The organism is Mesorhizobium liriopis (genome assembly GCF_024053505.1).
Lineage (GTDB): Bacteria > Pseudomonadota > Alphaproteobacteria > Rhizobiales > Rhizobiaceae > Mesorhizobium_B > Mesorhizobium_B liriopis.
On record NZ_JAMXQS010000008.1, the window covers coordinates 280371 to 334331 of the forward strand.

60 protein-coding genes, 1 tRNA gene and 1 riboswitch (2 of these 62 running past the window's edge) are annotated in these 53961 nt (G+C 64.6%); of the genes, 33 read left to right on the plus strand and 28 right to left on the minus strand.

Features of this window, described 5'->3' with window-relative positions:
- Both NGM99_RS17730 and NGM99_RS17735 read left to right on the plus strand, forming a co-directional pair.
- A protein-coding gene (locus NGM99_RS17730) for a glycosyltransferase family 29 protein (protein ID WP_252821363.1) crosses the window boundary here: on the plus strand, positions 1–321 show its 3' portion. The gene continues 303 nt to the left of window position 1, outside the view; only the last 321 of its 624 coding nucleotides appear in the window; the start codon falls outside the window, past its left edge; it ends in the stop codon at positions 319–321.
- A gap of 34 nt (positions 322–355) precedes the next feature.
- Positions 356–1057 (plus strand): glycosyltransferase, encoded by a 702-nt coding sequence (locus NGM99_RS17735; protein ID WP_252821365.1) that lies wholly within the window; start codon positions 356–358, stop codon positions 1055–1057.
- On the opposite strand, the gene NGM99_RS17740 is transcribed toward NGM99_RS17735, so the two are convergent.
- The 3 genes from NGM99_RS17740 to acuI all read right to left on the minus strand — a co-directional run bounded on the left by NGM99_RS17740 (position 1058) and on the right by acuI (position 4231).
- Entirely contained in the window at positions 1058–2056 is a 999-nt protein-coding gene (locus NGM99_RS17740) for a pseudouridine-5'-phosphate glycosidase (RefSeq protein WP_289852537.1), read from the minus strand.
- 10 nt (positions 2057–2066) lie between these two features.
- On the minus strand, positions 2067–3173 hold the full coding sequence (locus NGM99_RS17745) for a carbohydrate kinase (RefSeq protein ID WP_252821367.1): 1107 nt from the start codon (positions 3171–3173) through the stop codon (positions 2067–2069).
- 62 nt (positions 3174–3235) lie between these two features.
- On the minus strand, positions 3236–4231 hold the full coding sequence (gene acuI, locus NGM99_RS17750; protein ID WP_252821369.1) for an acrylyl-CoA reductase (NADPH): 996 nt from the start codon (positions 4229–4231) through the stop codon (positions 3236–3238).
- A gap of 212 nt (positions 4232–4443) precedes the next feature.
- Here acuI and NGM99_RS17755 point away from each other — a divergent pair, with 212 nt between their 5' ends.
- The 3 genes from NGM99_RS17755 to araD are packed head-to-tail and all read left to right on the plus strand — an operon-like array spanning position 4444 to position 8335.
- Entirely contained in the window at positions 4444–6108 is a 1665-nt protein-coding gene (locus NGM99_RS17755; RefSeq protein WP_252821371.1) for a ribulokinase, read from the plus strand.
- An 18-nt stretch (positions 6109–6126) separates the two neighbouring features.
- Positions 6127–7635, plus strand: coding sequence for an L-arabinose isomerase (araA, locus tag NGM99_RS17760; protein WP_252821373.1), 1509 nt, complete (start codon positions 6127–6129; stop codon positions 7633–7635).
- A gap of 4 nt (positions 7636–7639) precedes the next feature.
- Positions 7640–8335 (plus strand): L-ribulose-5-phosphate 4-epimerase AraD, encoded by a 696-nt coding sequence (araD, locus tag NGM99_RS17765; RefSeq protein WP_252821375.1) that lies wholly within the window; start codon positions 7640–7642, stop codon positions 8333–8335.
- A 428-nt stretch (positions 8336–8763) separates the two neighbouring features.
- Here araD and aroB read toward each other — a convergent pair whose 3' ends face one another.
- Positions 8764–9876: a 3-dehydroquinate synthase gene (aroB, locus tag NGM99_RS17770; RefSeq protein WP_252821377.1), complete on the minus strand. Its 1113-nt coding sequence runs from the start codon at positions 9874–9876 to the stop codon at positions 8764–8766.
- Entirely contained in the window at positions 9873–10460 is a 588-nt protein-coding gene (locus NGM99_RS17775; protein WP_252821379.1) for a shikimate kinase, read from the minus strand. The genes aroB and NGM99_RS17775 overlap by 4 nt, the downstream gene beginning before the upstream one ends.
- A gap of 146 nt (positions 10461–10606) precedes the next feature.
- On the opposite strand from NGM99_RS17775, the gene NGM99_RS17780 reads away from it, so the two are divergent.
- Positions 10607–10822, plus strand: a complete 216-nt coding sequence (locus NGM99_RS17780) for a hypothetical protein (protein WP_252821382.1) — start codon at positions 10607–10609, stop codon at positions 10820–10822.
- A gap of 4 nt (positions 10823–10826) precedes the next feature.
- Positions 10827–11747 carry a site-specific tyrosine recombinase XerD gene (locus tag NGM99_RS17785; RefSeq protein WP_252821383.1) on the plus strand — a complete coding sequence of 307 codons (921 nt, stop codon included), beginning with the start codon at positions 10827–10829 and terminating at the stop codon, positions 11745–11747.
- A gap of 129 nt (positions 11748–11876) precedes the next feature.
- On the opposite strand, the gene NGM99_RS17790 is transcribed toward NGM99_RS17785, so the two are convergent.
- A complete protein-coding gene (locus NGM99_RS17790; protein ID WP_252821385.1) occupies positions 11877–12275 on the minus strand; it encodes a winged helix-turn-helix transcriptional regulator in 399 nt (132 codons plus the stop codon).
- 111 nt (positions 12276–12386) lie between these two features.
- On the opposite strand from NGM99_RS17790, the gene NGM99_RS17795 reads away from it, so the two are divergent.
- The 4 genes from NGM99_RS17795 (at position 12387) to NGM99_RS17810 (ending at position 16301) form a co-directional block, all read left to right on the plus strand.
- The gene (locus tag NGM99_RS17795; protein WP_252821387.1) at positions 12387–13262 is read left to right on the plus strand and encodes an SDR family oxidoreductase; all 876 of its coding nucleotides are present in this window, start codon (positions 12387–12389) and stop codon (positions 13260–13262) included.
- Positions 13263–13702: 440 nt separating this feature from the next.
- Positions 13703–14653, plus strand: a complete 951-nt coding sequence (locus NGM99_RS17800; RefSeq protein ID WP_252821389.1) for an acetyl-CoA carboxylase carboxyltransferase subunit alpha — start codon at positions 13703–13705, stop codon at positions 14651–14653.
- A 137-nt stretch (positions 14654–14790) separates the two neighbouring features.
- Positions 14791–16059 carry a L,D-transpeptidase family protein gene (locus NGM99_RS17805; RefSeq protein WP_252821390.1) on the plus strand — a complete coding sequence of 423 codons (1269 nt, stop codon included), beginning with the start codon at positions 14791–14793 and terminating at the stop codon, positions 16057–16059.
- Positions 16056–16301 (plus strand): sulfurtransferase TusA family protein, encoded by a 246-nt coding sequence (locus tag NGM99_RS17810; protein WP_289852538.1) that lies wholly within the window; start codon positions 16056–16058, stop codon positions 16299–16301. The genes NGM99_RS17805 and NGM99_RS17810 overlap by 4 nt, the downstream gene beginning before the upstream one ends.
- Here NGM99_RS17810 and NGM99_RS17815 read toward each other — a convergent pair.
- The 3 genes from NGM99_RS17815 to NGM99_RS17825 are packed head-to-tail and all read right to left on the minus strand — an operon-like array spanning position 16289 to position 18961.
- Positions 16289–16675 (minus strand): ester cyclase, encoded by a 387-nt coding sequence (locus tag NGM99_RS17815; RefSeq protein ID WP_252821394.1) that lies wholly within the window; start codon positions 16673–16675, stop codon positions 16289–16291. The genes NGM99_RS17810 and NGM99_RS17815 overlap by 13 nt on opposite strands.
- 1 nt (position 16676) lies before the next feature.
- Positions 16677–17750 (minus strand): CobW family GTP-binding protein, encoded by a 1074-nt coding sequence (locus NGM99_RS17820; RefSeq protein ID WP_252821396.1) that lies wholly within the window; start codon positions 17748–17750, stop codon positions 16677–16679.
- On the minus strand, positions 17747–18961 hold the full coding sequence (locus tag NGM99_RS17825) for a D-alanyl-D-alanine carboxypeptidase family protein (RefSeq protein ID WP_252821398.1): 1215 nt from the start codon (positions 18959–18961) through the stop codon (positions 17747–17749). Before NGM99_RS17825 ends, NGM99_RS17820 begins: the two co-directional genes overlap by 4 nt.
- A gap of 162 nt (positions 18962–19123) precedes the next feature.
- Between NGM99_RS17825 and NGM99_RS17830 the strand changes: the two genes are divergently transcribed.
- Positions 19124–20287, plus strand: a complete 1164-nt coding sequence (locus NGM99_RS17830; RefSeq protein ID WP_252821400.1) for a M20 aminoacylase family protein — start codon at positions 19124–19126, stop codon at positions 20285–20287.
- Positions 20288–20317: 30 nt separating this feature from the next.
- On the opposite strand, the gene NGM99_RS17835 is transcribed toward NGM99_RS17830, so the two are convergent.
- Both NGM99_RS17835 and NGM99_RS17840 read right to left on the minus strand, forming a co-directional pair.
- The gene (locus NGM99_RS17835; RefSeq protein WP_252821402.1) at positions 20318–20917 is read right to left on the minus strand and encodes a cytochrome b; all 600 of its coding nucleotides are present in this window, start codon (positions 20915–20917) and stop codon (positions 20318–20320) included.
- Positions 20917–21222, minus strand: coding sequence for a BolA family protein (locus tag NGM99_RS17840; protein ID WP_252821404.1), 306 nt, complete (start codon positions 21220–21222; stop codon positions 20917–20919). The genes NGM99_RS17835 and NGM99_RS17840 overlap by 1 nt, the downstream gene beginning before the upstream one ends.
- A gap of 130 nt (positions 21223–21352) precedes the next feature.
- On the opposite strand from NGM99_RS17840, the gene NGM99_RS17845 reads away from it, so the two are divergent.
- The 5 genes from NGM99_RS17845 to NGM99_RS17865 all read left to right on the plus strand — a co-directional run bounded on the left by NGM99_RS17845 (position 21353) and on the right by NGM99_RS17865 (position 26662).
- Entirely contained in the window at positions 21353–21991 is a 639-nt protein-coding gene (locus tag NGM99_RS17845) for a J domain-containing protein (protein ID WP_252821406.1), read from the plus strand.
- An 85-nt stretch (positions 21992–22076) separates the two neighbouring features.
- Complete coding sequence (gene cobS / locus NGM99_RS17850; RefSeq protein WP_252821408.1) at positions 22077–23063, plus strand: cobaltochelatase subunit CobS; 987 nt, start codon at positions 22077–22079, stop codon at positions 23061–23063.
- 13 nt (positions 23064–23076) lie between these two features.
- Positions 23077–23790 carry a hypothetical protein gene (locus NGM99_RS17855; protein WP_252821410.1) on the plus strand — a complete coding sequence of 238 codons (714 nt, stop codon included), beginning with the start codon at positions 23077–23079 and terminating at the stop codon, positions 23788–23790.
- A gap of 2 nt (positions 23791–23792) precedes the next feature.
- Positions 23793–25688: a cobaltochelatase subunit CobT gene (cobT, locus tag NGM99_RS17860; protein ID WP_252821411.1), complete on the plus strand. Its 1896-nt coding sequence runs from the start codon at positions 23793–23795 to the stop codon at positions 25686–25688.
- A complete protein-coding gene (locus NGM99_RS17865; protein WP_252821413.1) occupies positions 25685–26662 on the plus strand; it encodes an esterase-like activity of phytase family protein in 978 nt (325 codons plus the stop codon). Before cobT ends, NGM99_RS17865 begins: the two co-directional genes overlap by 4 nt.
- Positions 26663–26664: 2 nt before the next feature.
- Here the strand turns inward: NGM99_RS17865 and NGM99_RS17870 are convergent, their stop codons facing one another.
- Together NGM99_RS17870 and rpmB are read right to left on the minus strand one after the other, a co-directional pair.
- Positions 26665–27366, minus strand: a complete 702-nt coding sequence (locus tag NGM99_RS17870; RefSeq protein ID WP_252821415.1) for a queuosine precursor transporter — start codon at positions 27364–27366, stop codon at positions 26665–26667.
- A gap of 106 nt (positions 27367–27472) precedes the next feature.
- Positions 27473–27781, minus strand: coding sequence for a 50S ribosomal protein L28 (gene rpmB, locus NGM99_RS17875; RefSeq protein ID WP_252821417.1), 309 nt, complete (start codon positions 27779–27781; stop codon positions 27473–27475).
- Positions 27782–27986: 205 nt separating this feature from the next.
- Between rpmB and NGM99_RS17880 the strand changes: the two genes are divergently transcribed.
- Together NGM99_RS17880 and yddG are read left to right on the plus strand one after the other, a co-directional pair.
- Positions 27987–28781 (plus strand): DUF3108 domain-containing protein, encoded by a 795-nt coding sequence (locus NGM99_RS17880; protein ID WP_252821419.1) that lies wholly within the window; start codon positions 27987–27989, stop codon positions 28779–28781.
- Positions 28782–28860: 79 nt separating this feature from the next.
- Positions 28861–29739, plus strand: a complete 879-nt coding sequence (gene yddG / locus NGM99_RS17885) for an aromatic amino acid exporter YddG (protein ID WP_252821421.1) — start codon at positions 28861–28863, stop codon at positions 29737–29739.
- A gap of 29 nt (positions 29740–29768) precedes the next feature.
- Here the strand turns inward: yddG and gloB are convergent, their stop codons facing one another.
- Positions 29769–30536 (minus strand): hydroxyacylglutathione hydrolase, encoded by a 768-nt coding sequence (gene gloB, locus NGM99_RS17890; protein WP_252821423.1) that lies wholly within the window; start codon positions 30534–30536, stop codon positions 29769–29771.
- Between the two features lie 117 nt (positions 30537–30653).
- On the opposite strand from gloB, the gene NGM99_RS17895 reads away from it, so the two are divergent.
- A complete protein-coding gene (locus NGM99_RS17895) occupies positions 30654–31415 on the plus strand; it encodes a class I SAM-dependent methyltransferase (RefSeq protein ID WP_252821425.1) in 762 nt (253 codons plus the stop codon).
- The gene (locus tag NGM99_RS17900) at positions 31412–31990 is read left to right on the plus strand and encodes a nucleoside 2-deoxyribosyltransferase (RefSeq protein WP_252821426.1); all 579 of its coding nucleotides are present in this window, start codon (positions 31412–31414) and stop codon (positions 31988–31990) included. Before NGM99_RS17895 ends, NGM99_RS17900 begins: the two co-directional genes overlap by 4 nt.
- Here the strand turns inward: NGM99_RS17900 and metW are convergent.
- Together metW and metX are read right to left on the minus strand one after the other, a co-directional pair.
- A complete protein-coding gene (gene metW / locus NGM99_RS17905) occupies positions 31980–32594 on the minus strand; it encodes a methionine biosynthesis protein MetW (protein ID WP_252821428.1) in 615 nt (204 codons plus the stop codon). The genes NGM99_RS17900 and metW overlap by 11 nt on opposite strands.
- Positions 32591–33760 carry a homoserine O-acetyltransferase MetX gene (metX, locus tag NGM99_RS17910; protein ID WP_252821430.1) on the minus strand — a complete coding sequence of 390 codons (1170 nt, stop codon included), beginning with the start codon at positions 33758–33760 and terminating at the stop codon, positions 32591–32593. Before metX ends, metW begins: the two co-directional genes overlap by 4 nt.
- Positions 33761–33809: 49 nt before the next feature.
- A riboswitch (SAM riboswitch) is annotated at positions 33810–33887 on the minus strand.
- Positions 33888–33996: 109 nt separating this feature from the next.
- On the opposite strand from metX, the gene NGM99_RS17915 reads away from it, so the two are divergent.
- Positions 33997–35115 (plus strand): pyridoxal phosphate-dependent aminotransferase, encoded by a 1119-nt coding sequence (locus NGM99_RS17915; RefSeq protein WP_252821432.1) that lies wholly within the window; start codon positions 33997–33999, stop codon positions 35113–35115.
- Positions 35108–36055 carry a prephenate/arogenate dehydrogenase family protein gene (locus tag NGM99_RS17920; RefSeq protein WP_252821434.1) on the plus strand — a complete coding sequence of 316 codons (948 nt, stop codon included), beginning with the start codon at positions 35108–35110 and terminating at the stop codon, positions 36053–36055. The genes NGM99_RS17915 and NGM99_RS17920 overlap by 8 nt, the downstream gene beginning before the upstream one ends.
- Positions 36056–36073: 18 nt before the next feature.
- On the opposite strand, the gene NGM99_RS17925 is transcribed toward NGM99_RS17920, so the two are convergent.
- The gene (locus tag NGM99_RS17925; protein ID WP_252821436.1) at positions 36074–37036 is read right to left on the minus strand and encodes a DUF2125 domain-containing protein; all 963 of its coding nucleotides are present in this window, start codon (positions 37034–37036) and stop codon (positions 36074–36076) included.
- 59 nt (positions 37037–37095) lie between these two features.
- On the opposite strand from NGM99_RS17925, the gene NGM99_RS17930 reads away from it, so the two are divergent.
- Positions 37096–37644, plus strand: coding sequence for a gamma-glutamylcyclotransferase (locus tag NGM99_RS17930; protein WP_252821438.1), 549 nt, complete (start codon positions 37096–37098; stop codon positions 37642–37644).
- Here NGM99_RS17930 and NGM99_RS17935 read toward each other — a convergent pair.
- Genes NGM99_RS17935 through ftsE form a run of 4 tightly spaced genes read right to left on the minus strand, consistent with a single transcriptional unit; the run spans position 37604 to position 40812 of the window.
- Entirely contained in the window at positions 37604–38395 is a 792-nt protein-coding gene (locus tag NGM99_RS17935; protein ID WP_252821440.1) for a lysophospholipid acyltransferase family protein, read from the minus strand. The genes NGM99_RS17930 and NGM99_RS17935 overlap by 41 nt on opposite strands.
- 42 nt (positions 38396–38437) lie before the next feature.
- Positions 38438–39145 (minus strand): YdcF family protein, encoded by a 708-nt coding sequence (locus NGM99_RS17940; RefSeq protein ID WP_435371452.1) that lies wholly within the window; start codon positions 39143–39145, stop codon positions 38438–38440.
- A 43-nt stretch (positions 39146–39188) separates the two neighbouring features.
- Entirely contained in the window at positions 39189–40160 is a 972-nt protein-coding gene (locus NGM99_RS17945; protein ID WP_252821442.1) for a cell division protein FtsX, read from the minus strand.
- The gene (gene ftsE / locus NGM99_RS17950) at positions 40153–40812 is read right to left on the minus strand and encodes a cell division ATP-binding protein FtsE (RefSeq protein ID WP_252821444.1); all 660 of its coding nucleotides are present in this window, start codon (positions 40810–40812) and stop codon (positions 40153–40155) included. The genes NGM99_RS17945 and ftsE overlap by 8 nt, the downstream gene beginning before the upstream one ends.
- Before the next feature lie 179 nt (positions 40813–40991).
- On the opposite strand from ftsE, the gene NGM99_RS17955 reads away from it, so the two are divergent.
- The 4 genes from NGM99_RS17955 to NGM99_RS17970 all read left to right on the plus strand — a co-directional run bounded on the left by NGM99_RS17955 (position 40992) and on the right by NGM99_RS17970 (position 44861).
- A complete protein-coding gene (locus NGM99_RS17955; RefSeq protein ID WP_252821446.1) occupies positions 40992–41516 on the plus strand; it encodes a hypothetical protein in 525 nt (174 codons plus the stop codon).
- Positions 41517–41527: 11 nt separating this feature from the next.
- A complete protein-coding gene (gene hpt, locus NGM99_RS17960) occupies positions 41528–42079 on the plus strand; it encodes a hypoxanthine phosphoribosyltransferase (protein ID WP_252821448.1) in 552 nt (183 codons plus the stop codon).
- 99 nt (positions 42080–42178) lie between these two features.
- Positions 42179–43585 (plus strand): lipopolysaccharide biosynthesis protein, encoded by a 1407-nt coding sequence (locus NGM99_RS17965; protein WP_252821450.1) that lies wholly within the window; start codon positions 42179–42181, stop codon positions 43583–43585.
- Position 43586: 1 nt separating this feature from the next.
- The gene (locus tag NGM99_RS17970; RefSeq protein ID WP_252821452.1) at positions 43587–44861 is read left to right on the plus strand and encodes a GNAT family N-acetyltransferase; all 1275 of its coding nucleotides are present in this window, start codon (positions 43587–43589) and stop codon (positions 44859–44861) included.
- A gap of 48 nt (positions 44862–44909) precedes the next feature.
- On the opposite strand, the gene NGM99_RS17975 is transcribed toward NGM99_RS17970, so the two are convergent.
- Together NGM99_RS17975 and NGM99_RS17980 are read right to left on the minus strand one after the other, a co-directional pair.
- Entirely contained in the window at positions 44910–46547 is a 1638-nt protein-coding gene (locus tag NGM99_RS17975; RefSeq protein WP_252821454.1) for an AMP-binding protein, read from the minus strand.
- A 140-nt stretch (positions 46548–46687) separates the two neighbouring features.
- Positions 46688–47008, minus strand: coding sequence for a hypothetical protein (locus NGM99_RS17980; RefSeq protein WP_252821456.1), 321 nt, complete (start codon positions 47006–47008; stop codon positions 46688–46690).
- Between the two features lie 194 nt (positions 47009–47202).
- On the opposite strand from NGM99_RS17980, the gene NGM99_RS17985 reads away from it, so the two are divergent.
- Positions 47203–48201 carry an FUSC family protein gene (locus NGM99_RS17985; protein ID WP_252821458.1) on the plus strand — a complete coding sequence of 333 codons (999 nt, stop codon included), beginning with the start codon at positions 47203–47205 and terminating at the stop codon, positions 48199–48201.
- Positions 48202–48252: 51 nt separating this feature from the next.
- Here NGM99_RS17985 and NGM99_RS17990 read toward each other — a convergent pair.
- Positions 48253–48337: transfer RNA gene (locus NGM99_RS17990), tRNA-Leu, on the minus strand.
- A 155-nt stretch (positions 48338–48492) separates the two neighbouring features.
- On the opposite strand from NGM99_RS17990, the gene NGM99_RS17995 reads away from it, so the two are divergent.
- Both NGM99_RS17995 and NGM99_RS18000 read left to right on the plus strand, forming a co-directional pair.
- Positions 48493–49083: a YqaA family protein gene (locus NGM99_RS17995; RefSeq protein WP_252821460.1), complete on the plus strand. Its 591-nt coding sequence runs from the start codon at positions 48493–48495 to the stop codon at positions 49081–49083.
- 14 nt (positions 49084–49097) lie between these two features.
- Positions 49098–49601, plus strand: coding sequence for a disulfide bond formation protein B (locus tag NGM99_RS18000; protein WP_252821462.1), 504 nt, complete (start codon positions 49098–49100; stop codon positions 49599–49601).
- Positions 49602–49621: 20 nt separating this feature from the next.
- On the opposite strand, the gene NGM99_RS18005 is transcribed toward NGM99_RS18000, so the two are convergent.
- A complete protein-coding gene (locus tag NGM99_RS18005; RefSeq protein ID WP_252821464.1) occupies positions 49622–50179 on the minus strand; it encodes an HNH endonuclease in 558 nt (185 codons plus the stop codon).
- A gap of 130 nt (positions 50180–50309) precedes the next feature.
- Positions 50310–50960 carry a DNA-3-methyladenine glycosylase family protein gene (locus NGM99_RS18010; RefSeq protein ID WP_252821466.1) on the minus strand — a complete coding sequence of 217 codons (651 nt, stop codon included), beginning with the start codon at positions 50958–50960 and terminating at the stop codon, positions 50310–50312.
- A gap of 41 nt (positions 50961–51001) precedes the next feature.
- Here NGM99_RS18010 and gluQRS point away from each other — a divergent pair, with 41 nt between their 5' ends.
- The gene (gluQRS, locus tag NGM99_RS18015; RefSeq protein ID WP_252821468.1) at positions 51002–51865 is read left to right on the plus strand and encodes a tRNA glutamyl-Q(34) synthetase GluQRS; all 864 of its coding nucleotides are present in this window, start codon (positions 51002–51004) and stop codon (positions 51863–51865) included.
- Here gluQRS and NGM99_RS18020 read toward each other — a convergent pair.
- Both NGM99_RS18020 and NGM99_RS18025 read right to left on the minus strand, forming a co-directional pair.
- Positions 51862–52149, minus strand: coding sequence for a hypothetical protein (locus tag NGM99_RS18020; RefSeq protein ID WP_252821469.1), 288 nt, complete (start codon positions 52147–52149; stop codon positions 51862–51864). The genes gluQRS and NGM99_RS18020 overlap by 4 nt on opposite strands.
- A gap of 101 nt (positions 52150–52250) precedes the next feature.
- Entirely contained in the window at positions 52251–53105 is an 855-nt protein-coding gene (locus tag NGM99_RS18025) for a YihY/virulence factor BrkB family protein (protein ID WP_252821569.1), read from the minus strand.
- 291 nt (positions 53106–53396) lie between these two features.
- On the opposite strand from NGM99_RS18025, the gene NGM99_RS18030 reads away from it, so the two are divergent.
- Positions 53397–53961, plus strand: partial view of an SDR family oxidoreductase gene (locus NGM99_RS18030; protein ID WP_252821571.1) — the 5' portion only. It continues 248 nt past the right edge of the window; only the first 565 of its 813 coding nucleotides appear in the window; it begins with the start codon at positions 53397–53399; its stop codon lies beyond the right edge, outside the window.

Consider the following 53961-nt stretch of genomic DNA (forward strand, 5'->3'; position numbering starts at 1 on the left):
CGCACCGACTGGACGTTGCCGACAATCGAGAAGTTCGGCGCGGCGGGCAAGGAAATCCGCATCATGCCGGTGCAGTTCTATCTCGACGGTTGCCGCGAACTCGGCGTGCCGGAGGAGAAGATGCACGAGATCTTCCCGTCCACCGGTTTTTTCGGCATCCGGCACGCGCTCAACACATTCCCAATGGATCGGTGGCGCCTCGAACTCTGCGGCTTCTCATGGTCGGGCTGGCGCCGCCATGCCTGGGGCGACGAGCGGCGATGGGTTGAAAGCCGCGTGGAAAAAGAGTTGATCCACATCATCGACGCGGCGGAAAAATAGAGCTAAGCCCCGCCCGCCTAATTGGAGCCAAATCATGAGCGAAGCATTCAGGATTTTCATCGGCTGGGACTCGCGCGAGCCGATCGCCTACGAAGTGGCGAAGAAGACCGCGCTGGAGAATTCCTCGATCCCGCTCGACATCCAGCCGATCAAGCTCGACGAACTGGTCGAGCGCGGCGCCTATACGCGCGACATCGATCCGCTGGCTTCGACCGAATTCACCTATTCGCGCTTTTTCACGCCCTATCTCGCCGGCTATGAAGGCTGGGCGCTGTTCTGCGACTGCGATTTCATGTTCTTCGGCGATCTTGCCGACCTGCGCAAATATGAAGACCCGTCCAAGGCCGTTCTCTGCGCGCAGCACGACTACCAGCCCAAGGACGGCGTGAAGATGGACGGCAAGGTCCAGACCGCCTATCCGCGCAAGAACTGGTCGTCCTTCATGCTCTTCAACTGCGCGCACCCCTCCACCCGGCAGCTGACGCCCGAGCGCATCAACAGCGAGACCGGCGCATACCTCCACCGCATGCAGTGGGCGCAGGACGACGAGATCGGTTCGCTGCCGATCGAGTGGAACTGGCTGGAAGGCTGGAACCAGAAACCGGCATCGGGCACGCCGAAGGCCGTGCACTACACGCGTGGCGGCCCCTGGTTCAAGGATTGGCAGGACGTGGATTACGGCGACCAGTGGCGCGCCGAAGCCGAAAAGATCGAGCCGGGCTTCAAGCCGATCTGATCAGGCCGATCTGATCGGAATTTCTTCTCGATTCAGAATAAAACGGGCGCTTCCCTCGAAGCGCCCGTTTCCGTTTGAGCCCTTCTTGAGCGCCGAATAGGCAACCGCGATCTGGGCTGCCAGCGCCGCATTGTTCTTGATCAGGGCGATGTTGGCGCGCAGGCTCTCGCCCTTCGACAGTTCGTTGATGCGCGCGAGCAGGAAGGGCGTCACCTCCTTGCGCGCGATGCCCTTGGCGTCGGCTTCCGCCACCGCATCATTGATCGTGCCGGTGATGAACGCGTCCGTCAGCGCATCGGCTTCCGGCACGGGATTGGCGACGAGGATACCGGTCTGCGAGCCCATCGCCTCGTGCAGCGCCATGGCTTTGGCGATGTCTTCCGCGCTGTCGAGCCGGTGGTCGGCCTTGAGCCCGCTCTTGCGGGTGAAGAAGGCGGGGAAGTCCTCGGTGCGGTAGGCGATCACCGGCACGCGCTGGGTTTCCAGATATTCCAGCGTCTTCGAGATATCGAGGATCGACTTCACGCCCGCGCAGATCACCGTCGTGCCGGTTTGGCCGAGTTCGGTGAGGTCGGCGGAAATGTCGAAGGTCTGCTCCGCCCCGCGATGCACACCGCCGACGCCGCCCGTGGCGAAGATCGGAATGCCGGCAAGCGCCGCGATGCGCATGGTGGCCGACACGGTGGTGCCCGCCGTGCCCTTGCGCACCATGACAGCCGCCAGATCACGGCCCGAAGCCTTCACAGCATCTTTCGATTGCGCGAGCGCTTCGAGCTCGGCCGCGTCGAGGCCGGCGCGCAACTCGCCGTCGATCAGCGCGATCGTCGCGGGCACCGCGCCGTTCTCGCGCACCACGCTTTCTACCGCCTGCGCCGTTTCGAGATTGGCGGGGAAAGGCATGCCGTGGGTGATGATGGTGGATTCCAGCGCGACCACCGGGCCGCCGGCTTTCAGCGCGTCCTCGACCTCGCGGTTGAGGCGGATTTGGATGGGAGCCATGGGCTTCTCCTTATTGTTCGAGCCGGCGTGCCTGGGTGGCGAGAAAAGTGGGGGACAGGTCGGGATGGACGCTCGACCGGCTTTCGGTAGTCAAGGTAGCCAAAAGCGCGCCGGTGCGGGCGGCTTGGGTCAAAGGCGTGCCATCGAGCAGGCGGGACAGGGTGCCGGCAATCATCGCATCGCCCGCGCCGGTGATATCGACCGGACGGGCGGGCACCGGCTCGTGGAAGGCGACGCCGTCTTCGGTCGCGAGCACATAGCCTTCCGCGCCAGTCGTCACCAGCACCTGGGCCACGCCGCGTGCGCGCAGGGCGGCGGCGAATTCGTCGGCTTGGCCGCGCGTGACGCCCAGAATGGCGCGGGCTTCGTCGCGGTTGGTGAAGAGCAGGTCGATGGCGCTGAGGTCATCGGGCAATCGCGCGGCCTTGGGCATCGAAACCGTGTCGATGGCGAGCCGGAAGCGGGCGGACAGTTTCTTGGCGAACAGCGTTCCGATCGTCTCGGCCGGCAGGTTGCAGTCCATGAACACCCATGACGAGGCCGCGAGGTGAGGCCAGATGCGCTCGATGTGAGCGGGCTGGAAGAGGTCGAACACCTCCATGTTGGCGATGCCGAGCGCCAAGTCGTTGTCGGGGCCGAGGATCGCTGCATATTCGGCCGTTGGGCGCTCGGATGTCGAGAGAACCTGGCTCACATCCGCGCCCAAGGCACCGAGATGGGCGAGGAGCGCCCGGCCGCCCTCATCGTCGCCGACGATCGAAATGAACGATACATTGGCTTCCAGCCGCGCGAGATTTTCGGCGACATTGCGGGCCACGCCGCCAAAGGAACGTGAGCCCTGCATCGGGTTCGAGGTGCCGAAAATCAGTTCGCGCCTCGCATGGTATTTGCGGTCGAGCACTGCACCGCCGATCACTGTGATGCGCTGCGGCTCGGGCAGAACATAGCCGCGCCCGAGAATGTAGCCTTTCTGGGTCAGGCTCACGACATGGGCTGCAACCGTCGAACGGGCGAGGCCGAGGGCGGAAGCGATCTCCTGCTGCCCGGCGAACGGGTTGCGCGCGACGAGATCGAGAACCGCCTGTTCCTGCGCGCCGAGTTCGTCCTTGGAAGCCATCCGCATCCCACCGTGATGGCAGGTGCTATCGCGCTAAACAGTTGTTTATGTCAACAACTGGATTATTGGCTGACGTCGATCACGACCCGGCCACGGATCTTGCCGGCCACGATGTCCTGCGCCAACTGGGGCAGGGCGGAGAGCGGTTCCATGCGTGCGATGGCAGCGAGATGCTTGCGGTCGAGATGCGCGGCCAACAGCGCCCAGGCACGCTCGCGCTTCGCCTGCGGTGCCATCACCGAATCCACGCCGAGCAGCGCCACGCTCCGCAGGATATGGGGGAGAACGGTGCCGGGCAGATCCGCGCCACCTGCCAGACCGCAGGCCGCCACCGCGCCGCCATAGACTGTTTGCGCCAGGAGATTGGCGAGCGTGGTTGAGCCCACCGAATCGACCGCACCCGACCAGCGTTCCTTCTGCAGCGGCCCGCTCTTTTCGGAGAGGCTCGCCCGGTCGACCAAAGCCGAAGCGCCGAGGCTCGACAGGTAGTCGCGCGTCTCGGCCCTGCCGGTGGAGGCGGTGACCCTGTAGCCTTTCGCGGCAAGCAGGCTGACCGCCGTGGAGCCCACGCCGCCAGCCGCGCCGGTCACCAGCACTTCGCCGCTGCCCGGCTCGATCGTGCCCCAATCCTCCAGTGCGTTTACGCAAAGCGCCGCCGTATATCCGGCCGTACCGATGGCCATCGCCTGTTCGGCCGTGAAGGCATCGGGCAGGCGTACCAGCCATTCGGGCTTCACGCGGGCGAAGCGCGCATAGCCGCCCCACTCGGTTTCCGACAGACCCCAGCCATTGACGATGACCTTGTCGCCGGGCTTCCACGCGTCGGAACGCGATTCCCTCACCGTTCCAGCGAGGTCGATGCCCGCCACCATCGGCAGGCGGCGTGCGATGCGGCCCTTGCCGGTGATCGCCAGGCCATCTTTATAGTTGAGCGTGGAAAACGCGACCTCGACCAGCACATCATGGTCGGGCAGGTCTGACAGGCTGAGCGTCTGGAACCCGGCCTTCGGCTTGCCCTCTTCATCCACGATGGTCAGGGCCCGAAAGGTCTCGCTCATGCGCCACGCTCCATTGTCTTGTGCCGGGATGATGTGCGCTCGGGAGTTGCCAAGGCAACCCCTCGGTCAAGTGGAGCGAGAGTTCTGAGCGCCTTGCCAATAGTCATACTATATGACACTAGCTTGGGTATGAGGGTGCCTGCCATGGCACCTGTCCGGAACAGCATAACAGGGCGGAAAGCCCGACGCCAAAGCGCTTCGAGGGAGGCATCGTGTTCACGATCGGCATCGACTACGGCACCAATTCCGTGCGCGCGCTCGTGGTGCGCTCAAGCGACGGCGCGGAGTTCGGCTCGGCCGTGGTGAACTATCCAAGCGGCACGCAGGGCGTGCTGCTAGACCCTGCCAACCACCATCTCGCGCGCCAGCATCCGGGCGATTACCTGTTCGGGCTTGAGGAAAGCGTTCGCGGCGCACTGGCTGAAGCCGAAGGCAAAGACGGATTTTCCGCGGATCAGGTCGTCGGTCTGGGTGTCGACACCACGGGCTCCAGCCCGCTTCCGGTCGATGCGCAGAATCAGGCTCTGGGCCTCTTGCCCGAATGGAAGAGCAAGCTTGCGGCCCAGTGCTGGCTCTGGAAGGACCATACGAGCTGGCGCGAGGCGCAGAGCATCACCCAGCGCGCCGCCGAGCTTCGCCCGCAATATATCGCCAAATGCGGCGGCACCTATTCGTCGGAATGGTTCTGGGCAAAGATCTGGCGCTGCCTCAACAGCGCCCCTGACGTGTTCGAGGCCGCCCATTCCTGGGTCGAGCTGGCCGATTGGGTGCCCTCCGTGCTCGCCGGCGTGACTGACCCACGCCTGATCAAGCGCGGTGTATGCGCCGCCGGCCACAAGGCGATGTATGCCGAGGATTGGGGCGGCCTGCCGGACAAGGAATTCCTGTCGGCACTCGACCCCAAGCTCGCGGACTTGCGCGATCGTCTTTACGACACGGCTTACGATGCGTCGGAAGCTGCCGGCAATCTTTGCGCCGATTGGGCCGAAAAGCTCGGCCTGAAACCCGGCATCCCGATCGCCATCGGTGAGTTCGACGTGCATTACGGTGCTATCGGCTGCGGCGTTACCGAAGGCACCTTGGTCAAGGTCATCGGCACCTCCACCTGCGATTGCGGCGTGGTCTCGGCCGACAAGACGGTGGCGGACATTCCCGGCATTTGCGGCATCGTCAAGGGTGCCATCCTGCCCGGCTATTACGGCATCGAGGCCGGCCAGTCGGCGGTCGGCGACATCTTCAAATGGTGGGTCGAGGGCGTCTGCAAGGGCGACGCAGCCCTTCATGGTGAACTGACCAGGGAAGCGGAAGCCTTGCGTCCCGGCCAATCCGGTCTTCTCGCGCTCGACTGGAACAACGGCAACCGTACGATCCTCGTCGACCAACTCCTGACCGGCCTGCTTGTCGGCCAGACGCTCTACACGACCCGGGCCGAAATCTACCGCGCGCTGATCGAGGCCACCGCCTTCGGCGCGCGGGCCATCATCGAGCGCATCCGCGAATATGGCGTGCGCATCGACCGCGTGGTCTGCACCGGCGGCATCGCCGAGAAGAACGCGCTGCTGATGCAGATCTATGCCGACGTGACGGGCTGCACCATGCAGGTCGCGGCATCGAGCCAGACCTGCGCGCTAGGCTCGGCGATTTCCGCTGCCGTTCTGGCCGGCGCGCATCCGAGCTTCGAGGCGGCGCAAGCCGCGATGACCTCGCTTCTTCCCGTCGAATACACCCCGCGCGCGGCGGAGCAGGCGACATATGAAGAGCTCTATCGCCTCTACCGCGATCTCCACGACAGCTTCGGCGGGCTTTCGCGCTCGGCCGATCTGTCGGGCGTCATGAAATCGCTTCTCGAAATCAAATCCGCCGCTTCGGGCGAATAAAGTACAGGAACATCCACGATGATCGAACTCGCCTCGCCGAAGATCTGGTTCGTTTGCGGCTCACAGCACCTCTACGGGCCGGGCCCGCTCGCGCAGGTCAGCGAGCACGCCAATGAGATCGCGCGCAATCTGGCCGCCTCCGGCAATCTCTCGCTCGAACTCGTCGCCAAGCCGATCGTGACGACACCCGAAGAGATCGCCAAGCTCTGCATCGCGGCCAATGCGGACGAGAGCTGCGCCGGCCTGATCTTCTGGATGCACACTTTCTCGCCGTCCAAGATGTGGGTCCGCGGCCTCGGCATCCTCAACAAGCCGTTCCTGCACCTCCACACGCAGTTCAACCGCGAACTGCCGTGGGACACGATCGACATGGACTTCATGAACCTGAACCAGTCGGCGCATGGCGACCGCGAGGCGGGCTTCATCCACACGCGCATGCGGCTGGCGCGCAAGGTCGTGGTCGGCCACTGGTCGGACCCGGAAGTGCAGAAGCGCATCGACGCCTGGATGCGTGCGACCCGCGCCTGGGCCGACTGGCAGGGCGCGCGCTTCGTCCGCTTTGGCGACAATATGCGCTTCGTGGCCGTGACGGATGGCGACAAGGTCTCGGCCGAGATGAAGTTCGGCTTCGCCACCAACACCCATGGCATCGGCGATCTGGTCGCCAAGGTCGATGGCGCAATCGATGCGGAAGTGTCCAGGCTCATCGAGGAATACGAGGCGACCTATTCGCTGGCCGAAGACCTGCGCAAGGGCGGCGCGCGGCATGAGAGCGTCCGCTACGGCGCGCGCCTCGAACTGGGCCTGCGCGCCTTCCTGTCCGAAGGCGGCTACAAGGGCTTCACCACCACCTTCGAGGACCTGCATGGGCTTCGCCAGTTGCCGGGCATGGCGCCGCAGCGCCTGATGGCGGACGGCTACGGCTTCGCGGGCGAGGGCGACTGGAAGACGGCGGCCCTCGTGCGCGCCATGAAGGTGATGGCGCACGGCCTCGAAGGCGGCACCTCCTTCATGGAGGATTACACCTATGACCTGACGCCGGGCGGCGAAAAGGTGCTCGGCTCGCACATGCTCGAGATCTGCCCCTCCATCGCCAGGGACAAGCCCAGCCTCGAAGTGCATCCACTCGGCATCGGCGGCAAGGAAGACCCGGTGCGCCTCGTCTTCAACGCGCCCACCGGCCACGCTCTCAACGCCTCGCTGGTCGATCTCGGCAACCGCTTCCGCCTGATCGTCAACGAGGTGGACGCCGTCGAGCATCCCGATCTGCCGAAATTGCCGGTCGCCCGCGCGGTATGGGAATGCCGCCCGGACTTCAAGACCGCCTGCGCCGCCTGGATCTATGCGGGCGGGGCGCACCACACCGGCTATTCCTACGCAGTCACGACCGAGATGCTGGAAGACTTCGCCAATATCGCCGGCATCGAGACGGTGGTGATCGACGCCGACACCAGGCTCTCCTCGTTCAAGCAAGAACTGCGCAACAACGAAGTCTACTATCACCTGGCACAAGGCATCAGGGCTTAAATGGATGCTCACCGAACTCAAGCGCGAGGCCTATGAGGCCAACATCGCCCTGCCCAAGCAGGGGCTCATCAACCTCACCTTCGGCAATGCGAGCGCCATCGACCGCGCCCAGGGCATCTTCGCCATCAAGCCGAGCGGCGTGGATTATGCGGTGCTCAAGCCCGAGGACATGGTTCTGGTCGATCTCGACGGCAAGCGCGTCGAAGGCGACCTCAATCCATCCTCGGACACGCCCACCCATCGCCGGCTGTTCCTCGCCTTCGAGAGCATCGGGGGCGTCGTGCATACGCATTCATCCTGCGCCACGGCTTTCGCGCAAGCGGGCCGCGCAATCCCGATCTTCGGCACGACCCATGCCGACTATTTCGCGGGCGATGTGCCGGTCACGCGCAAGATGACGGCAGACGAGATCGCGTCCGCCTACGAATGGGAAACCGGCAACGTCATCGTCGAGCGCTTCCGTGATCTCGACCCGGCCGACTATCCGGCCGTTCTCGTCAACCGCCATGCGCCCTTCACCTGGGGTCCGACAGTGGCGAAGGCCGTGGAAGCCGCCGTTGCCACCGAATGCATCGCGCATATGGCGCTGATGTCGCTCCAGCTCGCGCCACAGCTGGAAGTGATCGAAACCGAACTGCTCAACAAGCATTTCAAGCGCAAGCACGGGCCAGACGCCTATTACGGACAGAAGAAGGCTTAAGCTCAGGGGGAGCCGAAAACAGGTCGGGCCAAGCGCCCGACTAAATCACGAAGAATGATTTATTGGTGTCCACGGCAGGATTCGAACCTGCGACCCCAGGATTCATACCACTTCGGCTTCCGCCGCCGCCTCTGAACTGCGAGGCGTTCGTGGTCTGGACTGTCCCTTCGCCATGAGCCCGAAAGCCGTTAGGCGCTGCCCGTCCAGTCTCTACACCTTCCCGTCCTTTCGGACCGGCTTGGCTCGGGATCGGCTGGCCGCGACCGGCTGAAGCGTTCCCCGACTTTGAGCAGATTCACCAGGGCCGTTTCCGCGCCCGGTGCCCAATTCAATAGGAATCCTGTGCTCTATCCTGCTGAGCTACGTGGACATCGGGCGCTTCTGTAGCAAGGCGCAGCGGGGTCGTCACCTCCCCGATAGGAAAATTCCTACCGCGCTTCGAGCATATCCCGCAGGAAGCCTTGCGCTTCCGAGGCCGGCACGTCGCGGGCGATGAAGCTCTGGCCGATCCCATGGGTCAGGATAAAGGTCAGCTTGCCGCCTTCGACCTTCTTGTCCTGCAACATGAAATTCATCAGCGTCTCGGCGTCGGGCAGGGGGCCGGGAATGTCCTGGATGCGGGTCGGCAGGCCGGCGGCCTTCAGATGCGCTTCGACACGGACGGCGTCGTCCGGGCTTGCCTGGTTGAGGCGGGCGGAGAAACGGTGGGCCAGCGCCATGCCGATGGCCACACCCTCGCCGTGGACGAGGCGGGTACTGTCATAGGCCGTGGCGCCTTCGAGCGCATGGCCGAACGTATGGCCGAGGTTGAGAAGCGCGCGGTCGCCGCGCTCGAACTCGTCGCGCAACACGACCTCGGCCTTGGCGCGGCAGGACTGGGCGATGGCTTCCGCGCGCGCCGAGCCGCCTGCGAAGATGTCTTCGCGATTTTCTTCGAGCCAACGAAAAAAGTCGGGGCGGTCGATCAGGCCGTATTTGACGACCTCGGCATAGCCGGCACGGAACTCGCGCGGGGACAGCGTGTCGAGCACGCCGGTATCCGCCAGCACGAGGCGGGGCTGGTGGAACACGCCGACGAGGTTCTTGCCGAAGGCTGAGTTGATGCCGGTCTTGCCGCCGACGGAAGAATCGACCTGCGCGAGAAGTGAAGTCGGGACCTGGATGAAGGGCATGCCGCGGCGGGCGATGCCGGCCGCAAAGCCGACGAGATCGCCGATCACCCCGCCGCCGAGCGCGATCAGCGCGTCACGGCGCTCGAGGCGCTGGGCGAGGGCGAAATCGACGACCTCCTGGAGATAAGTGAAGCTCTTGGTCTTCTCGCCGGCGGGCAGGGTGAGGGAGGCCGCCTCGATGCCGGCCGCACGCAGGCCGTCGAGCAGCGCGGGCAGATGATGTGTTGCGACGTTTTCGTCCGTCACCACCGCTGCGCGCACCTGGCCCAAGCGCGAAGCGATCTCTTCGCCAGCGCGCGCCAAAAGACCGTTGTCGATCAGGATGTCGTATTCGCGCCCTTCGAGAGGCACATGGACGCGTTCGGTCATGCTTTGGCTGGACTTTCGAGGTGGGTCTTGAGGGCCGAGACCACTTCCGAAGCGATCACGTCCTTTTTCTCGTCGCGGGTGTGCACGGTAAGGTCGGCCAGCGCGTAGGTCGGATAGCGCTGGTCCATGAGGCGCAAAAGGATGTCGCGCGGATTGCCGGTCTTGAGGAGCGGGCGGTTGTTCTTGCGGCCGACGCGGTCGAGCAGAACGTCGATCTCGGCTTTGAGCCAGACCGAGACGCCATGCGCGGCAATGGCTTGGCGCGTCTGCTCGTTCATGAAGGCCCCGCCGCCGGTGGAAAGCACCTGCGGGCCGTTTTCGAGGAGGCGGCCGATCACGCGGGTTTCGAGCGCCCGGAATTCGGGCTCGCCGTAGAGCTCGAAGAGTTCGGGCACCGTCAGCCGCGCGGCACTTTCGATCTCATGATCGCTGTCGAGAAAAGGCAGATCGAGCAAATGCGCGACGCGCCGGCCGATCGCCGTCTTGCCTGCGCCCATCAACCCCACGAACACGACAGTCCGCCGCCCGAGAGCGGAAACGAGGTCTGTCGCGGCGCGAGGCAAATCCACCGTCTCTTCCGACATGAATTCCTGCCCACCCGAAGGGGGGTTCCAACCCAAAAGCGGGCTTGCGTCAAGCTGGAGCTGTGCCTCTCATGCACTTGCCCCGCCTATGCGCTGGCTCGTAAAACGGCCCCAAGGGACCCCATTCTCCACGCCCCGGGGAGACGATGCCGACTCTTTTCAGATTTATCGTGACTTTGGCCGTTCTGGCCGCGCTCGGCTATGGCGCGATGATCGCGCTGGTGACTTTCGTCGAGCCCAGGCAGCGCCCCATGTCGGATCGCATTGCGCCCGAAAGGCTGAACCCGCAGAACCAGCCGGCGCAGCCCGCACCCAGCCAGGCGCAGCCCGCCCAGCCGCAGGCGCCGGCGCCGGCGCAGTAAACCCATGGGGGCGAGCGGGCGGATCGAGGCATTTCTGGAAATGATGGCGGTGGAGCGCGGCGCGAGCGCGCATACGCTCGACGCCTATCGCCGCGATCTCGACGATGCGGCCGCTGCCATCGACGGCGATCTCGACCAGGCGGATGCGGAAACGGTGCGCGATTATCTCGACAGCGTGGCCGGCCGGGGCCTGGCGGCGACCACGCAGGCGCGCAAGCTTTCAGCACTTCGGCAGTTCTTCCGCTTTCTCTATACAGAGAACATCCGCACGGATGATCCGACGGGGACGCTTGCGAGCCCGCGCAAGGATCGGCCGCTGCCAAAGACCATGACCGAGAACGAGACCGGGCGCCTGATCGAGCGGGCGGCTACCGAAGCGCGTGATCCCGAGCAGGCGCCGAATGGCGAGGCGCAGGCGCTACGGCTTCATGCGCTGGTCGAGCTTCTTTATGCGACGGGCTTGCGCGTCACCGAACTGGTCGGGCTTCCAGCCTCTGTTGCCCGGCGCGACGAGCGCTTCTTCGTGGTGCGCGGCAAGGGCAACAAGGAACGCATGGTGCCGCTCGGCTCGGGCGCCAAGCGGGCCGTGGCTGCGTGGCTCAGCTATCGCGACAAGAACCCGGCGCTGGCCAAGAGCCGGTTTCTGTTTCCGGCCGATTCGGACACCGGATTCCTGCCGCGCCAGGTTTTCGCGCGTGAGCTGAAAGGGCTCGCGGCACGCGCAGGGATCGCTTCGGAGAAGATATCGCCCCACGTCCTGCGCCATGCCTTTGCGAGCCATCTCTTGGCGAACGGGGCGGACCTGCGGGCCGTGCAGCAATTGCTGGGGCATGCGGATATCTCGACCACGCAGATCTACACGCATGTGCTGGAAGAAAGGCTGGTGCGGTTGGTGAACGAGCATCATCCGCTGGCGGTGGGTTGATTGGGGAGGGACGCGGAGGCGCTGAGTTTGGTGGGAACGTCACCCCCACCCCTTACCCCTTGTGGGGAGGGGTAAGGGGTGGGGGTGACGCCTCCGCCTCGCAAACGCTGAACCAGTTTCAGCCGGCACTCACCTCACCCCATCGAACTCCCGCCGCGCGGCCTTGATCGCAGCGTGGTGACTGTCCGCCCACGCCACCAGCGCGCCCAGCGGCACCAGAACCGAACGGCCCAGCGGCGACAGTGCGTATTCCACGCTCGGCGGCTTGGTCGGGAACACCGTCCGCTCCACCATGCCGTCGCGTTCGAGGTTGCGGAGCGTCTGTGTCAGCATGCGCTTCGAGATGTCGGGTACGGCGCGCATCAGCTGGCTGAACCGCTGCGGCTGGGCGGCGAGGGTCAGGAGAATAAGCGTCGTCCACTTGTCGCCGATCTGGTCGAGGATTTCCCGGACGGGGCAGTTCTCGGTGTAAACGGGCCTGGCCTGCGATGGGCGTTCGGCTGAAACTGTGTCGAGAGCGGGTTCCATGAGGGTTCTCCCGAAGTAACCTTGTGCGGAAATCCTGCCTCCTTTCGGAGGTGCAAGGAAGTCTCTAAGTGAGACCTGCTCTCGATTTCAAACCAAAAAGGTCTTTTCACGATGTCGGATCAGGTTTCACGCATTCTCGTCACCGGTGCGAGCGGACAGCTCGGCAAGCTCGTCATCGATGCGCTGCTCGCCAAGGCACCAGCCAGCCGCATCTCGGCGCTGGTTCGGCGCAAGGATGCGGGCGACGCGCTTGCCGCGCGCGGCGTCGATGTGCGGCTTGGCGATTACACGGATGTGGCAGCGCTCGAAAAGGCCTTCGCGGGCGTCGATCGGCTCCTGCTGATCTCATCGAGCGAAGTCGGGCAGCGCGCACCGCAGCATCGCAATGCGATCGATGCGGCGAAGAGGGCCGGCATCGAGCTCGTGGTTTATACGAGCATCCTGTATGCGGACAGTTCCGTGATCGGTCTGGCGGACGAGCATCGAGACACCGAAGCCTATCTGCGCGCTTCGGGCGTGCCTTTCGTGATCCTGCGCAATGGGTGGTACACGGAAAACTACGCGACTGCCGTGCAGAACGCGCTGGCGCATGGCGTTCACCTGACGGCTGCGGGCGAGGGCCGGGTGAACTCGGCGGCGCGCAAGGACTATGCCGAGGCGGCTGCGGCCGTGCTGTTGCAGGACAGTGTGCAAAGCGGCCGGATCTATGAACTGGCTGGCGACGACAGCTTCTCGCAGGACGAACTCGCGGCGGAAGTGGCGCAGATTTCGGGCAAGCCGGTCGAGACCAAGCACCTGTCGCTGGACGAGTATGAGGGGGCGTTGGGCCAAGCCGGTCTGCCGCCGCAATTCGCGGCGATGTATGCGAATTTCGACAAGGGCACGGCCGCAGGCGCGCTGGCGGATGAGGGACGCGCGCTGAGCACCCTGATCGGGCGGCCGACGACGTCCTGGAAGGAGACGGTGGCCGAGTTGGCGAAGGGGTAAGCGAGCACCGCGTTCCTTTGGGCGTCGAGCTCGGCGTCAACGTCAGCCCCACGCCTTACCCCTCCCCACAGGTGGGAGGGGAGGCGTCATCGGTGTGACAGACTTGGGAGCTTGTCGCCTCGCTTGAAGGAATGAGCGCAACTCTCCGCGCTTTCCCTTCCCCCTATTGGGGTGAGAGGCGACGGTTGAAGGCCGGCAGAAAGCCATGGAGACGGCTTTTCGAGCCTTGAACGCACCGAGCCATGCGAAGGGCAGGTAAGGAGTGGAGGTAACCGCTCCGCCTCACTGGTCTTTTCGCAACCACCCCACCCGAGCAATCACTCATCACCCCCGGCGCTTGCCCATGAGCCGGCATGTCGCTATGTCGGGGGCGCCCGTGGCCTTGCGTTCCGTCCGAATGCGAGGGCGGGCGTCGTTTCATATGTGCAGCCGGCGGGCCGATGTATAATTATCTCGACTTTGAAAAGCCGGTCGCTGACCTCGAAGCCAAGATCCTCGAACTCAAGAAGCTCGGCGAGCAGGGCGAGGCCGTGGATGTGCACGAGGAAATCTCGCGGCTCGAAAAGCGCTCCGTCGATGCGCTGCGCGATGTCTACAAGGCTCTGACGCCCTGGCAGAAGGTACAAGTGGCGCGCCATCCCGACCGGCCGCACTGCATCGATTACCTGTCCGCGCTCTTCACCGACTTCACGCCGCTCGCCGGCGACCGCGCCTATGGCGAGGACCATGCGATGGTCGGCGGGCTCGCGCGGTTTCGCGGCGAGCCGGTGGCGATCCTCGGTCAGGAAAAGGGCTCGGATACCGCTTCGCGCCTCAAGCACAATTTCGGCTCGGTGCGGCCGGAAGGCTACCGCAAGGCCGTGCGCATCATGGAACTGGCGGACCGCTACCAGCTGCCGGTGATCTCGCTAGTCGATACGGCCGGCGCTTATCCCGGCATCGGCGCCGAGGAGCGCGGGCAGGCAGAAGCCATCGCGCGCTCGACCTCGGCCTGTCTGGGGCTCAGGGTTCCGATGATCTCGGTGATCATCGGTGAGGGCGGTTCGGGCGGGGCCATCGCGATCGCGGCGGCCAATCGCGTCTTGATCCTCGAACACGCCATCTATTCGGTGATCTCGCCGGAGGGTGCCGCCTCGATCCTGTGGAAGGACACGACGCGCTCGCGCGATGCGGCGACCTCGATGAAGATCACGGCACAGGACCTGCTCGAGCTCGGCATCGTGGACGCCATCATCCCCGAGCCGCTCGGCGGCGCGCATCGCGGGGCCGAGGCCGTGATCGAAGCGACGGGTGATGCGATCGCGCGCTCGCTGGAAGAGCTGCAGACATCCGGCAAGGACCTGCGCGAGGAGCGCCGTGACAAGTTCCTGCGTATCGGACGCAGCGTTTGACATGAGAGTGTTGCGCTCGCGTGCTTGACGCGAGCCGCGATCGCCTGAAACTCTTGCGGTAACTTCGCTGCAAGGTTAACGGCAGTAAAGACTGAGCGCGGCCTCGAACCGGAGGCCGTTTTCCTGAGCGTGGACCGATGAAGAGATCCGTTGCCCGTGCCGTGCTTCTGGCTGCCGCGCTTGCGCTGGCGGGCTGCACCGAGCAGGCGCTCGAAGATTTCTCGACCACCGGTGGCAAGGAACTCAACAGCAAGATTCTTGCCCGCATGAAGACCAAGGACATGGATCGCACGTCGCCGATCATGGTCCGCATCTTCAAGGAAGAGGGCAAGATGGAGATCTGGAAGGCCAAGACCAATGGCCGCTACGATCTCATCTCGATGTACGACATCTGCAAATATTCGGGGAAGCTCGGGCCGAAGTTCATCGAGGGCGACCGGCAGGCGCCGGAGGGCTTCTACACGGTGCGTCCGGGGCAGATGAACCCGAACTCGCAATATCACCTGTCCTTCAATATCGGCTTCCCCAACGCCTATGACCGCGTGCATGGCCGCTCGGGCCAGAACCTGATGGTGCATGGGGGCTGCTCGTCGCAGGGCTGCTATTCGATGACGGACGTGCAGGTGGAGGAGATCTTCGCGCTGGGTCGCGAAGCCTTCAAAGGCGGGCAGACTGAGTTCCAGATCCAGGCCTATCCCTTCCGCATGACGCCCGCCAACATGGCGCGCTACAAGGACGATCCGAACTACGCGTTCTGGAAGAACCTCAAGGAAGGCTACGACCAGTTCGAGGTCACCAAGGTGCCGCCGAAGGTCGATGTCTGCGAGAAGCGTTATGTCTTCAACGCGACGCCCGAGCCCGGCAAGACGATCTCGCCCGCCGGCGCGTGTCCGGCAAGCGCGCAGCCCGAGGCGTTGCAGACGGCGTTCAAATCCTACCAGACCGGCTACGACGCGGCATTCAATGCAGCGCTGAACAAAGGCGGCACAGAGCCGGCGAGGGCTTCGATCGCCGGCATTCAGGAGGCCAATCTCGTGGCGGACTGGACCAAGCGCCGCGCGCGGGGCGAACGCATCACGCTCGATCCGCCTTCCATGCAGAAGGACGGCACTGTGCTCGTGACCGAGCGCATGGGCCGCATCGATTCAGCCGCCGGCCGCAAGATGGCGGCAGCGGAAGCCGCGGAGGCCGCGAAAAAGAAGGCCGCGGAAGAAAAAGCCATCGCGCTGGCTGCCGCCAAGGCCGAAAAAGAAGCGGCGAAGATCGCGGCAGCGCAGGCTGCGGCGCAGCCGCCGGTGGTTCAGGCTTCGCTTCAGCCCGAACCCGCACCGCTGGCAGTCGCGCCGGAAGAAGGCGGCACGGTGGCCAAGCTCAAGAAGCGGTTCAGCTCCATTCTCGGCAATTGAGCGAAGCGCGGACACTCGACCTGCGGGGACTTCGCTGCCCCCTGCCGGTCTTGCGCGCGCGGAAAATGCTGAAGGGGATGGAATCGGGCGAAGCGCTCGTCGTTCTCACAACCGATCCGCTGGCGGGACTCGATATTCCCGCGTTTCTCGCCGAGGACGGGCACAAGCTCGTCTCGGTCGAGCGCACGGCGTGGGGCCACCGCTTCCATGTCGAGCGGGGCGAGGGCGGTCAGCGGAGCTGAGCGGCGATTGCGCTCTTGTCGATCACGGACCAGACTTCCCTGATCAGGCCGTTCTCGAAGCGGTAGAAGACGTTTTCCGCGAATTGCACGCGGCGGCCATTGATGGGCAGATCGAAGAACTGGCCGCGCGGGGAACAGTCGAAGAGCAGGCGGCTCGCGACATGGGTGCTGTCGGCGACGAGCAGATCGATGGTGAAGCGCAGATCGGGGATTTCGCGGTGGTCGCGTTCCAGCATGGCCCGATAGCCGGATAGGCCGAGCTCGTTGCCGTTGTGGCGCGCGTCCGGTGCCACGAAATCGCCGAGCACGGCCCAGTCCTGACGGTTCAGGCAGTCGATATAGCCGCGATAGCGAGTTTCGAGGTCCCCGGCCATTCTAGCGGGATGCCATGCCTGGAATCGCCAGCGGGTTGTCGAAAACGGCTGTGCGGTCGGGGCGGTCGAGTTCGATGCGGCCGGTGATGGCACTCCAGAGCCCGCGGATCGAGGCCTCGTCGAGATGACGGCCGATCAGCACGAGGCGCGCGCCGCGATTGTCGTCGGGCCATGCCTTCAGCGATGCGGGCGGGTGCAGCATGTCGCGCACGCCATGCACCACGAGCGGATGCGCGGGCGCCTCGCTCAGTTCCACGATGCCCTTGAGGCGCAGAAGGTGCGGGCCGTGCTGTGAACGCACGAGGTCGAGAAAGGCATCGACCGAGGCGTAAGGCAGCGGGCCATCGTGGGAAAGCACGATGCTGCCGATGTCGTGGTGATGACGTTCATGGCCGTGATGGTCATGATGATGATGATGGTGGTGATGCGCGCCGAGCCAGCGCTCGATGTCGGGCTTGCGCGTGGCGGGGTCGATCAGGCCGGCGGACAGGATCGCGGCATCGGCCTGCGAGGCGTCGGACAGCTCGGCGCGCGGGTTGAGGTCACGGAGGGCAGCGGTGAGCGCTGCAATCTGGTCCGGCGTGGCGAGGTCCTGCTTCGAAACGCACAGGCGGTCGGCGACGCCGACTTGCGCGCGTGCTTCGGCATGGGCGTCGAGCGTTTCAGGGCCGTGCAGGGCATCGACCAGCGCGATCACGCCGTCGAGCCGGAAAGCGTCCGACAGGAACGGGTGAGCGATCAGGAGCTGAAGGACAGGCACCGGATCGGCCAAGCCGGTGGTTTCGATCACCACGCGCGAAAGCGGGCCGATTTCGCCATTGGCCGCGCGCGAGGCGAGGTCGGCGAGCGTGTCCGCGAGATCGCCGCGCACGGTGCAGCAGAGGCAGCCGCCCGACAGTTGCACGATGCCCTCGGTGGACTGCTCGACCAGGAGATGGTCGATGGAGACCTCGCCCCATTCGTTGATGATGACCGCAGCCCCGCTCATCGCCGGGTCGCGCAGCAGGCGGTTGAGGAGCGTGGTCTTGCCGCTGCCTAAGAAACCAGTGAGGATCGAGACCGGAACGGCGCTCATGAAGGCTGCTTGACGAGCCGGTCGCCACGGCCGGTCGGCGAAGGCGCGGCGGGTTTCTCGTCGACTTCGTTGTCGCCCTGCGCGAGCGGTTCCTTCAGGCCGGGTGCGGGAATGTCGGGGCGCCAGGAAGGTATCGGCACATCGGCCACCGCATCGCCATTGGCGTTCTGCATGGCTTTCGGCACGGGGCCGAGCGCGCCGCCGAGACCCACGGTTTCGAGATGCTGCGCGGGGGCGAGCGCGGTCAGCACGGAAGGCGAGGGCGCCTGCGTGACGGCGACGTCCGGCTGGTCGGTTTCCTGCGGGCCGTCGGATGCCTTGTGCGCGGTCTTCGGCGAGCACACCACGTCGCGCATGTCGGTGGTTTCGGCCTGCTTGTCGCCATAGGGCGCGAGGCTTGCGAGCTGCGGCAGGTTGGCAGGGCGGTTGTCGAAACCCTTGATCAGCATGCGGGCGGCTTCCTCGGCGCGCTCGTCGGGCGATGGCGCGCCGAGAACGATGGCGCCCAGCGTGTGGCCGTCGCGGGTGGCCGAGCCGATCAGGTTGAAGCCCGAGGCGCAGACGAAGCCGGTCTTCATGCCGTCCGCACCGGGAAAACGGCCCATCAGCGTGTTGAAGGTTTTCAGCACCTTCTTGCCGACCACGATGCCGTCGATGTTGAAATAAGTCGCGTATTGCGGGTACTCGGTGCGGATGGCGCGCACCAGAATCGCGAGATCGCGCGCGGTGGTGTACTGGTTCGGGTCATGGAGCCCGTTGGGGTTCACCCAGTGCGAGCCGGTCATGCCGAGCCGTGCCGCTTCCGCGTTCATGCGCGCGGCAAACGCGCTTTCCGAGCCGCCGACATTCTCGCCGATGGCCATGGCGATGTCGTTGGCCGACTTCACCATGATCATCTTCAGCGCGTTGTCGAGCGTCATCACCGAGCCCGGCTTGTAGCCCATCTTGGCGGGCGGCATGGAAGCGGCATGGCGCGACACGCGGATCGGCGATTGCAGCGTGAGCTCGCCTGCATCCACCGCGCGGAAGGCGGTATAGGCCGTCATCAGCTTGGTCAGCGAGGCCGGATGCCAGCGGCGGAAGGCTTCCTTGTGCTCGAGCACTTCACCGGTCTTGATGTCGAAGAGAAGAGCGGGGTTCGCTTGCGCCGCGCCGCTGCCCGCGAAAACGGAAAATGCCAGAAGAAGTGGCGTAAGGTGCCTGAGCCGCATCGAGACGTCCGATCTGCCTATTCCGGAAATGGTATCGCGGGGACGTGGCCGGGAAAACCCATCTGGCACATCAAATCCCCAACGCGAGGCGTCGCGCGCGTGCTAGAGTTCGAGTTTGACGTGAACATGGCAGCGTCTGATTAACAGAGTGATGGAGTTCCCATGCCGATCCTGAACCGTGCCGCCGAATTGCAGGACGAAGTGAGCGCATGGCGCCGGCATCTGCACCAGAACCCCGAACTGAATTTCGACCTGCCCGAGACCTCGGCCTTCGTCGCGGCAAAGCTCAAAGAGTTCGGCTGCGACGAGGTCGCGACGGGCATCGCGCGCACGGGCGTCGTAGGAATCATCAAGGGCAGTCGCGGCGAGGGCCCGACCGTGGGCCTGCGCGCCGACATGGACGCGCTGCCGGGCACGGAAACGAGCAGCGTTGCCCATGCCTCGCGAAAGCCGGGCCGGATGCATGCCTGCGGCCATGACGGGCACACCGCGATGCTTCTTGGTGCCGCCAAATATCTGGCCGAAACACGCAACTTCAAGGGATCGGTCGCCGTCATCTTCCAGCCGGCCGAGGAAGGCGGCGGGGGCGGCAATGTGATGGTCAAGGAAGGCATGATGGAGCGGTTCGGCATCAAGACCGTCTACGGCATGCATAACCTGCCGGGCCTGCCCGTGGGCCGCTTCGCGATCCGGCCCGGCCCGATCATGGCGGCGACCGCCGAGTTCACGATCACGGTGAAGGGCAAAGGTGGGCACGCCGCGATGCCGCACGGCACGGTGGACCCGATCGTGGCGGCAGCCGCCATCGTGACCGCGTTCCAGACCATAACCTCGCGCAGCGCGGACCCGGTGGAGGCGCTGGTGGTGTCGGTCACCAAGCTGCAGGCGGGACATGCCTACAACATCATCCCGGAAACCGCGCTGATCGCGGGCACGATCCGCACGCTGAAAAAGGAAATGGCCGGCATGGCGCGCGACCGGCTGTTCGCCATCGCGGAAAGCGTCGCGAAGGCTTATGGAGCGAGCGTCTCGATCGCCTTCGACGCGAACTATCCGGTGACGGTGAACCACGAGGCCGAGGCCGTGGTCGCGGGCGATGCCGCGGCAGCCGTTGTGGGCGAGGCGCAGGTGACGCGGAACGTTCAGCCGATGATGGGCGGGGAGGATTTCTCCTACATGCTCGAAGCGCGGCCCGGCGCATTCATCTTCATCGGGAACGGGGCCACGGCCGGGCTGCATCATCCGGGCTATGATTTCAACGACGAGGCGATCCCGCATGGGATCAGCTATTGGGCACGGCTGGCGGAGAATGTGCTGGGAGCCTGAGGGGCGGAAGGCGGAAACTCTCAACCTGCGTCAAGCCGGCTTGAGCGTCCCCGCCATACGCCGCAGCACCCCATCCCGGCGCACGATCCGGTGCCAGAATGCCATGCCGACATGGCCGGCGATCAGCGCGCCGAAGGTCCAGGCCAGCAGGCCATGAAGCGCGTCGGCGGGGGCCATCATCCAGGCGATCTCGGTGTCGGTCTTCGGCACGAGCTGGAGGCCCCACTGCTCGTAGCCTCGGCCTTTGCCATAGGCACGCAGAAGGGCGATGGCGGGAATGGCAATCATCAAGGCGTAGAACAGCTCGTGCGCGAGGCGGGCGATGAGGCCTGACACCGTGCGGTCGTAGGGAGGGCGGCGGTGACGGTTGGCGATGGCCCAGACGAGGCGGGCGACGCCAAGAGAAAGAACCAGCACGCCCACCGTGCCGTGATAGGGACCAAGCTCGCTGACCGAGCGCATGAACGGGCCATCGCCGATCAGTCGCCAGCCGAGAAGCGTCACCATCTGCCAGATCAGGAGATAGGCGATGCTCCAATGTAAGAAGCGGCTGACGAGGCCGTAGCGCGCGGAACTGTCGAGCCAGAGGCTCGGGTGCTTCTCGTCGGCCGCGCCTGAAGCCGTCTCCATCACCACCGCGTCGGCTCGCCCGGCGCGGCGGCGTCGATCGCGAGCGCGTGGACGCGGCCCGGCGCGAGCTCGCCTTCGAGCACGGCGTTCACCGCGCGGTGGCGTTCGAGACGGGACTTGTCCGCGAATGCCTCCGATACGATGCGCACGCGGAAGTGGGTTTCGCCCGTGCCGTCGAAGTTCGCATGCTCGCCGCCATCGGCATGATGATGGCCGGCATGGAGGTGGCTTTCATTGATCACTTCGAGCCGTTCGGGCGCGAATGCCTCGCGCAATTTGGCTTCGATGCCGCTCTGGATGGTCATGCACACGCTTCCTTGATCGGCGCGTCATGCGAAAAGATGACGCGATGGGCTTTTCGGGCGGCTAACGGTGATCCGCTCACAAAAGTCAATTCTTGTTTCGCTTCGTGCGATCCCCATAATCGTGCCTACCATGACTGCCTACTCCAAATATTTCGAGAAAATCCGGGTGAGACCGGAAGGGGCTGCCGGACCGCGGCCCGAAGGACCCGTCTGCCAGTGGGACGGCTGCACCGCGCCGGGCAATCATCGTGCGCCGGTCGGCCGCCAGCGCGAGGGCGAGTATTTCCGCTTCTGCTTCGATCATGTGCGGGAGTACAACAAGGGCTACAACTACTTCTCGGGGCTGAAGGACACCGACATCCTGCGCTTTCAGAAAGACGCGTTGACGGGCCATCGGCCAACCTGGAAGATGGGGTCCGGCGGCACCGGCGGTGGCGAATTCGAGGCGCGCGTGGCGCCCGATTTCGCCAAGCAGCGCTCGGGGCGCGCGGGCTACTACAAGCGCATCCGCGACCCTTATAACCTGTTCGGCGATGCGGCGGCCAAGGCGCGCGCCGCGCAGCCGCGCAAGGTTCGCACGCTGGAAGCCAAGGCGCTGGAAACGTTGGGCCTCGAACACAACGCCACTGGCGAGGCCATCAAGGCGCGCTATAAGGAACTGGTCAAGCGCCATCACCCGGACGCCAATGGCGGCGACCGTGGCTCGGAAGAGCGCTTGGGCGAGGTGCTGCAAGCCTATCGCGTGCTGAAGCAGGCGGGATTGTGCTGAAGGTTATGGACCGCTAAACCCGCCCCCGGCAAAGATTGAAACGTCCGGCGAGAGGCAGTCTGGCCCTTCGCGCGGGGAGCACTTGATGAACAAGCACGACCGCGACATCGCGAACCTGCCCGATACCACCGTTCCGGTGAAGGAAACCTTCGGCTTCGAATCCCCGATGGTGGTGCCGGCCTATTCCCAGGCCGATGCGCATGTTCCCGATATCGACCCCGACTACATCTTCGACGAGCCGACCACGCTCGCGATCCTGTCGGGCTTCGCCTTCAACCGCCGCGTGATGGTGTCGGGCTATCACGGCACCGGCAAGTCCACCCATATCGAGCAGGTGGCCGCACGCCTCAACTGGCCCTGCATCCGCGTCAATCTCGACAGCCATGTGAGCCGCATCGATCTCGTCGGCAAGGACGCGATCGTGGTGCAGGAGGGCATGCAGGTCACCGAGTTCCGCGACGGCATTCTGCCCTGGGCCTATCAGCACAATGTGGCGCTGGTCTTCGACGAGTACGATGCGGGCCGCCCGGACGTGATGTTCGTCATCCAGCGCGTTCTGGAAGCCTCGGGCCGCCTGACGCTTCTCGATCAGTCGCGCGTGATCCGCCCGCATCCGGCCTTCCGCCTGTTCGCGACCGCCAACACGGTGGGTCTGGGCGACACGACGGGTCTTTATCACGGCACGCAGCAGATCAATCAGGCGCAGATGGACCGCTGGTCGGTGGTCACCACGCTGAACTACCTGCCGCACGACAACGAGGTCGCCATCGTTCTCGCCAAGGCCAAGCACTATCAGAACGCCAAGGGCCGCGAGACCGTCAACAAGATGGTGCGCGTCGCCGACATGACGCGCTCGGCCTTCGTCAATGGCGATCTCTCGACCGTGATGAGCCCGCGTACGGTGATCACCTGGGCCGAGAATGCCGAGATTTTCCGCTCGGTCGGCATGGCGTTCCGCCTGACCTTCCTCAACAAATGCGACGAGCTCGAGCGCAACGTGGTCGCCGAGTTCTATCAGCGTGCCTTCGGCGAAGACCTGCCGGAAAGCGCGTCCAATTTGGTGGTGGGCTGAGCAGCGCAAGGCGATGATCGACGGCGCGAAGACGTTGATTCTGACTGTAATTGCGGGAATTATAACAGCTCTATTAATTCCCTATCTTCAGAATGCTAGTGAGCCAAATATAACCTTTCAATATCGCTCGGTTGAGCTGCCTCTTCCATCGACGACTGATCCAGAGCTCAAGAAAATATTCATATCAATCGGTAACGAAAGTATATATCGAAAGACTATTTACCAAATTAGCTTAGAGAATAATGGAGATCGGAAGATCAATGAGTTGGAGCTTGTGGTTCCAAATTTTCTGATTGCATATTCATGTCCCAGTATCTGCAAAAGTCCGACCGTTCATAAGCCAAGTGCAGGTAATCTGGTCGTAAAGGACATTAATCCTGGTACGGAACGATTCGTTTATGTGATTGGCGACTCCGAGATATCGATCAACTCTAATGTTGACGCGATTGTGGATGGTCGTTCAGTATCCAGAGACCTTTGGAATGATAATACGCATGATCCTTTTGGGATCGCGAATTTCTCACTGAAATATCCAAACTGGTCATACTTGATTGTTGTGATTGGCGCTTGGTGTCTCTTTATCGTTCTTCTAAATTTCCTCGGTATGATCTTGGTCAGACTGGATCCCAAATATTATCGACATTTCAGCTCATATTCTCAAGCGAAGAAAGTGGTGCAAGCCTACGAGGCGGCATCGTTAAAAGTAGAAAATCAAGAGAAGCCGTAATAATGGCAGGACTCGGCGATAACACGCGCGGCACCAAGCCGAAGAACGGCAGCGGGGGCGAAAGCTTCAAGCGCGCGCTGACGGTTTGCATGCGCGCGATCGCCGGCGACAAGGAGCTGGAAGTCGGCTTCTCCAAGGACCGGCCTTCGCTTTCCGGTCATCGTGCGCGGTTGCCCGATGTGCCGAAAAAGGCGTCGGCGGCGGATGTCGCGATCACGCGCGGCCTGTCCGACTCCATGGCGCTGAAGCTTGCGCGGCACGACCAGCGCATTCACTCGCGATTGGCGCCCGAGGGCCGGCAGGCGCGCGCGGTGTTCGATGCGGTCGAGCAGGCGCGGGTGGAGGCGATCGGTTCCCGCGCGATGGCGGGCGTCGCGGCCAATATCGGCTCGATGCTCGAAGACAAATATGCCCGCGCGAGCCTTTCGGACGTGCGTGACCGCGCGGATGCGCCGCTGGAAGAGGCGGTGGCCCTGCTCGTGCGCGAGAAGCTGACGGGTGCGGCGGTGCCGAAGAGCGCCGAGCGTCTGGTCGATCTCTGGCGCGACGAGATCGAAAGCAAGGCGGGGGCCGATCTCAGCGGGCTGATCGACCAGCTCGACGACCAGAACGCCTTCGCGCGCGTCGTGCGCTCCATGCTCGCTTCCATGGATATGGGCGAGGATTTGGGCGACGAGGAGCAGTCCGAGCCGGAAGACGAGGACGATCAGGAGCCGCAGGGCGAGGAAAACGCCGAGCAGGGCGGCGAGGAGGATTCCGGCACCGAGGACACTCAGTCCGAGGAACCCGACGCGTCTTCCGACGAGCAGGATTCCGGCGAGACGGAAGCGGCGGAAGCCGATGCCAGCGAATCCGAGGACGACGATTCGGATGCGCAGACGCCGGGTGAAACCAAGCGGCGCGACAATCCGTGGGAGAACCTGCCGCGCGATCTCGATTATCGCGTCTTCACGTCGAGCTTCGACGAGACGATCTCGGCGGACGAACTATGCGACGAAGAGGAGCTGAACCGGCTCCGCGCTTTCCTCGACAAACAGCTGGCCAATCTGCAGGGCGTGGTGGGACGTCTCGCCAATCGCCTGCAGCGCCGCCTGATGGCGCAGCAGAACCGGTCCTGGGACTTCGACCTCGAAGAAGGCACGCTCGACCCCGCACGCCTCGTGCGCGTGGTGATCGACCCGATGCAGCCGCTCTCGTTCAAGCAGGAGCGCGACACCAAATTCCGCGACACGGTGGTGACGCTGCTTCTCGACAATTCGGGCTCGATGCGCGGACGGCCGATCACGGTCGCCGCGACCTGCGCCGATATCCTCGCGCGCACGCTGGAGCGCTGTGGCGTTTCGGTGGAAATCCTCGGCTTCACGACGCGTGCGTGGAAGGGGGGCCAGGCGCGCGAGAAGTGGCTGAAGGACGGCAAGCCGGCAAATCCCGGCCGCCTCAACGATTTGCGCCACATTATCTACAAATCGGCCGATGCACCCTGGCGGCGCGCGCGCCGCAATCTCGGGCTGATGATGCGCGAGGGGTTGCTGAAAGAGAACATCGACGGCGAAGCGCTCCTCTGGGCGCATCAGCGGCTGATCGCGCGGCCCGAGCAGCGCAAGATCCTGATGATGATTTCGGACGGCGCACCGGTCGACGATTCCACGCTTTCGGTGAATCCTGGCAACTATCTGGAGCGCCATTTGCGCGGGGTGATCGAGCTGATCGAGACGCGCTCGCCGGTCGAACTGCTCGCCATCGGCATCGGCCATGACGTGACGCGCTATTATCGCCGCGCGGTAACCATCGTGGACGCCGAGGAGCTGGCGGGCGCAATGACCGAACAACTGGCCTCGCTCTTTGCCGAGGAAGGCTCGCGAGACGCGCGACGCGGCGGGTTCCGGCGCACCGGATGAGGCTGGCCGTCCTCACGCTGGCCTTGCTTGCCGGCGTGTCGCTGGCGCAAGCGGAGCCCGTTCAGGTTACTGCGCGGCCCATCACTGAATTTCAGATCGGACGTAAAGAAACGCGATTCGGACCGCTCGAATTCGTCGGCGGGCTGGAGCTGACGAGCGGCGCGCGGAATTTCGGCTCCTTTTCGGCCCTGCGCTTCCGCGATTCCAACGGTCAATTCATGGGCGTATCGGATGACGGTTTCTGGTTCTTCGGGCGCATCATACGCGATGCCGAGGGGCGGCCGAGCGGTGTCGAGGATTTTTCGCTCGAACCGATCCTGGATGCGCTGGGCGACCAGCGGCACGACAAGAGGGATGTCGATGCCGAAAGCCTCGCGCTGACGGGCGACACGGTGACGGTCGGCTTCGAGCGGACGCACCGCGTGGTTCAGTACAAGCTCCGACCCGGTGCGATGGGCAGGACGCTGAGCCAGATACCGTTCCTGATTCCGCGGAACGAGCTTCGGGACAATCGCGGGATCGAGGCGCTGATGAAGGCGCCCGAAAAGGGGGCTTTGGGCAGCGCGCTGGTGGCCGTGACAGAGCGCAGTCTGGATGCGCAGGGCAATCTTTTTGCCGCCGTGCTATCGGGACCGCGCAAAGGGCTGTTCAGCGTGGTGCGGCATGACCCGTTCGACGTGAGCGACGGGGCGTTTCTGCCGAACGGCGACCTGTTGCTGCTGGAACGGTCTTACGCCTTCCCCACCGGCGTCGGCCTGCGCCTGCGCCGTATCGCGGGAGCGGATATCAAACCGGGCGCGGTGGTGGATGGGCCGATCTGGTTTACGGCCGATATGACCTACCAGATCGACAACATGGAAGGGCTCGACGTGTGGCGTCGAGCCGATGGAAAAACCGCCGTCTCGTTGATCTCGGACGACAACGGGTCGATCTTCCAGCGCAATCTCTACCTGGAATTCGTGCTCGCCGAATAAGCTTAAACGGCGAGCGCGGGCTGGCGCCAGCGCATGGCGATGAGGCGGTAGGGGATCAGCGCCACAACGGCGATCAGAAGCTTTACGCCGAGATCGCCTAAGCCCCAGGAAATCCAGCGCGGCGCGGTGGTGGCGAAATGGCCGAGCAGCGGCGCCTGTTCGAGCGAGAAGGCATCGCTGGGGCCGAGAATTGCGAAGATTGCCGCGAAGGACAAAGTGAAGAAGATCGCCGTGTCCACGACTGAACCGAAGACCGACGCGAAGACCGGTGCCCGCCACCAGGAATTGCGGCGCAAGCGGTTGAAGACGGACACGTCGAGCAGCTGGCCGACGAGGAAGGCCGCGCCGGATGCAGCAGCGATACGGCCGAGACGGCCCGGCTCGGTTTCGAACGGCACGAGACCCATCTTGTAGAGAAGCGGCGGGAAAACGAGCGAGCAGATCACTGCGACCGCGAAGCCGATGAACACCACTTTCCGCGCCAGAACCGGGCCGTAGCGGCGGTTGGCGAGGTCAGTCACGAGGAATGCGACGGGATAGGTGAAGGCGCCGTAGGTGAGAATGTCGGCCAGCTGGATCGAACCGAGCTGGCCCTGCACCGGAAACTGCACGGCGATGTTGGACGCCACCACGACCACGGCCATGGCGAGAACGAAGGGAAGAATGCGCGGCGGCTGTGCCTGAACGGCCTGGGCTTGCGTCATTTTTTTATCCTGGGGTGATGGAACCAGTGAGGCGGAGTGCCTCGCTCAAACAAAGAGCCCGGAACGCGGACGCTCCGGGCTTCAAAACTCAGCTGAACCTAAAAGATCAGGCGGCAGCGGCTTCCTCGACGGGGGAAGCGGACTTCTTGGCGATCTGCTTCTTGAGCAGGCGTGCCTTGGGCGACAGCTCCGAAGCGTCGGCCTTGGCGAGGAATGCGTCGAGGCCGCCACGGTGCTCGACCGAACGGAGCGCGTTGGCGGAGATGCGCAGGCGCACGTTCTGGTTCAGGGCTTCCGAGATCAGCGTGACCTGCACGAGATTGGGGAGGAAGCGGCGACGCGTCTTGTTGTTGGCGTGGGACACGTTGTTGCCGGACATGACGGCCTTGCCGGTCAGCTCGCAGGCGCGGGACATTGTGTTTTTCCTTTTTTCTCGCGTCGGACCAATCGGGAAACGGCGCGCCTGCTCTTGGAAGCGGCGCGCGACCGAAGCCGTCAGCCTCTCAGGGATTTGGCGGTTCCCATAAAAGCATTCCGTTCGAGCGTCAAGCCGAAGCGACGCCCGATGCGCTGAAACACCGGAAACGCTTCACGAAATAGCCGGATTGGGCGGCAGAATGATGACGACGTTCTTTCTGTCGTCCGAGGCCGTCATGTTCAGCCCCCGCCTGCTTTTCGTCGCGCTCGGTTTTGCCGCATCCGCTTGGCCTGCGCAGGCCGAGACGTTCAAGAGCGCCTATACCGTCTCCTATTTCGGCATCCCCATCGCGCGCTCGTCCTTTTCGACCACGCTCGATGGCGACAGATTCACGGTGGACGGCAAGCTGGCGACCACGGGAATCGCCAACATCTTCGATGAGACCAAGGGCACGATCGCTGTTGCCGGTTCCGTCCTGCCGGACGCCTTGCGTACCCAGAGTTTCCGGCTCGACTACACGACGGGCAAGAAAAAGAAGAGCACGGTGATGCGCTTCAAGGGCGGGAATGTCGATTTCGCCGAGAACGTGCCGCCGTCGAAGACCGACCGCAAAGACTGGGTGAAAGTCTCGCCCGACCTGCTCAAAGGCGTGATGGACCCCTTCGCGGCGACCATGGTCAAGGCATCGAGCCTCGCTGACGTCTGCAAACGCACTTTGAAGACCTTCGACGGCGCGATGCGCGCGGACATGAAGCTGTCGCCGGATGGCGAGGGCACGTGGAACGACCGTCCGACGGCCATCTGCAAGGCGCGTTTCGAGCCGATCGCAGGCTACCGCGCCAAGAACAAGTCGATCAGCTATCTGCGCGACAGGAGCGAGATCAGCCTGGAATTCACCGCGCTCGGCAAGACCGGCTTTTATGCGCCGGTGCGGGCGAGCGCGGGCACGCGGATCGGCACGGTTTCGGTGGAGGCTGACGAACTCGGCACGGACTGAGCGTCCGGACCGCTTTTCATCGCTTGTTCTCAGGTGCCTCCTTGTGCATGGAGGCAGGGGCCAAGAATGAGGGGATGAGATGGGACGCGCCACACTGGTCGGATTTTCGGCGGTCGCCATGTGGGCGCTGCTCGCGCTTCTGACCGACGCAACGGGCAGCGTTCCGCCCTTTCTGCTTTCGGCGCTGACATTTGCCGTGGGAACAGCCGTGGGGTTGGTCTGGCGTCTGGTGTCGCCGCCTGTTGCCGTGGCCGCGCCTGTTCCGGCGATCGTCTGGCTGATCGGCATCGGCGGGCTCTTCGGCTATCACTTCCTCTACTTCAGCGCATTGCGCCATGCGCCGGCAGCGGAAGCGAGCCTGATCGCCTATCTGTGGCCGCTGCTGATCGTGCTGGGCTCCGCGCTGATGCCGGGGGAAAGCTTGCGCTGGCATCATCTGGCGGGCGCGGCGCTCGGCCTGGGCGGCACCGCGCTTCTGATCGCATCGCGTGATGGCGGCGTGGCGTTCGGCTCGGGCCACGGCTTCGGCTATGCGATGGCGTTTCTTTGCGCCTTCACATGGTCGGCCTATTCGCTTCTGTCACGCCGCTTCGCCTCGGTGCCGACAAGCATCGTGACGTGGTTCTGCCTGGCCACCGCCGTGCTTTCGCTGCTCTGCCATCTCGTTTGGGAAGAAACGGTGTTGCCGCAGACAGGCGCGCAGTGGGCTGCAGTGCTGGGGCTCGGGCTGATGCCGGTGGGTGCGGCCTTCTATGCCTGGGATCATGGCGTGAAGCGGGGGAATATCCAGGTGCTGGGTGCGGCGAGCTATGCCGCGCCGCTTTTGTCGACGCTGGCGCTGATCGGGGCCGGGCGGACGGAGCCGAGTGCGCGGATCGTGCTGGCGTGTCTGCTGATCACAGCAGGCGCAGTGCTGGCGGCGAAGAGTTTGCTGTTCGGGCGGAAGAGCGGAGCGTGACTAGCTTCGCCCTTCCAGCCTGACGCTTCTCAGAAATTATCCTTCCGCCTGCGGATTTCCGCGAACACCGCTGCGTCCGAAGCGTCTTCCATCCCCAGCACTTTGCGAATCGCCGGATCGTTCGCGCGCAGGAATGGGTTGGTCGCCAGTTCCTCGCCGATCGTGGTCGGCAGCGTCATCTCGCCATTCGCACGCTGCTCTTCGATCTTTTTCGCGCGGGCCTGAAGCGCGGCGTTGTCGGGATCGACGCTGAGCGCGAAGCGGGCGTTGCTTTGCGTGTATTCGTGGCCGACATAGACCACCGTTTCGGGCGGCAGCTTCTTCAGCTTTTCGAGGCTTTCGAACATCACATCCGGCCCGCATTCCAGCAGGCGGCCGCAGCCGAGTGCGAAGAGCGTGTCGGCGGTGTGTGCGATGCCGGCGCGCGGGAGATAGAAGCTCACATGCCCCGCAGTATGCCCGGGCGTGTCGATCACGCGGATCTCGTCATTGCCGAACGGCAGGATCGAGCCTTCGCGCACCGTATCGTCGATGCCGGGAATCTTGGCGGCCTCTTTCTCGGGGCCGATGATCTTGAGCTTGTAGCGTTCCTTGAGCTCCAGATTGCCGTCGGTGTGATCGGCATGGTGATGCGTGATCAGAAGCGTGGTGGGCGTCCAGCCACGACGGTCGAGGGCTTCCACGATCGGCTTGGCCTCGGGCGCGTCGAAGATCACCGTTTCGCCCGTTTCGAGGTCGTAGGCGATCACGCCGTAATTGTCGCTCCGGCAGATGAACTTCTCGATTTCCAGGGCCATGGGGTGGAATCCTTTCTCCGCTTTCGTCCTCGAAATAGGCGGAGGGTGGGTGGAAGTCACCCCATCGCGCACCACGGCGCGTTGCAAGGCAGGTGAGGCGGCGATACCGTTTCGCCGATGAGTCAGGATATCGTCGCGCTGCGCGCCTTCTACGATACGCTGCTCGGCCATGTCGCCGAGGGCACCATCGCGCATGCGCTCAACGATGTGTGGCCCAAGCTGCCGGACGAGCGGTTGGTGGGCCTCGGCTATGCGCTGCCCTTTCTCGACCGGCTGCAGGAGGGCACCGAGCGGACCTTCGCCTTCATGCCCGCGCGCCAGGGTGCGGTGCGCTGGCCCGCCGAAGGCGAATCGCGCTCGGCCCTGATCTTCGACGAGGAACTGCCGCTGCCCGATTCGTCGGTGGACCGCTTCCTGCTCGTCCACGCGCTGGAGCATGCCGAGGCGCCGGGCGAGACGCTCAAGGAAATCTGGCGGGTGCTCGCGCCCAACGGGCGGCTGGTGATCGTGGTGCCGAACCGGCGCGGCGTCTGGGCGCGTTTCGAGCACACGCCTTTCGGCACGGGGCGGCCGTTTTCGGGCACCCAATTGAACGCGCTGCTGCGCGAAGCGAATTTCTCCACCGGCGCATCCTCGGCCGCGCTCTTCTTTCCGCCCTCGCGGCGGCGCTGGATGCTGCGGTTCCATCGCCTGTTCGAGCGCTTCGGGCGTGCGGTCTGGCCGATCTTCGCCGGTGTGCTCGTGGTCGAGGCGCAAAAGAAGCTCTATCAGGGCGTGCCGGTGGCGCGGCGGGCTTCGCGACGCGTTTTCGTGCCGGTGCTGTCGCCGCAGGGTGCGGCGCGGCTGTCGCATGAGGCGGTGAAGGGCAGCGAGACGTGAAGCGGCTTTACCTCGCCGGTCCCGACGTCTTTGCGCCCGATCCTATGGCGCTTGGCGCGCGAAAGATGGAAATCTGCGCGCGCCATGGGCTCGAAGGCATCTTCCCGATGGGCATCACGCCGTGGGACCCGAGCCTTTCCACGCGCGAACAGGGCTTGCGCATCTTTGACGGCTTGGAGCGCGTGATGCGCGACTGCGATGGCGCACTGGTCAACATGACGCCGTTCCACGGGCCGAGCATGGATGTGGGGTCGGCCTTCGAAATGGGCTTCATGCGGGCGCTTCACAAACCGGTTTTCGCCTACAGCAACACCGATCTTTCGTTTCTCGACCGTGTTCGCACGCATGGCGGGACGGCTATCGTCGAGGCCAGGCCGGGCGTCTGGTACGATGCGCACGGCATGGAAGTGGACCCGCTGGGATGGCGCGACAATCTGATGATCGACGGCTCCATCGAGCGCTCGTCGGGCATCCATGTCGCCGCGCGGGTGCCCGACCAAGAGCTTTACATGGCACTCGAGAGCTTCGAGAGCTGCGTGAAACTGGCAGCTGAGTGGTTCAGCCTCAACGCCTGAGCACGAACACCGCCTGCTGGCCGAAGAAATTCCAGAACCACCAGGGCATCGAGAGCCCGATGCGCGAGCCGGACGCATCGAGTGCCGTCGCACGTTCGATGCGCGCGCCGACCTCGTCACAGAGGTTCTTGAGATCGCGGATCGTGCAGAAATGGATGTTGGGCGTGTCGTACCAAGAATAGGGCAGGTGGCGCGTCACCGGCATCCGGCCGCGAAACAGCAACGAGAAGCGCACCTTCCAATGGCCGAAATTCGGGATCGAGACCACCACGCGGTCGCCGATCCGGAGCAGGTGTTCGAGCACGTCGCGCGGAGCGCGCATGGCCTGAAGCGTTTGCGACAGGATCACGAAGTCGAAGCTCTTGTCGCCGTAGAAGACGAGATCGATGTCGGCGTCGCCCTGGATGACCGAGAGGCCGCGCGCCACGCAGAGATTGACGCCGCGCTGGGAGAGCTCGATGCCGCGCCCGTCCACTTCGCGCTTGGCTTCAAGGAGTTCGAGAAGTTCGCCGTCGCCGCAGCCGACATCGAGCACGCGCGCCTTCTCGGGCACGAAGTCGGCGATCACGTCGAGATCGATGCGGGGTGTGCTGTTGACGCTCATCGGGCAAGACCTCGCGCGCGGGCGGCGGAGCGCAGGAAGCCATCGACGGCGCCGAACATTTCAGGCTCATCAAGCAGGAACGCGTCGTGGCCGCGATCGGTCTCGATCTCGACGAAGGACACGGAGGCGCCGGAGGCGTTCAGCGCATGCACCACCTCGCGGCTTTCAGAGGTCGGGAACAGCCAGTCGCTGGTGAAGGACACGAAGCAGAAGCGGGTCCGTGTGCCTTTGAAGGCTTCGCTCAGGCGGCCGCCATGGTCGGCGGCGAGATCGAAATAGTCCATGGCGCGGGTCATGTAGAGGTACGAGTTCGCGTCGAAGCGGTCCACGAAAGTGAGACCCTGGTGGCGCAGATAGGATTCGATCTGGAAATCCGCGTCGAAACCGAAGGTCAGCGCTTCGCGGTCCTGCAGCGTGCGGCCGAACTTGCGGTGCAAAGCGGGCTCGGACAGGTAGGTGATGTGCGCGGCCATGCGCGCCACAGCCAGACCCTTCTGGGGCCGCGTGCCGGCTGCGAGATAGCGCCCGCCATGCCAGTTCGGATCGGCCATCACCGCCTGGCGGCCGACTTCGTGAAAGGCGATGTTCTGCGAGGAGTGGCGTGCGCCGGTGGCGATCGGGAGGGCCGCGAAAACGCGCTCGGGGTAGCTCGATGCCCATTCGAGCACCTGCATGCCGCCCATCGAACCGCCGACCACTGCGAACAACTGGTCGATGCCGAAGTGATCGACCAGCATGGCTTGCGCGCGCACCATGTCGCGGATCGTGATGACAGGCAGTTCCAGCGCGTAAGGTGCGCCCGTGGCGGGGTTGAGCGTCGCAGGCCCCGTGCTGCCCAGACAGCCGCCGAGCACGTTGGAGCAGATCACGAAGAAGCGGTCGGTGTCGATGATCTTGGCCGGGCCGACGAGGTTTGCCCACCAGCCGGGCTTGCCGGTGACGGGGTTGGGGCTCGCCACATGTTGGTCGCCCGTCAAAGCATGGCAGATCAGGATGGCGTTTGATTTGTCGGCGTTCAGCGCACCATAGGTCTGGTAGGCGAGCTGGAAGGGTGCGAGTGCCACGCCCGCTTCCATGTGCAGCGGGTTGTCCTTGCCGAAATGCAGAACGGGGCCCGAGGGCTTGTCCGCCTCGAGCGCTGCCTTATCCACCCATCCTTCTCGCATCGCGAATATGCTCCAAAACGCAAAAAACCGGCACTGCAAAACAGGCCGGTTCGCGTCATCCACGGCCCTTTAGCGACTTGTTTAACGTGGCTGCAAGCCGACCGGCCAAATCACCACGGGACGAGAGGCTTTGTAGGCCTGCGAGACGGGGGCGTCAATGACGGGTGGCACGAGCCTCGACTTTGCCGAATGCGGCCTGTAAGCCGCAGCGGAACAGTCGAACCTCGATCCCTGCCATGTCTTCTTTCGCTCCTTCATCCGTTCCGACGCCGCGCCCCGGCGTGCTCGACATCGCGGCCTACGTGCCGGGGCGGCATGCGGCGCCGGGAGCGGCGAAAATCTACAAACTGTCCTCCAACGAGACGCCGCTGGGCCCATCGCCGCTGGTGAAGGCCGCGATGGCGAGGGTGGCGGAGAGGCTCGAAATCTATCCTGATGGCTCGGCGCATCGCCTGCGCGAGGCCATCGGCGAGGCCTACGGGCTCGATCCGGCGCGCATCGCCTGCGGCAACGGGTCGGACGACCTCCTGACGCTGCTGGCACAGATCTACCTGCGCGAAGGCGATGAAGGGATCGTGTCCGAGCACGGCTTCCTGCTTTACCCGATCGCCATCCGGGCGGCCGGCGCGACGCCGGTCGTGGTGCCGGAAACCAACCTCACCGTCGATGTGGACGCGATGCTGGCGGCCGTGACGGAGCGGACGCGCATCGTCTATCTCGCCAATCCGAACAATCCGACGGGCACCTATCTGCCGTTCTCGGAGGTGCGCAGGCTCCATGCCGGGCTGCCGTCGCATGTGCTGCTCGTGCTCGATGGCGCCTATGCTGAATATGTGCGCCGCGAGGATTACGAGGCGGGCATCGCGCTGGTCGAGGGTGCGGAGAATGTCGTGATGACGCGCACCTTCTCGAAGATCTACGGGCTCGCGGGCCTGCGCATCGGCTGGGCCTATGGGCCGGAAGCGGTGATCGACGCGATCGAGCGCACACGTGGGCCGTTCAACGTCAATGCGCTCGCCATCGAGGCGGGCGCGGCTGCGATGGGCGACAAGGCGCATGTTGAACGGGCGCAGGCGCATAACGAGAAGTGGCTCGGCTGGCTCACGCAGGAGATCGAGGCGCTGGGGCTGCGCGTGACGCCGAGCGTCGCGAACTTCCTGCTGATCCATTTTCCGACCGAGGGCGAGCAGACGGCGAAGGCGGCCGATGATTTCCTCTTTAATCGCGGCTTCATCCTGCGCGGCGTGGCGGCCTATGGCCTGCCGAATGCCTTGCGGCTGACGGTGGGCTCGGAAGAGGCCAATCGCGGTGTGATCGCGGCGCTGATCGAGTTCATGCGAGGGCGCAATGTCTGACGGGCATTTTCCGACCATTGCGCTGATCGGTATCGGCCTGATCGGGTCCTCGCTCGCCCGCGTCGTGCGTCGCGAGGGGCTGGCGGACCGGATCGTCGTTTCGACCCGCAGCGCCGATACGCTGAAACGCGCAGAGGAACTGGGGCTGGGCGACGCCTACACCACGGATGCGGCGGAAGCCGTGCAGGATGCCGATCTCGTCATCGTTTCCGTGCCGGTGGGCGCGTCGGGCGATGTGGCGCGCACCATCGCGCCAGCGCTGAAGGCGGGTGCCATCGTTTCGGATGTGGGCTCGACCAAAGCTTCGGTGATCGCGCAGATGGCGCCGGAACTGCCCGACACCGTGCACTTCATTCCCGGCCATCCGCTGGCGGGAACGGAAAAGTCGGGGCCGGATTCGGGCTTCGCCGAACTCTTCGAAAACCGCTGGTGCATCTTCACGCCGCTGCCCGAGACCGATCCGGCGGCGCTCGAAAAGCTCAGCGCGTTCTGGCGGGCCTGCGGGGCGAATATCGATACCATGGACCCCGAGCACCACGACAAGGTGCTCGCCATCGTTTCGCACCTGCCGCACATCATCGCCTACAATATCGTCGGCACGGCGGACGATCTGCAGACGGTGACGAAATCCGAGGTCATCAAATATTCCGCCTCGGGTTTTCGCGATTTCACGCGCCTCGCCGCCTCCGATCCGACGATGTGGCGTGACGTGTGTCTCTACAATCGCGAGGCGATCCTCGAGATGCTGGCGCGGTTCTCGGAAGACCTATTCTTCCTGCAACGCGCCATCCGCTGGGGCGATGGCGAGAAGCTGTTCGATCTGTTCAGCCGTACGCGCGACGTTCGCCGCTCGATCATCGAGGCGGGGCAGGAGGTCAACGCGCCGGATTTCGGCCGTCAGGTGGCGGCCCATCCCGAGAAAGGATCGAAGCCGGCCTGAGCGCCGGCTTCCGGTGTCTCAGTGCAGCGGGGGCACGCGGCCGAGTTCGAAGAACAGGATCGAGGCCCGCCCGTCACGCACGGTAAGGGGCACGTTCGAAACCTCGCCGATGGAAGCGAGCACGGGTGCGATGCGGTCGCCTAGGCCCGGCAATGCCTGTGACAGGATGCGTGCAAGCTGCGCGGTGTTCTTCAGGCTGATGGCGAACTGGCCGCTCAATAAGCCCTCGTCGTTGACCGAGAAGGGGCCGGACAGCTGGAGCGCGGCGCTCGTGCCGTCGGAAATCTGGAACTTGGTCAGCGTGCCCGACTGACCGCGCAACGAGCCGGTGAAACGGTTTGCAGCACCGGTCAGCGTGGCTTCCGCTTCGCCATCGAGCGCCGGCAGCGTGCCGCCCGGGGCGAGGTCGCCGGCAAGCGTCAGCTTGGAGAAATTGGCGGCGAAGTCGAGATCGGCGTCGCGCACGCGCATGTGGCTCTGCGCGCTGTCGGCGGACAGGATCGCGCCGGACGGGCCTGTGACCTGAACCTTGCGCGCTTCCGTGGAGGCGCGCGTCGGCACCGGCTCGGCGAGCTTGGCCGAGGCTTTGAGCACTTCCCAGTTGACGTCGAGCGGCGGCAGGCCGGGAACGGCAACCTTCGCGGGGCCGTCGATCTCGCCCACGATCAGCGTCGGATCGTAGATCTGTGCCGCCGAGCGCAGCGCGCCGGCTGAGACCTCGACGCCGTTCTGTTTCCAGGCCGTGGCATCGCAAAAGAGGCCCATGCGGAAGGGGAAGCCGGCAGCGCGGAGATTGTCGCAACGCGACTGGGTATCGGTCACCACCTTTTGCGCTTCGCCTTCGAGGCGGTTGGCGAGCCAGAACCAGCCGCCGGCATAGAGCGCGATGACGACGACGACCGCAAAGCCCAGCCAGAAGATGCGGCGCGCATAGTTGGGCCGATCGCGCTCGTAGCGTTCCCAGGCATTGCCTGCGGTCATGATGCTTCCCTGCTTCTCGAACTGGACAGCCACCGGCCGAGACCGATACGAGCCCTGAAATGGGCGATTTTTGGGTCTTCGGCTATGGTTCGCTGATGTGGCGGCCGGGCTTTCAACACAGCGAGGCGCGTCGCGCAAGGCTTCAGGGCTATCGCCGCGCGCTGTGCTTGCGTTCGGTGGTGCATCGCGGCACGCCGGAACGGCCGGGACTGGTGCTCGGGCTCGACCGGGGCGGGGCCTGCGTGGGTGTCGCGTTCCGGGTCGATGAAAGCGAGCGGGAGGCGGTGACCGCTTATCTGCGCGAGCGCGAACTGGTCACCACGGCCTATCGCGAGCGGGTGCTTCCGGTTCTGCTTGGCGGCGGTGCGGTGGTGCAGGCGGTCACTTACGTCGTGGACCGGCACCATCCGCTTTACGCCGGCCGGCTCGATCCCGCCCATGCGGCGCAGATCGTGAAAAGCGCGGTGGGGCAGTCGGGCGTCAACGCGGACTACGTGTTGAGCACGGTGAGCCATTTGCGCTCGCTCGACATTCGCGACCCTTGGCTCGAAGACGTCGCTCGGCGGCTTAGGGACGGCTCGGAGCCTTCAGTTCCGCCAGCCGCTTGATGGCGGTCGGCGGCAGAGCAGGCGGGTTGGGCGCGCCGGCCGCTTCGAGAAGCGCCTGATCGCAACCGGCTTCGGTCTCGGCAATCAGGCGGCGCATGAACTCGTCCTTGGGCAGGCCTGCTGGGATGGGCGGGAGGAAGCGCGCGCGGATCGTACCGGGATAGCGCAGGAATTTGCGGCGCGGCCAGAACAGGCCCGCGACATGGGCGACGGGCACGACCGGCAGCTGAAGCTGGTCGTAGATTTCCGCGATACCCCATTTGTAGAGCGGCTCGTCGCCCGGCGCCCGGCGCGTGCCTTCGGGATAGATGATAAGCTGGCGACCGTCGCGCATCTCTTGCTTGGAACGCGCGACCGCGGCGCGCAGGGCCTGGCCGCGTTTTCCCCGATCCACCGGCACCATGCGCATCTTCATGATGTACCAGCCGAAGACCGGGATCCAGGTCAGCTCGCGCTTGAGGATGTAGAGCGCATCCGGAATGTGCGGCAGAAAGGCGATCACGTCCCAGAAACTCTGATGCTTGGGCGCGACGATATAGGAGCCCTGCGGCAGGTTCTCGGTGCCCTCGATCACGCTTTTCGTTCCGGCCACATGGTGGAGCAGCCAGAGGCTGGTGCGCGCCCAGAACTTCGGTACGAACCATGCCGTCTTGCGCGGGGCGAGGAAATAGAATGGCGTCCAGACGATCATCTGGACGATCAGGCTCAGATAGAAGAGCGTGTTGAACAGGAACGAGCGAAGCGCGAGCATGGCGCGTCTCGTGGCACGGCTTGTTGATAAAGGAAAGCGCGTTCAACGCGCCTTGTCAGCGGTGCCGATCATCGCGGTGGCCGTGCCGGGCGTTGCATGATCCGTCGGCCATGCGCTGCGGGCGAGGGCGGCCACATATTTCGCGTATTCGGTGAACATCACGCGGAAGGCCTCGGGCTCGGAAATGACGCGGCCGAGATCGAGCTTGGTGTTGACCACCGGATAGGGCCGCAATTCCGCCTCGTCGCCGATCAGCCGGCCCATTTCCAGCATGGTGCGGGGCATATGGTAGTTGTTGGTGACGAGGATCACCGAGCGGTAATTGTGGTTCTCGACCCAGATGGCGCTTTGTTCGGCATTGCCGGTGGTGTCGAGCGCGGCATAGTCGAAATCGACGCAGCAGTTGAACAGGCGGCGGTCGTTGCCGGTGGCGGCACTCAAGGTCTTGGGGCCGGTCTTGGGATGGACGCCGCTGATGAGCAGACGCGTGCCCTTGCCGGCCTTCAGGAGTTCGAGCGCGGGTTCGAGCCTAGCTTGGCCGCCGGTCAAGACGATGATCGCATCGGCCTGCGCCACGTCGCGCGGGGTCGCGAGATTGCTGACATAGAGCGAAAAGGCGGCGAAGCCGGCGACCATCAGGAGCACGCCCGCCACACCCAGTTTGACGAGGTTGCGCATGACCCAGCCCGGCTTGCGCGTTCGCTGCCGGGGGGCAGCATGGGGCGCAGCGGAGTCGGGCAGGATGGTCATGATCACAGCAACTTAATCGCTTCGGATTCGATCCGCGAGAGAATTAACTTTGTTCGTTCCGGGGGACGTCGATGTCGGACAGGAAGGCGACGACCGTGAAATGCGAGGTGAGCGCCGTGATGCCGGCTACGACCAATGCGACCAGCGCCACGCCCGCATAGCCGCTCGCGCCGATATGAAACTGGCCGAAAAGTGCTGCGGACTGGTCCGCGCCGGGCGTCGCCATATTCACCTTGGTCCAGATGCCGAAGCCGAGAAACGCAAGGACGGCAGCGATGCCTCCCGCGCCCGCGCCCTTCAGGCCGATCCACAGGAAATGGCGGCGGAACTCGCCGGCGATGAAACGCGCTTCGGCGCCCACGAAGTGCAGCACCTCGATGATGTGGCCGGCACCCGACATCGCACCACGCGTGGCGAACGCGACGGAAAGGGCCGTGGCGGCGAGCATCAGGGCAAGCACGGCGAGGCCGGCGATCACGGTGGAATGCGCCATGCCGACGAGGCGATCCACCCAGGTGCGGTGATCGTCGAGCCGCGCGCCGAGGCCCTGCGCGTCCAAAGCCGCGCGCATTTCGGCGAAGTCGGGCGGATTGACCGGGTCGATGGTGACGATGACGAGGCGGGGGACGGGGAGTGCGTTGAGATCGACGCCCTTGCCGAGCCAGGGTTCGAGCAGGCGCGCGGTGGCGTCCGGATCGACCACGCGCACGCCGGTGACGCCTTTCACGGCGCTCGCGGTGAGGGCTGTGCGGGTCAGGGCGTCCTCGATGTCGAAGCCTTCGCGCGGCTGGATCTGGATCGTTGCCTCGCGCGCGATCTGCGTTTCCCATTGGCCTGCGGTGTCGCGCACCAGCGTGACGGCACCAAGCGTGAGGCAGGACAGGAAGGTCATGATGGCAATCACGGCCACCAGCGCATTGCCGCCGATGCGGGCGGGCGGCACGATGGGAGCCGGCGCGCGGGAGGTGCGGACAGAGGCGTTGATGCCAGACGAGGACAGGGCGGCATCAGTCATGGATGTCGAGCCTCCCGCCAGAAAGGATCATGCGGCGCGCATCGACCTGCTCCATCAGGTGCTGGTCGTGGGTCGCGATGACAACCGCCGTGCCAAGGCGGTTCATCTCGATGAAAAGGCGCAAGAGGCGGCGCGCAAGCGGCGGATCGACATTGCCGGTGGGCTCATCGGCCAAGAGAATATCGGGCTGCTCGATAAGCGCGCGGGCAATGGCAGCGCGCTGCTTTTCACCGCCGGACAGGACGGGCGGCGGGGCATGCATGCGCTCGCCGAGACCCACCCATTTCAGAAGCTCGATCACGTCCGCGCGGTAGGAAGATTCCTCGCGGCCGCGAACGCGCAGCGGCAGTGCGACGTTGTCGAAGGTGCTCATATGGTCGAGCAGGCGGAAATCCTGGAACACGACGCCGATGCGGCGGCGTAAGGACGGAAGCTCGGTGCGCGACAGGCTCAGGCGGTCCTTGCCGAAGATGGAAACCAGGCCGCGCGTGGGCTTGAGCGAGAGAAAAAGCAGGCGCAGGAGCGTCGTCTTGCCGGCACCCGAAGGGCCACTCAGGAACTGGAACGAGCGCTGGGGCAGATCGAACGAGATGTCCCGCAGGACCTCGGGCCCCATGCCATAGCGCAGGCCCACATTTTCGAAACGGATCACGGGACTGGCGACCTTCGCGGTTGAGAAAGTCTTCCGGAGAACGCCGGGGAACAGCCCCATACGTTCAGCGGAAGAGGGGACCATGCGCCGACATGGTTAACGGTGTCTTAAAATCTGAAACCCGCGTGAGGCTGGAACGCAAGGTGATGTTAACCATGTTCGTTTAGTTCCTGTTCATCATGAAGCGTAGCTCGTGCTCCCAAGCACCCGTGATCGAAGGGGAATTCGTCGTGCTCGGCACGGCGTCGCCCGCCCGTGAACCGGCGAACCCGCTGCACATGGTTTCGACTCGCAACGATCCCGAAGGCCGTCCGCCGGCAGCAGTGAAACGGGGCGGCGCGCTCTTCTGGTGCTGCGGCGCGCTTGCGATCTCTGCGAGCTTTCTTCTTTCCGGCGGTGCGGCGCTCTTTCTACCCAACGCGTCCGAACCGGAACTGCGTGGCGCCCTGAGCTTGGAGACCAGCGCCGTTCGCGTCGAACAGAACGGCGCAGTGCGCATCAGCGCCAAGGCGCGCAACGGTGGCACCGGGCCGCTGGCACTGCCGCCCCTTGCCCTCAGCGTGAAAAGCGGCGAGAGCAGCTTCCTTTATCCGCTGCCTCCACCCGCCGGACTGGTTCCGGCCGGTGGGCAGATGAGTTTCGAGACGCGGCTGGCCTCGCCCGCGAAGGGCATCGCCAACGCACAACTCGTGCTCGCCAATTAGGGGAAGTGCCCATGCCGGTGGTTCGCGGCAAAGAGATCGAAGTCCTGTTTTCCGCCTCGGCCATCGCCCGGCGCAATCTCGAGCTCGCCAAGGAAATCGCGGAAAAGCCTGCGGAAGACCTGTTGGTGATCTCGATCCTCAAGGGCTCCTTCATCTTTGCCGCCGACCTGATCCGCGCGCTGCACGATGTGGGCGCGGCACCCGAGGTCGAATTCATGTTCATCTCCTCCTATGGCGCGGGCACGACGAGCGGCGAAGTGCGTGTGCTGCGCGATATCGACAACGACGTGAAGGGCCGTGACGTGCTGCTCGTGGACGACATCCTGGAATCGGGCAAGACGCTGCAGTTCACCCGCAACCTGATGATGGAGCGCGGCGCGAAGAGCTGTTCGGTGGCCGTGCTTCTCGACAAGCGGATGCGCCGGCAGCTTCCCTTCGAGGCCGACTATGTGGGCTTCGACTGTCCCGACCATTTCGTGGTCGGCTACGGCATGGATGTGGCGCATGCCTTCCGCGAACTGCCTTTCGTGGGCATCGTGCGCGGAGATGCTAACGAAAGCTGACCGCGCGCACGCAAAGCGCAAACAAACGCGCATCGAAATTTAAGGCCTTGTCCCTTATGTCTGGCCTCCTTGCGAGGCTGCGACGGAAAGGGGGAGGGAGTGCGCTTTTCAGCTGCCGGCACGGCCGACCGCGTTCTGCCGGCGTCCCTGGCCACGCGCGCCCGGCCCCATCTCGGCCGGCTCGACGCGCTTCTCTTCGCTCCCGACGAACGCGGCGCGGCAAGCCGCATGTCGCTGCTGGCCTTTGCGATCCGCATCCTTTCCGCGCTGATCGGCTTCGTCAGCCAGGTGCTGCTCGCGCGCTGGATGGGCGGGTTCGAATACGGCATCTTCGTGCTGGTCTGGCTGGTGATGGTGATGGCCGGGAGCCTTTCCTGTCTCGGCTTCCACACCTCCGTCGTCCGCTTCGTGCCGGAATATCGCGAGAAGGGGATGCTGCCCGAACTGCGGGGGATTCTCTGGGGCAGCCGCGTCTTCACGCTTCTGGCGTCGACGGCGCTGGCGGCACTCGGCATTCTCGGGCTATGGCTGGCGCGCGGGCTGGTCGAGCCCTACTACCTTGCACCGTTCATCCTCGGCCTCGTGGCAATGCCGATGATCGCGCTGTCGGACACGCTGCAGGGCATTTCGCGCGCGCGGTCCTGGGGCATCGCGGCACTCGCGCCGACCTACCTGATCCGGCCGGTGCTCATCCTCGCCTTCATGGTGGTTCTGATCGCAGCCGATTTCGCGGCCGATGCCATCACCGCGACGCTTGCGGCGGTGCTCGCCACTTACGTCACGACGCTCGGCCATCTCGTCGTTGTTTCGGGCCGCATCGGGCGCGAAACGGCGCGTGGCCCGTCGCGCTTTCTGGTTCGGCACTGGCTGGCCGTTTCCCTGCCAATCTTTCTGGTCGAGAGCTTCTTCTTTCTGCTCACCAATGCCGATGTCCTGATGGTCGGCGTCTACATGAAGCCCGACGATGTCGGCGTTTATTTCGCCACCGTGAAGGTGCTGGCGCTGGTGCATTTCGTGTATTTCGCGGTGAAGGCGGGCGTGGCGCAGCGCTATGCGCAGTTTGCGCATGCCGAGCCCCACCGCCTTGCCCAGTTCGCACGCGAAACCGTGAGCTGGACCTTCTGGCCCTCGCTCTTGATGGCCGTGATCGTGCTGGCACTGGGCGAGCCGCTTTTGATGCTGTTCGGGCCAGGCTTCGAGGCGGGCTTCTGGCTGCTGGTGCCGCTCCTGTCGGGCGTGGTGCTGCGCGCGGCCATCGGTCCGGCGGAAAGCCTATTGACGATGAGCGGGCACCAGAATGCCTGCGCGCTGGTCTTCGCCTTGACGCTCGTTTTCAACATCACGCTCTGCACGCTGCTCATTCCCCGCTTCGGCCTTTGGGGCGCGGCGAGTGCTACGGCGTTGTCGATCCTGTTCGAGGCAACGCTGCTGGGCCTTACCGTCTGGCACAAGCATGGCTTCGTGATGTTCATCCTGGCGCCGCAGCCGCGTGCGGAGGCACCGTAAGATGGCGGCCAATCCGATCCTCGAGGAAAGCAGCGGTTCGGGTGCCATCATCGATGGGCTCGCCGGCTGGCACGATTCCGAGCCCGGCGCCGACACCGAGCTGTCCGCCCGCGCGCGGCCCGAACGGCGGCTGGCGATCTACCCGGCTTCCGGAGGCTTCGATCTCGTGGAGGAACTTGATTTTCTCTGCAAGCGCACGATCGAGCCCAACATCTTCTTCAACCCGCGCTTTCTCGCGCCCGCGATGCCACGCCTCGAAGACCGTGAGGTGCGGCTGGCCGTGATCCGCGACGGGGGCGACAACCGCAGCCGGTTGCGCCTGTTGGTCCCGTTTTCGGTGGAAGCGCCGGTCGTGCCGCTTGGCGTGCCCACTTTGCGCACCTGGTCGAATCCCTTCGGCCCCCTCGGCACGCCGCTGGTGGACGAGGACGACCCGCAAGGCGTGTTGGAAGACTTCTTCGGCATGCTCGCACGACCGCATCTGAAACTGCCCAAAGTGTTCGTCTTGCCCGATGTGCGGCTCGACGGGCCGTTTGCCGAAACGCTGCGAGCGGTGGTGAAGCGGCACAAGCTCGCGCTGCAAACGCTGGGGGAGGTCGAGCGGCCCTTCCTCGAAAGCACGCTGGATGGCGACGCCTATCTGCGCAATTCGCTGCGTGCCCATCATTTCCGCGAGTTTCGGCGGCTGAAGCGCCGGCTGGAGGTGCAGGGGCCGGTCGATCATCTCGTGCTGCGCGACCCCGGTGAGATCCGCGTCGGCGTCGAGGTTTTCCTGTCGCTGGAAGCGGCCGGCTGGAAGGGGCGGAACAGGTCGGCCATGGCGACCGACCGCTTTCGCGCGGCCTTCGCACGCGAGGCCATCAGCCGCCTGGCCGAACAGGATCTGGCGCGCGTTCATCTCCTGCGTGTCGGCGAGCGGGTGGTGGCAGCGCTCGTGGTCTTCATCGAGCGTGGGATCGGCTATACGTGGAAGACGGCTTATGACGAGGAGTTTGCCGCCTTCTCGCCCGGCACGATCCTGATGATCGAGGTGACGCGAATGCATCTCTCGGATCGCGGGATCATCGCGACCGACTCCTGCGCCATGCCCGACCACCCGGTGATGAGCCGCTTGTGGAGCGAGCGCATGCCGATCGGCACATTCGTGGTGGGGCTCGAGCCCGGACGCGAAAAGCAGGTCGCGCAGGCCGCCAAGCAACTCGAGCTTTATCGCAACACGCGCAACCAGTTCAGGCTGGTGCGCAACCGGCTCAGAGGGTTGCTTCGCCGGCGCTGAAAGCATTTCCGGCAAAAGTGCGAAGCCAATCTGCGTCCGGAAAATGCGCTAGGAACGTTCAGCTTCACGCTTTGCCGCTTCGCGGAAATGGCGGCGGATGACCTTGCCGCTGGTGGTCAGCGGCACGTCGTCCACGAAGGCGACTTCGCGCGGATACTCATGCGCGGACAGGCGCTCGCGGACGAAGCGGGCGATCTCGCTGGCGAGTTGGTCGCTCGGCGTGATGTCGTCCTTCAGCGCGACATAGGCCTTCACGATCTCGGTGCGCAGCGGATCGGGCTTGCCGACCGCGGCCGCCATCCGCACGGCAGGGTGGCCGGCAAGGCAATCCTCGATCTCGGACGGGCCGATGCGGAAGCCGGACGAGGTGATGATGTCGTCGTCGCGGCCCAGGAAATGGAAATAGCCGTCCTCGTCCACCGTGGCGCCATCGCCGGTGATGAACCAGTCGCCCTGGAATTTCTCGCGCGTGGCGTCTTCATCGTTCCAGTAGCCGAGAAACATCACCGGGTCGGGCGCACGCACGGCGATGCGGCCGGGCTGGCCTTGAGGAACGGGGCGGCCCTCTTCATCGAGGATCGCGACCTCGTGGCCCGGGATCGGCTTGCCGATCGCGCCGCTTTTCGAGACGCCGAGGCGGGCGGAGGAGCCGAGCACGAGGTTGCACTCGGTCTGGCCATAGGCCTCGTTGACGGGAATGCCGAAGGCGTCTTCGGCCCAGTCGAACGTGTCGCGCCCGAGCTTTTCACCAGCCGAGCCGAGTGTGCGAAGGTTCAGCCTGGCCTGTTTCACGGCGTCACCTGCCGCGCGCATCATGCGCAATGCGGTGGGCGGCACGAAGGCGTTGCGGACCTTGAGCCGGCCCATGGTTTCGAGTGCCTTTTCAGGATCGAACTTGCCTTGCGGATGGATCACGACGGGCACGCCGAGTGCCAGGCCAGGCATCAGCACATTCAGAAGTCCGCCAGCCCAGGCCCAATCCGCAGGCGTCCAAAGGAGGTCATCGGGTTCGGGCATGAACTCGTGAAAGGCCTGCACGCCTGGCAGGTGGCCGAGCAGCACGCGATGACCGTGCAGCGCGCCCTTGGGCGCACCGGTGGTGCCCGAGGTGAAGATCATCAGCGCCGGATCGTCGGGCGTGGTGGAAACGGGGGTGAAATCGGCTGAGCCGCTGGCGAGGATGCGGTGAAAATCGGTGGCGGCTCCGTCGGGTTCGTCGACGATGAAGACGTGTTCGAGGCTGGGCACACTGCCCGCCACATTGCGGGCCCGCCGCCAGCCTTCGGCGGTCGTGAACAGGACTTTAGAAGCGGCTGCATGCAGGCGATGCGCGATGGCTTCCTCGCCGAAGAGCAGCGCGAGCGGCACCGCGACGGCACCGAGCTTGGCCGAGGCTGCGTGGACGAGAACGGTTTCCACGCTTTGCGCGAGGAGCAGCGCAATGCGGTCGCCGCGGCCGATGCCTCTGGCTTGAAGGGCCGAGGCGAGGCGGTTGGACTGGGTGGCGAGGGTGCCGAAGCTCGTGCTTTTCGTGGTGCCGTCGGCCTGCGGATTGATCAGCGCGACGCGTTCGGGCGCCGTCTTCGCCCAATGGTCGGCGATGGCGGTTCCGATATTGTAGAAGCGGGGCAGGTCCCAGGAGAAATGCTTGCGCCAGCTTTCCCAGGGATCGTGGGAGTTGAGCATGACGAGAGGTTAGCAATTGTGCGCTGCAAACCCAAGTGGGTGCATTGCACAAGATGAGGAGGTTTGTTGGTGCAGAGGGAGGAAAATGCAGGTGGAGAGGCCCCCTCACAACCTTCCACTCATTCGGCCCTCATCAGAGATCAAGGCGTCTCCAGCCCCTCGAACCATTCCCGATAAGGCGTGTTCTTCGCCATCTTCCGGTTGTAGTCCGGCGCCCCGTCCGTCCACCAGACCGGCCCGCGCTCGCCGAGGCCGTGCTTGGCGCGATCGACGGCTTCTCGCGCGGCTTTGAGGGCTGACGGATCACCCTTCGCATCGCGCACGGCGCGGCGGGCGGTCATGAGATCGTGGACCAAGGCCTCGCGCCTGGCCGGATCGAGCGAGGGATCGGAAAGCCGCCACAATCGTCCACGCACGACGAAGTATCGTTTGTCGGGTGTTTGCGGATAGGCTTTGCGCATGGAAAGAGATCTGGATCGGGGGGCATGCCTGCCAAGGGTTCTTCATCATTGGCGGGCTCACTGACCATACCCGATCCGCTGCCCGTTGACCGCTGCATGGTGCCATCCGCCTGATGCCTGCCCAAGACCACCGTCCCCGGAAACCGGAGCCAAAGCCCCCACTCCATCGCCGCCTCATCCAAGGCGCGGCGGGCATGCCGTTTCACTGGCGCGAAGCCACGCTCGCCGTGCCGGCCATTCCGTTTCTGTTTCTGGCCGGACAGTGGATCGGGCAACCAGCCTATGGCGCGGTGGCAGCGGGGGCTGCGTTTTCCGTCGGCTTCGGCGCGGCGCGCGACCTTCGAGGACGGCGCTGGGGCGCCATGCTGGGCGCGATGTTCGGCATGGCGCTGGCAGGGTTCATCGGCACGCTGATCGGCGTTTCGCTGGTTCTTTCGGCGATGATCGCGGGCCTGCTCGCGGCTGGATGCGCGGTGCTGGCGCTGCGTGACGAAGATATTTGGTGGGTGATGCTGCAATCCGTGATCGCGCTGATGGTGGCAGGCTACTATCCGGGTGGAGTGGAGCAGGCGGCCGAGCGAACTGCGGCCGTGCTCGTCGGCGGTGCGATGCAGATCCTGTTCGTAGTCACGCTCGCTTCGCTGGTGCCGCAGGCCTCGAAGCGATTGCCGCGTGGGCCGGCACCCAAACCCGTCGATCGTGAGCTGGTGATCAGCCATGCCTTTCGCGCAGGCCTCTGCGTGGCGCTTGCCATCGTCATCGCGCGGCAGCTTCAGCTGAGCAACGACTATTGGGCGCCGATCACGGCCCTTCTGGTGCTTAAACCCGGCCTTCACGACACGCGGGCACGCGGGCTCGAACGCCTGTTGGGGACTTTGACCGGTTCCGTGTTTGCGACACTCTTCGCCGTGCTGGTGGCGGACAATCCTACAGCCCTCTTGATCGGGGCGACCGTGACGGTGGGGCTGTCCTATGCGCTGCAGAAGGCGCGCTATCCGATCTTCAACATCGCGGTGACCGCGACCGTGGTGCTCCTCGTCACCATCGGCCATGGCGGCGTGGTGGTGAATGCCGAGCATCGCGTGGTCGCGACTTTGATCGGAGGCCTGATCGCGCTCGGCGTGGCATTTCTCGTGCGCAAGCCGCGCCGTCGCATCCGGGCTACCGAGGACCGGCTGGGCGATGCATCGTAAGTTTAAGGAAAAGCGTGAGTTTCGGTGAAAGCGTGAGTTTCAGGGAAAGGGTGGTGCGGGTGGTCGGGGTCGAACCGACACTCCTTGCGGAACCGGATTTTGAGTCCGGCGCGTCTACCAATTCCACCACACCCGCACGGTGCGCGTTTTCTTTGGCGCGTTCGCGTCCCATGCCACAATGCGGGGTGGCGGTCCAGAAGTCTGGCTGAAATTTTCGCACCGGGCCGCTAAGACCCTGTTCCGGCGATTCGGCTTGATGGCTGGATGATTGCCTCCAACGGAGACCGGCCCTTGCTGCGCAGATTATACGATTGGGTGCTTTCGCTTGCCGCGCGGAAATCCGCGGAAGTGTGGCTGGCGGTGATCGCCTTCGTGGAAAGCTCGGTGTTTCTCGTGCCGGCCGACGTGCTTTACCTGCCGATGGCGCTGGCACGGCCTGATCGTGCCTATCGCTATGCGCTGGTGGCGACGGTGGCCTCGGTGCTCGGCGGCATCGCGGGGTGGATGCTGGGTTACTTCGCCTATGACCAGCTCGCGCGGCCCATCCTCGAATTCTACGGCAAGGCCGAGGCCTTCGACCAGCTTCGCGCGGGCGAAAGCGGGGTGGAACTCGTTCTCCTGATGCTCGTCACATCGGGCTTCGCGCATCTGCCGCCGATCAAGGTGGTAACGATCCTGTCGGGCGTGGTTGCGTTTCCGCTCGGCTGGTTCGTGCTTTCGGCCGTGATCGCGCGCGGGCTTCGCTTCTTTCTCCTCGCCTGGCTCTTGCGCACTTACGGCGACGAGATCAGGCACTTCATCGAGAAGCGGCTGGGGCTGATCGCAGGCGCGGTGGCGGTCTTGCTGATCGTCATCTTCCTCGTGCTCAAATACGCGCTTTAAGGAGCCAGACGCCCATGACCGAGACCCGCTTCACGCATGCCACCGCGGCACTCCTCATCGGGCTTGCCATGATCGCCACGGTGGGCGGTGCGCTCCTGTTCCAGCATCTGGGCGGCTATATCCCCTGCAAGCTCTGCTACGAGCAGCGCACGCCCTACTATCTCGGCGTGCCGGTGATGCTGGCGGCGTTTCTGTCAGCGAGCTTCAAGGGGCCGTCATGGCTGACCCGCGCGCTGCTGGCCTTCGGTGGGCTCCTGATGCTGTGGGGCGCCTATCTCGGGGCCTACCATGCCGGCGTCGAATGGGGCTGGTGGGCCGGGCCAACCGATTGCGGGGCTGCGGCACCTTCGGTGAATACCGGCGGGGCAGGGGTTCTCGATTCGCTGGACAGTTTCGTGCCGCCGGCTTGCGACCACGCCGCCCTGCGGATCGCCGGCATTTCGCTGGCGGGGTGGAATTTCCTGATCGCGCTGGTGCTAGCCGTCGTGGCATTCGGGGCGGTGGCGCGGAAGCGATAGGTTGGCCGCAGAGCTGCCTCTTACGGCTCCAGCTCCACGTCCCAGTAGAGATAATCCATCCAGCTCTCATGCAGATAGTTGGGCGGGAACAGCCGGCCGTTGTTGTGCAAGTCGTGCACCGAGGGCTGGTAGGGCTTCTGCATGGGCCACATCTTGGCCTGTGCAGGCAGCATGCCGCCTTTTTTCAGATTGCAGGGCGAGCAGGCGGCGACGACGTTCTCCCAGGTCGTGGCACCGCCGCAGCGGCGGGGTGTGACGTGATCGAAAGTCAGATCGTTCGTGCAGCCGCAATACTGGCACTGGAAGCGGTCGCGCAGAAAGACGTTGAAGCGGGTGAAGGCCGGATTGCGGGAGGGCTTCACGTAGCTTTTCAGGCACACGACCGAGGGCAGCCGCATCGAGAAATTCGGCGATGAAACCGCATGGTCGTATTCGGCGACGATGTTCACCCGGTCGAGGAACACGGCCTTGATGGCGTCCTGCCACGACCAGAGTGACAGGGGATAATAGCTCAGTGGGCGGTAATCCGCGTTGAGAACCAGCGCAGGAAGTCCGTCCGGAGACACGTGAACCGTCACGCTTCAGCTCCTCCGACAGTAGTCCGAAACCCAATTCACACGCACAATCTAGCTCTGACACGACAGGATTGTGAAGCCGGGGTGGGGTTTGTGACAATTTGTCCCCCGAAAAGCGGAGGAAACGGGAAAATCAGCTGTCTGAAGCGATGAAGACGCCGTCTCGCGAGCGCATCACGCGATAATAGCTCCAGAACAGGCGTGCCGCGACCGCGCGCCAGGGCGACCAGGGTTCCGCGATCAGGCGAAGCGCCTTGTCGCTCGGACGCTGGGCGAGACCGAAGGCATGGGCGACCGCCGCTTGCAGCGCGACATCGCCGGCGGGGAACACATCCGGATGACCGGCCGCGAAGAGAAGATAGGACTCGGCCGTCCACGGGCCGATGCCGGACACTTTGGTGAGAAGCCGGATGGCATGTTCGGCGTCGAGTTGGCACGTGTGGTCGAGGTCGAGCCCGTCATGAACGGCCTGGGCGAGGGCGCGGACGGTACGCACCTTGGCGCCGGAAAAGCCTGCTTCGCGGAACACGGTGTCCTCGGCTGCGAGCACGGCATCGGGCGTCATCGGGTCGAGAAGGGTTGCGAAGCGGGCATAGATCGCAGCAGCACTGGCCGTCGAAACCTGCTGGCCGATCACGATGGAAACGAGGCTGGCGAAGCCTGGCTCGGCGCGACGCAAGGGCACCTCCGGCGCGGCGGCGCGGACTGCTTCGAGGCGCGGGTCGAGGCGGCAGAGCGCATCGAGGCCCTGTTCCAGGTCGGCAAGCGTGCTGATCGTTTGCATGGGGCGCTTGTTCGCGAAATTCGGTTTGCTTAGCAAGGCGCATGGCAGCACCCGTGTTCCGTTTCGCGCCGAGCCCCAATGGCAGGCTTCACCTCGGCCACGCCCTGAGCGCGGGCCTGAATGCGCGGATGGCGGAACGTGTGGGCGGGCGATTTCTTCTGAGGGTCGAGGACATCGACCGCGAGCGCTCCAAGCCCGAACTCAAAGCTCTGATGCTCGACGATCTGCACTGGCTGGGACTCGAATGGGAGAGGCCCGTTCGGCGCCAGTCGGAGCATATGGCGGACTATGCCGGGGCGCTGGAACGGCTGAAGGCGATGGGCCTCGTTTATCCGGCCTTCATGAGCCGGGGCGAGGTGAAGGCCCACACAGACGATGCGCATTGGCCGCGTGACCCTGACGGTGCGCCGCTTTATCCGTCTCGCGACAAGGACCTGAGCGAAGGCGAGCGGGCACGCCGGATCGCCGAGGGCCAGGCGCATAGCTGGCGACTCGACATGGCGGAGGCGCTCAAACGCGCGCCGCCGTCGCTCTCATGGCAGGAATGGATGGATGCCGGCCTCCAGACCGGCCGTCGCGTCGAGGCCCAGCCGGAGGCGTGGGGCGATGTGATGATCGCGCGCAGCACGGTGCCGACCAGTTACCATCTCTCGGTCGTGCTGGACGATGCGCGGCAGGGCGTGTCCCATGTCGTGCGCGGGCAGGATCTTTACGAGGCGACAGCCGTCCACCGCCTGCTCCAGGCGCTTCTGGATCTGCCCGAGCCGACCTATCACCATCACCGCCTCATTCTCGGCAGCGACGGACGCAAGCTCGCGAAGAGCGAGGGTTCGGCAGGAATTGCGGTTTTGCGGGAACGGGGCTGGACGCCCGAGCAGGTCTGGCGGGAAGTCAGCCTCGCTTAGAGCCGTGCCATGCCTGCCTTCAAAAGCGCCATGGTGGCAATCAGCGCGAAGGCGCCTCCGAGGCCGGTGCCGACCGCCCAGGTGAGGTCGCGCAACGGAATGCCATAGGAATTTGCGCCGATGATCGCGACAAAGAAGCCGAGGGTGAACAGCACCATGTTGCCGATCGCACCGAAGCCGTCCTCGCCCATGATGGCGTCGAGCGCGGTGCCGAAGAAGAAGGCGATGACCATCACGATCGCGACGGCCATGCAAAGCCAGAATGGCGCCAGATTCCAGATCATGCGCGGTCCTCGTGTGCCCTCGGGTGGGATTGGGGCTTTAGGCTCCAAGCAACTTCTTGAACGCGCAGGCTAACCGGCAATCCTTGCCGATTCGTTTACCCTCATCTGTCGCCGATCCGCGCGCGGGCTTCGAGAAAGCGGCGGATCGAAGCGTTGAGTTCGCCACCCAGAATGAAGATCGCCGAGACGATGTAGAGAAACACGATGGCGATCATGATCGAGGCCAGGCCCGCATAGGTGTTCACGTAATTCGCGAACCGGTCGAGATAGAGCGCGAAGACCGTCGAGCCGATCAGCCAGCCGATCAGCGTGAAGATGATGCCCGGCACGATATCCGCGAAGCGCCGCCTGCCGTCGGGCAACCAGAGATGCACGGCGACGAGGCCGAGCACGATCACCAGCGAGGCGATGGCAAAACGCCATACCGTGATCGTGCCCATATAATCCTCGATCCAGGAGAACTGGCTAAGCAGGATCCGCGCGATGAGGGGTGCGAAGACGAGCAGCACCGAGATCACCACGAAGCCCACGGTGGCGATGAACACGAAAGCGAGGCTCTGGATGCGGCGATGGATGATCGAGCGGGTTTCCACCGTGCGGTAGGCGCGGTTGAGCGAGGCGCGCAACGCTTCGACACCGTTGGAGGCGAAGTAGGCGGCCAGGATCACGCCGATGGTCAGGAAGCCCGAGCGCGGCACGGTGAGAACGGAAACCACCTCGCGCGAGATCGGCTCGGCGATCTGCACGGGCCAGGTGTCGAAGACGAGGTGCACGGCGGTATCGGCGAAAGCCTGCGCGCCCAGGAAGCTCGCAAGAGCGGTCGCGAAGATCAGAAAGGGAAACAGCGCCATCAGCGCGGAGATCGCGAGATGGGACGACATCGACCAGCCGTCATCGTCGTTGAAGTGGCCGAGCGCGTCGTAAAGGATGCGGCGGATGGCGGAGAGGGCGCACATCCGGCCCGACTTGGCTTGCGCGGGCAAGCCGGAGGGCGGCGGAAGACCAGCACTCGCAGCGGATGCGGCGCGTTCGACCGCATGAAGCCGCGTACGCGGTTCGCGAACCGGCGGCTGATTACGGACGGCCGATCTGGGGCGGGGTGGCTGCTCTTTCATGTGGGCTGAATCGTGCCAGAAAAACCTGACTGGAAAATGAGTGCGCCTCCCCATATGGAAGCCAAGGCATATGGGTGGGGAACGCTTCGCTTGGCAAGCCTTGAAACGAGCGGGACCACCCGCCCGACGATCATGGTGACCGGTGCTTCATCGGGCATCGGTGCCTTTTGCGCGCGCGCCTTGCGCGACGAGGGCTGGCGGGTTTTCGCCACCGCGCGAAAGCCCGAAGATATCGCGGCACTGGAAGCGGACGGCATCGAGGCGTTCTTTCTCGACTATGCCGATGAGGCCTCGATCGGAGCCTGTTTTGATGCCGTGATGGCGCGCACAGGCGGACGCCTCGATGCGCTGTTCAACAATGGTGCCTATTCGCAGGCGGGTGCGGTGGAAGACGTGCCGACCGAAGCGTTGCGCGCGCAGTTCGAAGCGAATTTCTTCGGCTGGCACTCGCTGACGCGCCGCGTGGTGCCGGTGATGCGAAAGCAGAGGGCGGGGCGGATCGTCAGCGTTTCGTCGGTGCTCGCCTATACGCCGGTTCAGTTCCGCGGCGCCTATGGAGCCTCCAAGGCCGCGCTCGAAATGCTGATGCTTTGCCTGCGCGCGGAGCTGAAGGGTTCGGGCGTCCATGTTTCGTTGATCGAGCCAGGGCCGATCCGCTCGAAGATCGCGGCCAACGGGCTCGCGCATTTCGAGCGGC

Coding starts and splice junctions, on each gene's coding strand:
- NGM99_RS17895 (WP_252821425.1), top strand. CDS start 30,654: ATGAGTCAGGATATCGTCGCGCTGCGCGCCTTCTACGATACGCTGCTC.
- NGM99_RS17980 (WP_252821456.1), bottom strand. CDS start 47,008: ATGCGCAAAGCCTATCCGCAAACACCCGACAAACGATACTTCGTCGTG.
- NGM99_RS18025 (WP_252821569.1), bottom strand. CDS start 53,105: ATGTGCGCCCTCTCCGCCATCCGCCGCATCCTTTACGACGCGCTCGGC.
- NGM99_RS17785 (WP_252821383.1), top strand. CDS start 10,827: ATGGGGGCGAGCGGGCGGATCGAGGCATTTCTGGAAATGATGGCGGTG.
- NGM99_RS17930 (WP_252821438.1), top strand. CDS start 37,096: ATGGGCGATTTTTGGGTCTTCGGCTATGGTTCGCTGATGTGGCGGCCG.
- NGM99_RS18010 (WP_252821466.1), bottom strand. CDS start 50,960: ATGCAAACGATCAGCACGCTTGCCGACCTGGAACAGGGCCTCGATGCG.
- NGM99_RS17805 (WP_252821390.1), top strand. CDS start 14,791: ATGAAGAGATCCGTTGCCCGTGCCGTGCTTCTGGCTGCCGCGCTTGCG.
- rpmB (WP_252821417.1), bottom strand. CDS start 27,781: ATGTCCCGCGCCTGCGAGCTGACCGGCAAGGCCGTCATGTCCGGCAAC.
- NGM99_RS17975 (WP_252821454.1), bottom strand. CDS start 46,547: ATGCTCAACTCCCACGATCCCTGGGAAAGCTGGCGCAAGCATTTCTCC.
- cobT (WP_252821411.1), top strand. CDS start 23,793: ATGGCAGGACTCGGCGATAACACGCGCGGCACCAAGCCGAAGAACGGC.
- NGM99_RS17925 (WP_252821436.1), bottom strand. CDS start 37,036: ATGACCGCAGGCAATGCCTGGGAACGCTACGAGCGCGATCGGCCCAAC.
- metX (WP_252821430.1), bottom strand. CDS start 33,760: ATGCGAGAAGGATGGGTGGATAAGGCAGCGCTCGAGGCGGACAAGCCC.
- NGM99_RS17985 (WP_252821458.1), top strand. CDS start 47,203: ATGCCGTTTCACTGGCGCGAAGCCACGCTCGCCGTGCCGGCCATTCCG.
- NGM99_RS17735 (WP_252821365.1), top strand. CDS start 356: ATGAGCGAAGCATTCAGGATTTTCATCGGCTGGGACTCGCGCGAGCCG.
- gluQRS (WP_252821468.1), top strand. CDS start 51,002: ATGGCAGCACCCGTGTTCCGTTTCGCGCCGAGCCCCAATGGCAGGCTT.
- NGM99_RS17920 (WP_252821434.1), top strand. CDS start 35,108: ATGTCTGACGGGCATTTTCCGACCATTGCGCTGATCGGTATCGGCCTG.
- cobS (WP_252821408.1), top strand. CDS start 22,077: ATGAACAAGCACGACCGCGACATCGCGAACCTGCCCGATACCACCGTT.
- metW (WP_252821428.1), bottom strand. CDS start 32,594: ATGAGCGTCAACAGCACACCCCGCATCGATCTCGACGTGATCGCCGAC.
- NGM99_RS17780 (WP_252821382.1), top strand. CDS start 10,607: ATGCCGACTCTTTTCAGATTTATCGTGACTTTGGCCGTTCTGGCCGCG.
- NGM99_RS17915 (WP_252821432.1), top strand. CDS start 33,997: ATGTCTTCTTTCGCTCCTTCATCCGTTCCGACGCCGCGCCCCGGCGTG.
- NGM99_RS17870 (WP_252821415.1), bottom strand. CDS start 27,366: ATGACGCAAGCCCAGGCCGTTCAGGCACAGCCGCCGCGCATTCTTCCC.
- yddG (WP_252821421.1), top strand. CDS start 28,861: ATGGGACGCGCCACACTGGTCGGATTTTCGGCGGTCGCCATGTGGGCG.
- araA (WP_252821373.1), top strand. CDS start 6,127: ATGATCGAACTCGCCTCGCCGAAGATCTGGTTCGTTTGCGGCTCACAG.
- NGM99_RS17795 (WP_252821387.1), top strand. CDS start 12,387: ATGTCGGATCAGGTTTCACGCATTCTCGTCACCGGTGCGAGCGGACAG.
- NGM99_RS17830 (WP_252821400.1), top strand. CDS start 19,124: ATGCCGATCCTGAACCGTGCCGCCGAATTGCAGGACGAAGTGAGCGCA.
- hpt (WP_252821448.1), top strand. CDS start 41,528: ATGCCGGTGGTTCGCGGCAAAGAGATCGAAGTCCTGTTTTCCGCCTCG.
- araD (WP_252821375.1), top strand. CDS start 7,640: ATGCTCACCGAACTCAAGCGCGAGGCCTATGAGGCCAACATCGCCCTG.
- NGM99_RS17845 (WP_252821406.1), top strand. CDS start 21,353: ATGACTGCCTACTCCAAATATTTCGAGAAAATCCGGGTGAGACCGGAA.
- NGM99_RS17745 (WP_252821367.1), bottom strand. CDS start 3,173: ATGGCTTCCAAGGACGAACTCGGCGCGCAGGAACAGGCGGTTCTCGAT.
- NGM99_RS17820 (WP_252821396.1), bottom strand. CDS start 17,750: ATGAGCGCCGTTCCGGTCTCGATCCTCACTGGTTTCTTAGGCAGCGGC.
- NGM99_RS17835 (WP_252821402.1), bottom strand. CDS start 20,917: ATGGAGACGGCTTCAGGCGCGGCCGACGAGAAGCACCCGAGCCTCTGG.
- NGM99_RS17865 (WP_252821413.1), top strand. CDS start 25,685: ATGAGGCTGGCCGTCCTCACGCTGGCCTTGCTTGCCGGCGTGTCGCTG.
- NGM99_RS17840 (WP_252821404.1), bottom strand. CDS start 21,222: ATGACCATCCAGAGCGGCATCGAAGCCAAATTGCGCGAGGCATTCGCG.
- NGM99_RS17935 (WP_252821440.1), bottom strand. CDS start 38,395: ATGCTCGCGCTTCGCTCGTTCCTGTTCAACACGCTCTTCTATCTGAGC.
- NGM99_RS17880 (WP_252821419.1), top strand. CDS start 27,987: ATGACGACGTTCTTTCTGTCGTCCGAGGCCGTCATGTTCAGCCCCCGC.
- gloB (WP_252821423.1), bottom strand. CDS start 30,536: ATGGCCCTGGAAATCGAGAAGTTCATCTGCCGGAGCGACAATTACGGC.
- NGM99_RS17855 (WP_252821410.1), top strand. CDS start 23,077: ATGATCGACGGCGCGAAGACGTTGATTCTGACTGTAATTGCGGGAATT.
- NGM99_RS17970 (WP_252821452.1), top strand. CDS start 43,587: ATGGCGGCCAATCCGATCCTCGAGGAAAGCAGCGGTTCGGGTGCCATC.
- NGM99_RS17800 (WP_252821389.1), top strand. CDS start 13,703: ATGTATAATTATCTCGACTTTGAAAAGCCGGTCGCTGACCTCGAAGCC.
- NGM99_RS17815 (WP_252821394.1), bottom strand. CDS start 16,675: ATGGCCGGGGACCTCGAAACTCGCTATCGCGGCTATATCGACTGCCTG.
- NGM99_RS17825 (WP_252821398.1), bottom strand. CDS start 18,961: ATGCGGCTCAGGCACCTTACGCCACTTCTTCTGGCATTTTCCGTTTTC.
- aroB (WP_252821377.1), bottom strand. CDS start 9,876: ATGACCGAACGCGTCCATGTGCCTCTCGAAGGGCGCGAATACGACATC.
- NGM99_RS17775 (WP_252821379.1), bottom strand. CDS start 10,460: ATGTCGGAAGAGACGGTGGATTTGCCTCGCGCCGCGACAGACCTCGTT.
- NGM99_RS17790 (WP_252821385.1), bottom strand. CDS start 12,275: ATGGAACCCGCTCTCGACACAGTTTCAGCCGAACGCCCATCGCAGGCC.
- NGM99_RS17740 (WP_289852537.1), bottom strand. CDS start 2,056: ATGGCTCCCATCCAAATCCGCCTCAACCGCGAGGTCGAGGACGCGCTG.
- acuI (WP_252821369.1), bottom strand. CDS start 4,231: ATGAGCGAGACCTTTCGGGCCCTGACCATCGTGGATGAAGAGGGCAAG.
- NGM99_RS18020 (WP_252821469.1), bottom strand. CDS start 52,149: ATGATCTGGAATCTGGCGCCATTCTGGCTTTGCATGGCCGTCGCGATC.
- NGM99_RS17955 (WP_252821446.1), top strand. CDS start 40,992: ATGAAGCGTAGCTCGTGCTCCCAAGCACCCGTGATCGAAGGGGAATTC.
- NGM99_RS17945 (WP_252821442.1), bottom strand. CDS start 40,160: ATGACTGATGCCGCCCTGTCCTCGTCTGGCATCAACGCCTCTGTCCGC.
- NGM99_RS18000 (WP_252821462.1), top strand. CDS start 49,098: ATGACCGAGACCCGCTTCACGCATGCCACCGCGGCACTCCTCATCGGG.
- NGM99_RS17940 (WP_435371452.1), bottom strand. CDS start 39,145: ATGACCATCCTGCCCGACTCCGCTGCGCCCCATGCTGCCCCCCGGCAG.